Annotated in this window: 44 protein-coding genes and 2 pseudogenes (2 of these 46 cut by a window edge); 19 read left to right on the top strand and 27 right to left on the bottom strand. The window is 72.4% G+C overall.

Annotated features, from left to right (window positions below; genetic code table 11):
- Together AB0L21_RS21860 and AB0L21_RS21855 are read right to left on the bottom strand one after the other, a co-directional pair.
- Window positions 1-6,095, bottom strand: partial view of an amino acid adenylation domain-containing protein gene (locus AB0L21_RS21860; protein ID WP_365785797.1) — the 5' portion only. The gene continues 3,943 nt to the left of window position 1, outside the view; only the first 6,095 of its 10,038 coding nucleotides appear in the window; the start codon lies at window positions 6,093-6,095; its stop codon lies off the left edge, out of view.
- The gene (locus AB0L21_RS21855; RefSeq protein WP_365785795.1) at window positions 6,092-10,501 is read right to left on the bottom strand and encodes an amino acid adenylation domain-containing protein; all 4,410 of its coding nucleotides are present in this window, start codon (window positions 10,499-10,501) and stop codon (window positions 6,092-6,094) included. Before AB0L21_RS21855 ends, AB0L21_RS21860 begins: the two co-directional genes overlap by 4 nt.
- 206 nt (window positions 10,502-10,707) lie before the next feature.
- On the opposite strand from AB0L21_RS21855, the gene AB0L21_RS21850 reads away from it, so the two are divergent.
- Entirely contained in the window at window positions 10,708-11,103 is a 396-nt protein-coding gene (locus tag AB0L21_RS21850; protein ID WP_365708322.1) for a hypothetical protein, read from the top strand.
- A 100-nt stretch (window positions 11,104-11,203) separates the two neighbouring features.
- Here AB0L21_RS21850 and AB0L21_RS21845 read toward each other — a convergent pair whose 3' ends face one another.
- On the bottom strand, window positions 11,204-12,427 hold the full coding sequence (locus AB0L21_RS21845) for a glycoside hydrolase family 3 N-terminal domain-containing protein (RefSeq protein ID WP_365785793.1): 1,224 nt from the start codon (window positions 12,425-12,427) through the stop codon (window positions 11,204-11,206).
- Between the two features lie 944 nt (window positions 12,428-13,371).
- A complete protein-coding gene (locus tag AB0L21_RS21840; protein ID WP_365785791.1) occupies window positions 13,372-13,797 on the bottom strand; it encodes an SDR family NAD(P)-dependent oxidoreductase in 426 nt (141 codons plus the stop codon).
- Between the two features lie 128 nt (window positions 13,798-13,925).
- Between AB0L21_RS21840 and AB0L21_RS21835 the strand changes: the two genes are divergently transcribed.
- From AB0L21_RS21835 to AB0L21_RS21820, 4 genes are all read left to right on the top strand, one after another.
- On the top strand, window positions 13,926-14,279 hold the full coding sequence (locus tag AB0L21_RS21835) for a hypothetical protein (RefSeq protein ID WP_365785789.1): 354 nt from the start codon (window positions 13,926-13,928) through the stop codon (window positions 14,277-14,279).
- A gap of 72 nt (window positions 14,280-14,351) precedes the next feature.
- A complete protein-coding gene (locus AB0L21_RS21830) occupies window positions 14,352-15,617 on the top strand; it encodes a ParA family protein (protein ID WP_365708314.1) in 1,266 nt (421 codons plus the stop codon).
- Entirely contained in the window at window positions 15,614-16,858 is a 1,245-nt protein-coding gene (locus tag AB0L21_RS21825; RefSeq protein WP_365785787.1) for a ParB/RepB/Spo0J family partition protein, read from the top strand. The genes AB0L21_RS21830 and AB0L21_RS21825 overlap by 4 nt, the downstream gene beginning before the upstream one ends.
- Before the next feature lie 166 nt (window positions 16,859-17,024).
- Window positions 17,025-17,795 (top strand): GNAT family N-acetyltransferase, encoded by a 771-nt coding sequence (locus tag AB0L21_RS21820; RefSeq protein WP_365785785.1) that lies wholly within the window; start codon window positions 17,025-17,027, stop codon window positions 17,793-17,795.
- A gap of 164 nt (window positions 17,796-17,959) precedes the next feature.
- On the opposite strand, the gene AB0L21_RS21815 is transcribed toward AB0L21_RS21820, so the two are convergent.
- On the bottom strand, window positions 17,960-19,024 hold the full coding sequence (locus AB0L21_RS21815; RefSeq protein WP_365708308.1) for an NAD(+)/NADH kinase: 1,065 nt from the start codon (window positions 19,022-19,024) through the stop codon (window positions 17,960-17,962).
- A 66-nt stretch (window positions 19,025-19,090) separates the two neighbouring features.
- A complete protein-coding gene (locus tag AB0L21_RS21810) occupies window positions 19,091-19,399 on the bottom strand; it encodes a hypothetical protein (RefSeq protein WP_365785783.1) in 309 nt (102 codons plus the stop codon).
- A gap of 181 nt (window positions 19,400-19,580) precedes the next feature.
- Here AB0L21_RS21810 and AB0L21_RS21805 point away from each other — a divergent pair, with 181 nt between their 5' ends.
- Window positions 19,581-22,349 carry an AAA family ATPase gene (locus tag AB0L21_RS21805; RefSeq protein ID WP_365785781.1) on the top strand — a complete coding sequence of 923 codons (2,769 nt, stop codon included), beginning with the start codon at window positions 19,581-19,583 and terminating at the stop codon, window positions 22,347-22,349.
- 31 nt (window positions 22,350-22,380) lie between these two features.
- On the opposite strand, the gene AB0L21_RS21800 is transcribed toward AB0L21_RS21805, so the two are convergent.
- The 3 genes from AB0L21_RS21800 to AB0L21_RS21790 form a co-directional block, all read right to left on the bottom strand.
- Entirely contained in the window at window positions 22,381-22,887 is a 507-nt protein-coding gene (locus AB0L21_RS21800; RefSeq protein ID WP_365785779.1) for a hypothetical protein, read from the bottom strand.
- A gap of 125 nt (window positions 22,888-23,012) precedes the next feature.
- Complete coding sequence (locus AB0L21_RS21795; protein WP_365785777.1) at window positions 23,013-23,981, bottom strand: amidohydrolase family protein; 969 nt, start codon at window positions 23,979-23,981, stop codon at window positions 23,013-23,015.
- 181 nt (window positions 23,982-24,162) lie between these two features.
- Window positions 24,163-25,242 carry a LacI family DNA-binding transcriptional regulator gene (locus AB0L21_RS21790; protein ID WP_365708298.1) on the bottom strand — a complete coding sequence of 360 codons (1,080 nt, stop codon included), beginning with the start codon at window positions 25,240-25,242 and terminating at the stop codon, window positions 24,163-24,165.
- A 247-nt stretch (window positions 25,243-25,489) separates the two neighbouring features.
- On the opposite strand from AB0L21_RS21790, the gene AB0L21_RS21785 reads away from it, so the two are divergent.
- From AB0L21_RS21785 to ubiA, 8 genes and pseudogenes are all read left to right on the top strand, one after another.
- Window positions 25,490-26,785 (top strand): sugar ABC transporter substrate-binding protein, encoded by a 1,296-nt coding sequence (locus AB0L21_RS21785; RefSeq protein WP_365708296.1) that lies wholly within the window; start codon window positions 25,490-25,492, stop codon window positions 26,783-26,785.
- Between the two features lie 6 nt (window positions 26,786-26,791).
- Window positions 26,792-27,703, top strand: coding sequence for a sugar ABC transporter permease (locus AB0L21_RS21780; protein WP_365785775.1), 912 nt, complete (start codon window positions 26,792-26,794; stop codon window positions 27,701-27,703).
- A complete protein-coding gene (locus AB0L21_RS21775) occupies window positions 27,700-28,638 on the top strand; it encodes a carbohydrate ABC transporter permease (RefSeq protein ID WP_365785773.1) in 939 nt (312 codons plus the stop codon). Before AB0L21_RS21780 ends, AB0L21_RS21775 begins: the two co-directional genes overlap by 4 nt.
- Window positions 28,639-28,670: 32 nt before the next feature.
- Window positions 28,671-29,933: a glycosyl hydrolase gene (locus tag AB0L21_RS21770; RefSeq protein WP_365708291.1), complete on the top strand. Its 1,263-nt coding sequence runs from the start codon at window positions 28,671-28,673 to the stop codon at window positions 29,931-29,933.
- Window positions 29,926-32,946: a glycoside hydrolase family 38 C-terminal domain-containing protein gene (locus AB0L21_RS21765; protein WP_365785771.1), complete on the top strand. Its 3,021-nt coding sequence runs from the start codon at window positions 29,926-29,928 to the stop codon at window positions 32,944-32,946. Before AB0L21_RS21770 ends, AB0L21_RS21765 begins: the two co-directional genes overlap by 8 nt.
- A gap of 270 nt (window positions 32,947-33,216) precedes the next feature.
- Window positions 33,217-33,588, top strand: coding sequence for a helix-turn-helix domain-containing protein (locus tag AB0L21_RS21760; protein WP_365785769.1), 372 nt, complete (start codon window positions 33,217-33,219; stop codon window positions 33,586-33,588).
- 164 nt (window positions 33,589-33,752) lie between these two features.
- Window positions 33,753-33,953 carry a cold-shock protein gene (locus tag AB0L21_RS21755; RefSeq protein WP_356119661.1) on the top strand — a complete coding sequence of 67 codons (201 nt, stop codon included), beginning with the start codon at window positions 33,753-33,755 and terminating at the stop codon, window positions 33,951-33,953.
- A gap of 241 nt (window positions 33,954-34,194) precedes the next feature.
- Window positions 34,195-34,371 (top strand): annotated as a pseudogene (ubiA, locus tag AB0L21_RS21750) (4-hydroxybenzoate octaprenyltransferase); the annotation flags it as partial.
- Window positions 34,372-34,375: 4 nt separating this feature from the next.
- On the opposite strand, the pseudogene AB0L21_RS21745 reads toward ubiA, so the two are convergent.
- The 5 genes and pseudogenes from AB0L21_RS21745 to AB0L21_RS21725 form a co-directional block, all read right to left on the bottom strand.
- Window positions 34,376-34,711 (bottom strand): annotated as a pseudogene (locus AB0L21_RS21745) (dipeptidase); the annotation flags it as partial.
- 64 nt (window positions 34,712-34,775) lie between these two features.
- Complete coding sequence (locus AB0L21_RS21740; protein ID WP_365785767.1) at window positions 34,776-35,663, bottom strand: alpha/beta hydrolase; 888 nt, start codon at window positions 35,661-35,663, stop codon at window positions 34,776-34,778.
- A gap of 90 nt (window positions 35,664-35,753) precedes the next feature.
- Window positions 35,754-36,740 carry an RNA polymerase sigma factor gene (locus AB0L21_RS21735; RefSeq protein WP_365785765.1) on the bottom strand — a complete coding sequence of 329 codons (987 nt, stop codon included), beginning with the start codon at window positions 36,738-36,740 and terminating at the stop codon, window positions 35,754-35,756.
- 176 nt (window positions 36,741-36,916) lie between these two features.
- The gene (locus tag AB0L21_RS21730) at window positions 36,917-37,924 is read right to left on the bottom strand and encodes an aldo/keto reductase (RefSeq protein ID WP_365708276.1); all 1,008 of its coding nucleotides are present in this window, start codon (window positions 37,922-37,924) and stop codon (window positions 36,917-36,919) included.
- A 79-nt stretch (window positions 37,925-38,003) separates the two neighbouring features.
- Window positions 38,004-38,933 carry an SDR family NAD(P)-dependent oxidoreductase gene (locus AB0L21_RS21725; protein WP_365785763.1) on the bottom strand — a complete coding sequence of 310 codons (930 nt, stop codon included), beginning with the start codon at window positions 38,931-38,933 and terminating at the stop codon, window positions 38,004-38,006.
- Window positions 38,934-39,059: 126 nt separating this feature from the next.
- Here AB0L21_RS21725 and AB0L21_RS21720 point away from each other — a divergent pair, with 126 nt between their 5' ends.
- The gene (locus tag AB0L21_RS21720; protein WP_365785761.1) at window positions 39,060-39,818 is read left to right on the top strand and encodes a TetR/AcrR family transcriptional regulator; all 759 of its coding nucleotides are present in this window, start codon (window positions 39,060-39,062) and stop codon (window positions 39,816-39,818) included.
- A gap of 358 nt (window positions 39,819-40,176) precedes the next feature.
- Here AB0L21_RS21720 and ftsH read toward each other — a convergent pair whose 3' ends face one another.
- Window positions 40,177-42,126, bottom strand: a complete 1,950-nt coding sequence (gene ftsH, locus AB0L21_RS21715; protein ID WP_365785759.1) for an ATP-dependent zinc metalloprotease FtsH — start codon at window positions 42,124-42,126, stop codon at window positions 40,177-40,179.
- A gap of 98 nt (window positions 42,127-42,224) precedes the next feature.
- Window positions 42,225-42,665: an SPW repeat protein gene (locus AB0L21_RS21710; protein WP_365785757.1), complete on the bottom strand. Its 441-nt coding sequence runs from the start codon at window positions 42,663-42,665 to the stop codon at window positions 42,225-42,227.
- Window positions 42,666-42,866: 201 nt separating this feature from the next.
- On the opposite strand from AB0L21_RS21710, the gene AB0L21_RS21705 reads away from it, so the two are divergent.
- Window positions 42,867-44,036 carry a TDT family transporter gene (locus tag AB0L21_RS21705; RefSeq protein WP_365785754.1) on the top strand — a complete coding sequence of 390 codons (1,170 nt, stop codon included), beginning with the start codon at window positions 42,867-42,869 and terminating at the stop codon, window positions 44,034-44,036.
- A gap of 63 nt (window positions 44,037-44,099) precedes the next feature.
- Here AB0L21_RS21705 and AB0L21_RS21700 read toward each other — a convergent pair whose 3' ends face one another.
- Genes AB0L21_RS21700 through AB0L21_RS21690 form a run of 3 tightly spaced genes read right to left on the bottom strand, consistent with a single transcriptional unit; the run spans window position 44,100 to window position 46,356 of the window.
- Window positions 44,100-45,008: an SAM-dependent methyltransferase gene (locus AB0L21_RS21700; protein ID WP_365708264.1), complete on the bottom strand. Its 909-nt coding sequence runs from the start codon at window positions 45,006-45,008 to the stop codon at window positions 44,100-44,102.
- Entirely contained in the window at window positions 45,005-45,679 is a 675-nt protein-coding gene (locus AB0L21_RS21695; protein ID WP_365785752.1) for a helix-turn-helix domain-containing protein, read from the bottom strand. Before AB0L21_RS21695 ends, AB0L21_RS21700 begins: the two co-directional genes overlap by 4 nt.
- A gap of 8 nt (window positions 45,680-45,687) precedes the next feature.
- On the bottom strand, window positions 45,688-46,356 hold the full coding sequence (locus AB0L21_RS21690) for a hemerythrin domain-containing protein (protein WP_365785750.1): 669 nt from the start codon (window positions 46,354-46,356) through the stop codon (window positions 45,688-45,690).
- A gap of 160 nt (window positions 46,357-46,516) precedes the next feature.
- On the opposite strand from AB0L21_RS21690, the gene AB0L21_RS21685 reads away from it, so the two are divergent.
- Both AB0L21_RS21685 and AB0L21_RS21680 read left to right on the top strand, forming a co-directional pair.
- Entirely contained in the window at window positions 46,517-47,002 is a 486-nt protein-coding gene (locus AB0L21_RS21685; RefSeq protein WP_365785748.1) for a nitroreductase family deazaflavin-dependent oxidoreductase, read from the top strand.
- A gap of 496 nt (window positions 47,003-47,498) precedes the next feature.
- Complete coding sequence (locus AB0L21_RS21680) at window positions 47,499-48,338, top strand: PrsW family glutamic-type intramembrane protease (RefSeq protein WP_365785746.1); 840 nt, start codon at window positions 47,499-47,501, stop codon at window positions 48,336-48,338.
- 109 nt (window positions 48,339-48,447) lie between these two features.
- Here AB0L21_RS21680 and AB0L21_RS21675 read toward each other — a convergent pair whose 3' ends face one another.
- The 8 genes from AB0L21_RS21675 to AB0L21_RS21640 form a co-directional block, all read right to left on the bottom strand.
- Entirely contained in the window at window positions 48,448-48,933 is a 486-nt protein-coding gene (locus AB0L21_RS21675) for a thioesterase family protein (RefSeq protein WP_365785744.1), read from the bottom strand.
- A 34-nt stretch (window positions 48,934-48,967) separates the two neighbouring features.
- The gene (locus tag AB0L21_RS21670) at window positions 48,968-49,453 is read right to left on the bottom strand and encodes an MEKHLA domain-containing protein (protein ID WP_365708252.1); all 486 of its coding nucleotides are present in this window, start codon (window positions 49,451-49,453) and stop codon (window positions 48,968-48,970) included.
- A complete protein-coding gene (ilvC, locus tag AB0L21_RS21665; RefSeq protein WP_365785742.1) occupies window positions 49,446-50,447 on the bottom strand; it encodes a ketol-acid reductoisomerase in 1,002 nt (333 codons plus the stop codon). Before ilvC ends, AB0L21_RS21670 begins: the two co-directional genes overlap by 8 nt.
- Window positions 50,448-50,535: 88 nt before the next feature.
- A complete protein-coding gene (locus AB0L21_RS21660; RefSeq protein WP_365785740.1) occupies window positions 50,536-52,017 on the bottom strand; it encodes an FAD-binding oxidoreductase in 1,482 nt (493 codons plus the stop codon).
- Window positions 52,018-52,314: 297 nt separating this feature from the next.
- Window positions 52,315-52,608, bottom strand: a complete 294-nt coding sequence (locus tag AB0L21_RS21655; protein WP_365785738.1) for a WhiB family transcriptional regulator — start codon at window positions 52,606-52,608, stop codon at window positions 52,315-52,317.
- Between the two features lie 159 nt (window positions 52,609-52,767).
- Window positions 52,768-53,334, bottom strand: a complete 567-nt coding sequence (locus tag AB0L21_RS21650) for a hypothetical protein (RefSeq protein WP_365705370.1) — start codon at window positions 53,332-53,334, stop codon at window positions 52,768-52,770.
- Window positions 53,335-53,612: 278 nt separating this feature from the next.
- Complete coding sequence (locus AB0L21_RS21645) at window positions 53,613-54,017, bottom strand: SsgA family sporulation/cell division regulator (RefSeq protein ID WP_365785736.1); 405 nt, start codon at window positions 54,015-54,017, stop codon at window positions 53,613-53,615.
- Window positions 54,018-54,165: 148 nt separating this feature from the next.
- Window positions 54,166-54,777, bottom strand: coding sequence for a DUF308 domain-containing protein (locus tag AB0L21_RS21640; protein WP_365705374.1), 612 nt, complete (start codon window positions 54,775-54,777; stop codon window positions 54,166-54,168).
- 585 nt (window positions 54,778-55,362) lie between these two features.
- On the opposite strand from AB0L21_RS21640, the gene AB0L21_RS21635 reads away from it, so the two are divergent.
- Window positions 55,363-57,671, top strand: the 5' portion of a protein-coding gene (locus AB0L21_RS21635; RefSeq protein ID WP_365785734.1) for a LuxR C-terminal-related transcriptional regulator. 568 nt of this gene lie beyond the right edge of the window; the window shows 2,309 of its 2,877 coding nt (coding positions 1-2,309); its start codon is at window positions 55,363-55,365; its stop codon lies beyond the right edge, outside the window.

Here is a 57,671-nt window from a genome sequence, read left to right as displayed (position 1 = left end):
ACCAGTCCGACCACGCCGGCCGCCGCACCGAGGTGCCCGATCTGGCTCTTGACCGAGGACAGCGCGAGCCGGGCCCCGTCCCCGAGGCCGTACGCCTGGCGCAGGGCGGCGGCCTCCACCGGGTCCCCCAGCCGGGTGCCGGTGCCGTGCGCCTCCACGTAGCCGAGGTCGCCGCTGCCTCGTCCCCCGCGCCGTACGGCCGTCTCGATGGCGTCCCGCTGGCCGGGCACCGACGGGGCGCTGTACCCGAGCTTGCGGGAGCCGTCGTTGTTGACGGCCGACCCGGTGACGACGGCGTAGACGGTGTCGCCGTCGCGGCGGGCCAGGGAGAGCGGTTTGAGGACGACGACGCCGACCCCGCTGCCGCCGACGGTTCCGGCGGCGTCCGCGCTGAAGGGCCGGCAGTGTCCGTCCGGGGAGAAGATGTGCTGCGGCCGGTAGGTGTAGCCGTCGCTCAGGTCCGGGTCCACGAGGACACCGCCGGCGAGCATCACGTCGGCGTCGCCCTGCCGGAGCAGCCCGGCGGCGACGTGCACGGCGACGAGCGAGCTGGAGCAGGCCGACTGCACGCTGAACGCGGGGCCGGTCAGGCCCAGATGGTAGGCGGCCTTGGTGGCCAGGAAGTCCTTCTCGTGGTGCAGGGCCAGCCGGAAGGCGTCGGGCAGGGACGCCGGGTCGGCCTCGTGGAGCATGCACCGGCCGTAGGTGTCCTCGCCGCAGGCGGCCACGATGCCCACGCGCCGCGCGGCGGGGTCGGCGAGTCCGGCGTGCGCGAGCGCCTCCACGCAGCTCATCAGGAGGTGCCGCTGCTGGGGGTCCATCAGGCGGGCCTCGGCCGGGCTGATGCCGAACCGGGCCGGGTCGAAGGACAGCGGCCCGTCCAGCTGGCTGCGGGCGCCGACCCGGCCGCCGGCCGCGGGGAAGTGCTCGATGCCGCGTCCGCCCGAGGTGACCAGGTCCCAGAAGGCGGCCAGGTCGGGGGCGCCCGGCAGACGTACGGCCATGCCGATGACGGCGACGGGCTCCGGGCGGCCGGGGGTGTCCGCGCGGGCGTCACCGTCGTACGCGGCGCGAACGGCCGCTGCTCCGGCCGTCTGCCGTGCCGGCGGCGGTGTCGCGGACCCCCGGCGGGACTCGACGGCGCGGGCCAGCTCCCCGATGGTGACGTGTTCGAAGAGGTCGGGCACGTCGAAGGGGAGGTCGCCCTCGCCCGCGCAGCGCAGGTGGAAGCGCATCAGGTCCAGGCTGGTGGCACCGGCGTCGAAGAACCGCTGCCGGGCGTCGACCGTCTTGCCGGTGGCGTCCGTGAACAGGGCGGCGAGCCGTTCCTCCAGCGCGGCCGGAGGGCTCTTCCGGAGGGTGCCGCTCCGGGGGGTCAGGTCGTGGCCGGGAGCGCCGGGTGCCGCCCGGCGGTCCAGTTTTCCGCTCGGGGTGCGCGGCAGCGCGGTCAGCCGCCGGAAGCGGGCCACGCGCGCGTGGGCGGGCAGCCGCCCGGCGAGGTGGCGGGTCAGGTCCGCGGGGTCGGGGTCGTCGCCCCGGCACTGGAGGCAGGCCACCAGGGCGCCGTCCACGACGGTCACGACCGCGTTGGTGATCGCGGGGTGCTCCAGCAGCGCGGCCTCCACCTGGCCCAGTTCCAGCCGGTGGCCGCTCAGTTTGACCTGGGTGTCCTCGCGTCCGGCGTAGTGCAGCAGGCCCTGCGCGTCGAAGCGGGCCAGGTCACCGCTGCGGTAGAAGGTGCCCAGTTCGGGGTCGTCGGTGAAGCGGGTGCGGTTGAGGCCGGTGTCGCCGAGGTAGCAGCGCCCGGTCATGAGCCCGCCGATCAGCAGGTGTCCGGTGGCGCCGGGCGGGACGGGGTGGCCGCCCTCGTCGACCACCCGCAGCACGGCACCCGCGACCGGCCGGCCGATGGCCGGACGCGACGGCCACGCGTCCGGGTCGCCGTCCAGGCACAGACCGCTGACGACATGGGTCTCCGTCGGGCCGTAGTGGTTGAACAGACGGGCTCCGGGCAGGCCGGCGAACCAGCCGCGGATGGCGTCGGTGCACACCAACTGCTCGCCGGCGGTGATCACTTCGCGCAGCCGCGAGGGATGGCGGCCCGTGCGCACGCCGTGCTCGGCGAGCAGCTGGAGCGCCACGTACGGCAGGAAGATCCGCTCCGCTCCGCCGGTCTCCAGCTGCTCCAGCAGGGCGGGCATGTCCTGCCGCCACGCGGGGTCCACGAGGCGGAGCAGGCCGCCCGCGCACAGGGTGGTGAAGATCTCCTGGAAGGAGACGTCGAAGGACAGCATCGAGAACTGCTGGGTGACGGCCGGGCGGGACAGGCCGCCGGCGCCGCGCTGCCAGTGCAGCAGGTTGCACAGGGTCCGGTCGTACACCTGGACGCCCTTGGGGGTGCCGGTGGAGCCGGAGGTGAACAGCGTGTACAGCGGGCGGCGGCCCTCGTGCGCCGGTGTGGCCGCGGTGGGTACCGGCGCCGGAATGCCGGTCAGGGTCAGGGGGTGGCGCGCGAGGTGGGGCGGCGCGATCGGGTCGAGGTCCGCGACGCGCTCGGGTGTGACGAGGACGCACACCGGGTCGGCCTGGTCGAGGACGTGCCGCAGCAGGGAGCGCGGATAGGCCGGGTCGAGCGGTACGACCGTGAGGTTGAGGCGGGCGGCGGCCAGGAGGGCCACGACGTGTTCCGGCGAGGGCGGCAGGTAGAGGGCGACGGCGGCCGGGGCGCCGGGGTCGTCGGGCAGGTCGTGGCGGGCGGCCAGGCCGGCGGCCAGGGCCGCCGCGTGCGCGTCGAGTTCGGCGTACGTCAGCGTGGTGTCACCGGCGGCGACGGCCGGGGCGTCGGGGGTGCGCCGGACCTGCTCGGCGAAGCCCTCGGCGACGGTGGTGAAACCGGCGGCGGGCTCGGGGCCCCGGCCGGTCTCGGGCAGGCCGCGCCGATAGGACGCGACCAGCTCGTGCAGGGTGGTGTCCGCGCCGTCGGCGAGCCGGTCGACCGCCTCGCGGAAGAGCCGGGCCGCCGCCTCGGCCCGTTCGGCGCCGATGTCGTCGCGGTACTCCCACAGGCAGTCGAACCCGGACTCATGCTCCACCACCGACAGGGTCAGCGCGCACTTGGCGCCCAGCGGCCTCGGCCACACCGGCCGCACCTGGCAGCCCGGCACCCGGAACGCGTCGAACTCGGTGTTCTCCAGCACGAACAGGAAGTCGAACAGCGGCCTGCGCTCACGGAAGGCCTGGTCGGCCAGTACGTCGGCGAGGGCGACGTCCTGGCCGTCCAGCACCGCGCGCACCGAGGCGGCGTGCCGGTGCAGCTGGTCGCCGAGCGGGGTGTGCGGCTCCAGGTGCGCCGGCACGAGCACGGTGTTGGCGAACATGCCGACGCACGTCTCGAACTCCGGCCGGTGCCGGCCCGCCACGGGCGCGGCGATCAGCGGGCGGGACTGGCCGGTCACGCCGTACAGCGCCCAGGCGAAGGCGGGCAGCAGCAGCTCGAACCTGGTCATGCCGCGCTCGGCGGCCACCCGGTCCAGCGCAGCCCGGCGTCCGGTGTCCAGGGTGGTGCGCAGCAGCCGGGCGGCGGGGCGTTCGCCCAGGCAGGCGGTGTCCAGGGCCGGTGACGGGTCGTCGTGGCGGTGGTGCTGGTCGCGCAGCCGGGAGCGGCGGCGCGCGTAGGCGGGGGTCGCGTGCCAGGCCCGCTGCCAGTGCGCGAACTCCAGCGGGCTCACGGCGGCCGGGTCCGGCCGCTCCTGACCGCCTGTGCAGGCGGTCGTGAGATCGCGGAAGAGGATGTTCAACGACCAGCCGTCCACGGCGACGTGGTGCAGATGCAGCAGCAGGACGCCGCCGTCGTCCCCGGGCAGCCAGGCGGCCCGCAGCATCCGGCTGTCGCGCAGGTCGAAACGGCGGGCGAAGAAGCGGTCGGCGGTGTCCTGCCAGGGCTCCCCGGGCAGGGCGTCGAACGGCTCCCGGGGGTCGGGCTCCCAGGGATCGTAGGGCGCGTCGACGTGCTGCCGCAGGCCCTGGGCGGTGGGCAGGAGCCGGGTGCGCAGCGCCGGATGCCGCTCGACCAGCGCGCGGACCGCTGCGCGCAGGGTCCGCAGGTCGACCGGGCCGCGCACCTCGAAGGCGAGCGGCACGTCGTACGAGGCGTCCAGGGGATCGCGCTGGTGCAGCAGCCACAGCCGCTCCTGCTCGCCGGTGGCCGGCGCGGTGGGCTCGCCGGTGGGCGCGGGCACGGGCGGATGGTCGCCGGCGGACGCGGCGGGATCCCGTACGGCGTCGGCGACGGCGGCGAAGTCCCCCCGCAGCACCAGTTCCTGCGGGATGTCGACGGCGGAACGCCGCTGGATCTCGAACCGGAACCGCAGCGCCTTCAGCGAGTCGCCGCCACTGGGTATCCACCGGTCGTCCGGGCGCAGTCCGGTGACCCCCAGCACCTCCTCGGCGAGATCCAGGAGGCGCCGCTGAGCGGCCGTGACGGGTACGGCGTCCCGGCCCCGCCCACGCCACGGCTCCCCGGCACCGGACAGCAGGGCGGCCTGGTCCACCTTGCCGTTGGCCGTCCGGGGCAGCGCGTCGACGAGGTGGGTGTGGTGCGGGCGCATGTACGGGGGCAGGGCGGCGGCGAGATGCCGGTCGTACGCGTCGTAGGCGTCCTCGGCGAGCTGTTCCGCCGGCACCAGGAAGGCGAGGAGTTCGTTGCGGCCGTCCTCGTCGCGCCGGGTGCACACGTACGCCTGCCGGACGGCGGGGTGGGCCAGGATGCGGCGCTCCACCTCGCCGGGTTCGATGCGGAAGCCGCGCACCTTGACCTGCCGGTCGGCCCGGCCCACGTAGGTGACACGGCCGTCGGCGTCCTGCCGTACCAGGTCTCCGGTCCGGTACCAGCGCGTCTCGCCGCCGTCCGGGTCGGGCAGCCGTACGAAGCGCCGGGCTGTCTCCTGCGGGAGGTTGCGGTAGCCGAGGGCCAGCGCGGGCCCGGACAGCAGGAGTTCGGCGACCTCACCGGGTTCGGCGGCGCGTCCGTCGGTGGTGCGTACGGTGATGCCGGTGCCGGGCAGGGCGGTGCCGACGGGCACCACGTCGCCGGTGAAGTCCCTCGGGACGGCGTGGCACAGGGCGAAGGTCGTCGCCTCGGTCGGCCCGTACACGTTGTGCAGTACGGCGCCGGATCCGGGGTTGGCCTCGTACCAGCGGCGGATCAGGCGGGCGTTGAGCTGCTCCCCGCCGATGAGCACCTGCTGGGCGGCGGCGAAACAGTCGGGCACCTTCTCGACGACGGCGTTGAACAGGGCGGTCGTCAGGAACAGGGTGCCGACGCGGCGCTCCCGCAACTCGGCGGCCAGCAGCCGGGGATCGTGCACCGCGCGCTCACCGAGCACGACACAGGTCCCGCCGGTGAGCAACGGCACCCACACCTCGAAACTGATCGCATCGAACGCCGGGTTGGCCAGACAGCCGTAACGGACCCCGGCCCCGAGCCTGATGTATCCCGCCTCGGCCAGCCGCCGCACACCCGCGTCGGTCACCTCGACACCTTTGGGGCGACCGGTGGTACCGGAGGTGTAGAAGAGGAAGGCCACGGGGGACGGGGCCGGCGCGCTGACCGGTGGGCGGGGGCTTGTGGCGGGCTCGTCGTCGCCGACCAGTGCGGCCACCTCCAGTGCGCGGACGCCGGTGGGCAGGGCGGGCTGGTGCGTGCCGCCGTCACCGTCGTCGTGTACGACGGCCACCGCCTGCGCGTCGGTGAGGATGTGCCGTTGCCGCTCCGGCGGGCTGAGCCGGTCGAGCGGGACGACGGTCGCGCCGAGACGGCGGATGCCGAGCATGACGCACACCAGCCGCCACGATCTGGGCAGGCACACGGCGACCGCGTCACCGGGCCGTACTCCGGCCCCGCGCAGCCGGCCGGCGACCCGGCCACTGGCCCGCTCCAGCCCCGCGTAGTCGAGGACCACGCCCCCGTCCTCGACAGCGGGCAGGTCCGGCGTTCGGCGGACCTGGGCGAGCACGGCGTCGGCGAGGGAGGAGGGGGTCGGGGTGGCGGGTGCCACGACAGCGGGCGTCCCGGTCCGGGCGGAATCGGTGTTCATCGTGCCTCCCCGCCGAAGCCGGCCACGGCCGCCGGACGAGTTGTGGTCGTCCGGTCGGGCAAGAGGGCGCCGTGCCGGCGGAGTTCCGCGGTGAGCAGGTCCGCGACACGGGAGAGGTGCGGAGCCTCCAGCACCTCCCAGTGGTCGCAGTCCAGCGTCTCCACCCGGAAGTCGCCGGCGGCGCGCCGCTGCCAGAAGTCACGGACCTGCGCGTGCTCGGGGGTGTCCGCGCCGCCCGGAACCGCCTGGGCGAGGACCAGGCGGGCCGGGGACACGGCCGGGTCGTGGTCGCGAGCGGTCAGGCGGTTGTGGTTGTAGATGCGGAAGTACCGCTCGATCTGGGCGTCGTCGATGCCGGGGTACATTCCGTTGAACCTCACCAGCTTGTCGCGGAACTCGCCGAAGTCCACCGGGGTGATGCCGGCGCGGGCGGCGGGGTCGTCGCCGGCCTGCGTGTCGAGCAGGACCACGCTGACGTCACCGCGCCCGGCCCGGGTCAGCAGGCGTCCCATCGCGTGGGCGACGAGTCCGCCGTAGGACAGGCCGGTCAGTACCAAGGGGCCCTCCCCCAGTGGCTCCAGCAGCCGCAGATACGTTTCCGCCATCGCCTCGACCGTCGGCAGCACCTCCTCACCGGGATTGACGCCCGGTGACTGGATGCCGCACAGGCCGACGCTCTCGGGCAGGTGCCGGGCCAGCGGCAGGTAGCAGAAGGCGGTGCCGCCGGCCGGGTGGACGCAGACCACCCGGGGCCCGGTGCCCGCCCGGAACGCGATGACACTGCCCGTCTCCCGGACCGTGCCCTGCCCGCGCAGGCGTCCGCCGAGCGCCTCGATCGTGGGATGCAGCATGACCTCGGCGACCGGCAGCGGCCGGCCGAAGGCCTCGGTGACGGCGTGCGCCATCTTGATGGCCGACAGCGAAGTGCCGCCGATGTCGAAGAAGTTGTCGCCGATACCGATGTCCGGGTGCAGCAGGATGTCCTGCCAGATCCGGTACAGGCGGTGCTCGACGCCGTCGCGGGGGCTGGCCGTGTTCACCCGGCTCGCGCCGTGCTCGCCGGCCAGGCGCAACAAGGCGGGCCGGTCGAGTTTTCCGCTGCGGTTCAGCGGGAGGGCGGGCAGGTCGAGGAAGACGGCCGGGATCATGTAGTCGGGCAGCCGCCGGGACAGGGCCGTGCGCCACTCGTGCGCGGTGCGGGCGGCGGCGGTGCCCCGTCCGATCCCCGCGACCAGCCGGGGCTGTCCGGCCGGGTCGCGGTCGGCGAGGACCACGGCCTCGCGGACGCCGGGCAGGGCGGTGAGTGCCGCCTCCACCTCGCCCGGCTCGATACGGAACCCGCGTAGCTTGACCTGATCGTCCGCGCGCCCCGCGTAGTGGGCGTTGCCGTCCGGGAGACGGCGGGCGAGGTCTCCGGTGCGGTAGATGCGTTCGCCGGGGACGAACGGGTCCGGAAGGAAACGTTCCTTCGTGAGGTCGGGACGGTTGAGGTACCCCCGGGCGAGGCAGGCGCCGCCCAGATAGACCTCGCCGACCACGCCGGGCGGGACGGGCCGCATGCGGGCGTCGAGCACGTACAGGCGGCTGCCGGCCAGCGGCCGCCCGATCGGGCAGGGGCGGTCCAGCGGCCGGGGATCGTAGTAGGCGGTGCTGTACAGCGTCGCCTCGGTCGGCCCGTAGCCGAAGCAGACCCGCAGGCCCGGCAGGTGCCGCGTCATACGGTGCAGGGCCGCCTCCGGGATCGGCTCGACGCCGGTCAGCAGCGTGCGCAGCCGCAGTCCGCGCAGCCGCCCGGCCGGGTCCTCGTCGATCCACTTCACGTACGCCGGCGGCAGGAACGCCTGAGCGACGCGGTGCTCACGCATCCACCCCAGCAACTCCTCCGGGTCACCGCGCAGTTCCTCCGGGACGATGTGGAGCACGCCCCCGGTGGTCAGCGGCAGCAGCAGTTCGTGCACCGAGGCGTCGAAGCCGATGCTGGACCAGGCGGAGCCGGCCTCGCCGGGCACGGTGCCCATGCGGGCGTGCCAGTTGGCGAAGAGGCTGAGCACGCTGCGGTGTTCGACCGCCACGCCCTTGGGCCGCCCGGTGGAGCCGGACGTGAAGATGACGTAGGCCAGGCGGTCGGGCACATGGCCGATGCCGGGCGGCGGGTGCTCCCCGGTCGCGCCCTCCGCCTCGGTCGTGGCCAGGTCCAGCCACTGCTCCGGGCGGTCACCGGCGCGCCGGTCGCTCAGCACGGCCCGGCAGGCGGCGTCCTTGGCCATACCGGCCAGCCGCTCGCCGGGCTGCCCGGGATCGAGCGGCAGCCAGGCGGCGCCCGCCTTCAGGATCCCGAGAATGCCCACGACCAGCTCGGCGGACCGGGTGGCATGCAGTCCCACCACGTCACCGGGGCGAACGGAGCGGGCGACGAGGGCGTGCGCGAGCCGGTTGGCACGACGGTCGAGCACCGCGTACGTCAGCGTCTCCCCGCCCGGCGCGACAACCGCCGGCCACTCCCCACGGACCCGGACCTGAGCTTCGAAGAGGGGGACGAGACCGGGGGCGGTGAGGAAGGGGTTGGGGGTGGAGAGGGGGGAGCTGGGAGCGGCGGGGGTGCCGGGCACGGCGAGGGCGGCGGGGGTGCCGGGCACGGCGGGCACAGCGGACGCAGCGGAACTGCCGAGCGCAGCGGAGACACCGGGCACAGCGGACGCGGCGGAGACACCGGACGCGGCTTGCACGGCGGAGCTGCCGGGCACGGCGGAGTTGCCGGACGCGGCGGAGTTGCCGGACGCGGCGGAGTTGCCGGACGCGGCGGAACTGCCAGCGGAGACACCGGGCACAGCGGACGCAGCGGAACTGCCGGGCACGGCGGAGACGCTGGGCACAGCGGACGCGCCCCGCACAGCAGAGGCGCCGGACCCGGCAGACGCGCCGGGCGCGGCGAAGGCCGCCGGTTCTTCGAGGCCGCGCGGTGCCTGTGCGGCCGGCGCGTGGCCGGGTGGTGTCGGGACCGCCGCTTCTCCGCCCGCCGGGAGGGCCCCCGTCGCGTCCCAGTCGGCGAGCAGTGCCCGCTGCTCGTCCGCGTCCATCAGTTCCAGTGCCGCGATGTCGCGGTCGGGGTGGCGGGCCATGTCGGCGAGCAGGTGCCGCAGGTGGTCCGCCCAGCGCCGGGCCGTGGTGGCGTCGTAGAGGGCCGTCGCGTAGTCCAGGTGTCCTACGACCCGGCCTTCGGACTCCGTCAGGGACAGCGCGAGGTCGAACTTCGCGGGGGCGTGCCGGATGGGCAGGGGCTCCACCGTCACACCGGGCAGCCGCAGCAGGTTCCGCCGGTCGGGCGTCCAGGCGACCATGGTCTGGAACAGCGGCGTGCGGGACGCGCTGCGGGGCGGGTTGACCAGTTCCACGACGCGTTCGAAGGGCAGGTCCTGGTGGGCCAGGGCGGCCCGCAGGACCGCGCGGGTACGGGTGACGGCCTCGGCGGCGCTCGGGGAACCGGACAGATCGATGCGCAGGGCCAGGGAGTTGACGAGGAAGCCGATGAGACCGGCGGCCGCGGGGCCGCGCCGGTTGGCGACGGGGCTCCCGATAACGATGTCAGAGCGCCCGGAGAGCCGCGAGAGGAGGATCGCCCAGCCGGTCAGGGCCGTCACGAAGAGGGTGGCGCCGTGCCGTCGGGCCAGCGTGCGCAGAGCCGCCGTGGTCTCCGCGTCGAGTTCGAACCCGGCCCGTCCGCCGTCGTACCTCTGCTCAGGCGGGTGCGGGCGGTCCGTGGGCAGGTCCAGTGCCGGCGGTGCGTCCCGGAGGGTGTCGTGCCAGTACGTCTCCTGCGCCCGCAGCGTCCCGCCGAGTACGGCGTCACGCTGGGCCCGGACGTGATCGGCGTACTGGGCCGGCAGCGGGGGCAGTGGGTCGGCGCCGCCCTGGGTCAACGCCTCGTAGAGCGCGCCCAGTTCGCGCATCATCACGTCCATCGACCGGCCGTCGTAGACGCTGTGGTGGAAGGTCAGCAGCAGGACATGGCGCTCGGCGCCGAGGACGATCAGCCGGCCGCGCCCGAGGGGGCCGGCCGCCAGGTCGAAGGGGGTGCGGGCCTCCGCCTCCTGAAGAGCGAGGACGCCGCCGGTCGGGTCGGTCGAGCCGCATAAGTCCTGGAAGGTGAGGGCGAATCCGGCGCCGGGCGGGTCGACGTGCTGACGGACCTCGCCGTCCTCCGCCACGAGCCGGGTGCGGAGCGTCTCGTGGCGCCGGGTCAGAGCGTCGAGGGCGCCCGCCAGGGCGTCACGGTCGAGGGGGCCGACGAGTTCGAAGGCCAGGGTCTCGTTGTACGCCACGTCTCCCCCGGGGAGTTGGGCGAGAAACCACAGGCGCTGCTGGGCGTACGAGGCGGGATGGGAACGGAGTGGGGGTGGGTTGTGCACCGCTGAACCTGACCTTCCCGAGAAAGGAAGTGAAACGGCTCTCCCCACAAGCGGGACAGCCGCGCCCTGAGTACTTGCCATACGCACAACTGCCGTGATCATCGATCAATGGCTCACGTCATGTCAACAGCCATGTGTTTCCGGCTGGTACGGTGCTGATCACGCCTGCGAGTCAGTCTGAGCAGTGCGCTGAGAGGAACAAACTCATGCCTCTACCCCAGTCCATGACCGACCATGCCACTGCGGAGTCAACCCCGTCTCCGCACGCCGCGCGGCTGGTCGGACTGACCACCGCTCTGGACCGGTGCGTGACCACGGGTGAGTGGGCGCCGACCGCTCTGGAACGCAGCCTCGCGCGACGGCTCGCCGTCGGCTCGGCGGGCGGCCTCCAGCCGACGCCGGCCCTCATCCGCTCGGTCCTCTGGGAAGGAAACATCCCTCTCTGCCACGAGAACGAGGGCCGGTTGGCCTCCCTGCTCGGCCTCTCGCTGACCGTCGCGGAATCAGCGGAACCGGACCGCGCGCCGGCCCTCACCCGGGTACGCGAACTGCTGGAGCGCCTCACGGAACGAACGCCGGCGCCCGCGACTCGTCCCGTCTGAAAACCGCCGTCCAGGCCGCCACGAGAGCAGCTCGGCCCCCCCTCCGTACGAAAGACCGAGCCGGTTCCCGTTCCTACGCGCCGGCGTCCGGTGAGGCAGTTCAGCCGCAGCTGAGGAGGCCGGCGGCGGCCTTCGCGTCGAGGATGCGGTGCACGCTGTCTCCGACATCGGCGCGGAACGCGGCATCGGTCTTCATGCGGGCGCTGACCCCCTGCACCATCGCCGGTACGGTGGACGCCTTCACGGTGAGGATCATGTTGCCGCCCGCCGACAGGAAGTTGACGGCCCGCTGGGCCGGGGTGAAGGACCGTACGGCGACGGCCTGCCCGAGGTCGTCCGAGATGACGACGCCCTTGAAGCCGAGCTGGGTGCGCAGCAGCTTGCGGATCACCGTCGGTGAGAAGGCCGCGATGTGATGGGCGTCGATCTTCGAGTAGGTGGCCGAGGACATCATCACGAACGGCGCACCGGCCTTGATGCCGGACCGGAAGGGGCTGAGGTAGGAACTGGAGGTCGTCGTCACCGAGTCGACGACGTTCGCGGTGGTGTCGGTGTTGCCGATCACCCGGCCGAGACCGGGGAAGTGCTTGAACGTCGTCATCACATGGGCCTGCTTGAACCCCGCGGCGAAGGCCCCGCTGTGCGAGGTGACGATGTCGGGGGTGTGGCCGAACTCGCGGTGGTAGCGGCCGATGGGCGCGTTGCGCGTGCCGAGGCTGGCCGGGACCACGTCCGCGACGGGAGCGAGGTCGAGGTCCACCCCGGCGGACTTCAACTGCGCCGCCCAGCCCGCGGCCCGGCTGCGCAGCGTCGACGTCGACCAGCTGCCCTGGGTGAGCGCGGCCGGGATGGTGGAGAATCCGGGGCCGCTCAGCACCTGCACCTGGCCGCCCTCCTGGTCCGTGGCGACCATCAGGCCCACCCGCCGGCCGGAGACCGTGTCCGCCTGGCCCCGGAAGCCGTCCACCACCTTGCGTGTCGCCTTGGTGCCGGCGCTGCTGCGCCCGGTCAGCATCACGGAGCCCACGTGGTAGTCACGCAGCGTACGCAGGTCGGTCGCGCTGGGGCGCGCGGCGGACACCCCGCCCATGAACAGCTGTCCTATGCGCTGTGCCTGGGTCATACCGGAGTAGACGCGGTCGGCGCAGGTGGTGGCCGCGGCCCCTGGGCCCGGGTCCACCACGGCGCGGACCGGCTGGACGGTATGCGCCTGGGCAGCCGGATCGCCGCAGGCGACCGCGGTCAGCAGCATGGTGACGAGCGGGATACCGGTGCGCAGAGCCGTCGAACGGCCCCTTCCGGGCCGGCGGACACGTGCTGTCATGGATGGCGCTCCTGTCTCGGACGATGGGCGGGCAAGGGGATCGACGGCCCGCTGTTCTTGCACGGCGGGGGCAGACCGCTTCGCCGCGCGCCCCCCGCCCCCACACGCTACGCCGCACCGCCCGGAGATGCGCGCCTTGCCTGGTAGGAAGCCACGAAACCGGCCCGCGGAGCCACGAATCCGTCCCGGAGGATGCGCGTGAAACCGGCCCGGGCAGGCACGCGGAACCGGCCCGGCAAGGCGCGCGGAACGAGCCCGGGGGGCCCGCGAAACCAACCCCGAGAGGCGCGCGAAATCAACCCCAGGGGGCCCTCCAAGGCAACCCGGAGAAAGCACGCGAAACCAGCCCGGAGAGCGCCGTCAAACCAACCCGGAGAGGTCCCGCACAACCAACCCCCAGGGGCGCGCGAAATCAACCCCCGAAGGGCGCGCGAAACCAACCCCAGGGGGCCCTCCAAGCCAACCCGGAGAAAGCACGCGAAACCAGCCCGGAGAGCGCCGTCAGACCAACCCGGAGAGGTCCCGCGAAACCACCCACGAGAGGCGCGCGAAACCAACCCCGAGGGGTCCCGCCAAACCAACCCGGAGAGGCCGCTGAACCAGCCCGAGGGGCGCCCTTGGCTCGCACCGGGTCACGGAACTCACCCGTGGGGTCACGAGACCCACCCCGCGGAAGCCGGAGAACCTACCCCCGCACGGGCCGCAAACCCCACCGCCGGACCGCGCCCCGCACCCCCGGACACGGCTGCCCGCAGGGCGCCCGCCGCACCGTGCCGCCCGCACGGCCCCGGACCGTCCGCGCCCGGCGCCGCCAACCGACAAGCCCACCCCCCGCGCCCGGCGCCGCCAACCCACAAGCCCACCCCCGCCACCGGCGCCGGCGCCGGCGAGTGACTGGCCCCCAACCCCGTGAAATGTCTCCCCGGAAGCAGGCGCGCCCCGGCTCAGCGCAACAGCCACCCCCCGTCAATGGTCAGGTCGATCCCGTTGACCGAGCGGTTGGGCAGGAGGAAGTCGACCGCGTCGACCACGTCGGCCATGGTGGCCGTCCGGCTGTAGCCCACGAACTTCAGGGTGAGCAGGTGCAGGGCCGCCTCGATGTCGTAGCTGTGGATGCTGTTGTGGTCACGCGCGATGGCGGTCAGGACCAGGCCGTCGACCCGTCCCACGTCGGCCAGTGCCTCCTTGACGCCGTGGGGTCGCGACAGGTCCAGGGCGAGTCCGCGGGCCGCGCCGACCTCCTCGGCGACGGCGGCGGCCCGTTCGGCGTCGCGGCCGGTCAGGACGACCTCGTCGCCGCGTCCGGCGTAGAACCGCGCGACCTCCTTGCCGAGGCCGGACGTTCCGCCGATGACGACCACACTGCTCATTGCGTCTACCTCCTGCGTTCGACTGTCGACGACACGGAACTGCCCCGGAGGCAAAGCGAAAGTGACTCAGTATGAGGAGTCAGGTGTCATCAACAGGTGTCATCAGCCTGGGACCCTACACTCGGTTCATGAACTTCCCCCGGCGGGCAGCACAGGTTTACGGTCTCGTCGCCGCCCTGGCCCGCACCGCCCGCACCGCCGCCCTCACCGTCCTCGGCGCGGCGACCGGAGCCGGCCGGCCTCCCACCCCGGTCCAGCGGTTCGCCGCCCGTCGCCCGGTCCTGCTGGCGGTGTACGCCGGTACGCCCATCGGGCTCGTCATCGTCCTCGCCGCCCGGCCCCGTGTCCGTACCGCCGCGGACGTCGCTTTCGTCCTGGCCAACTGCATGCTGGTGTACTGCGTCTTCGCGCTGGTCGCGTACGGGGAACGCGCGCGGCAGCGGCTGCTCGGCCGGGACCGCCGTACCGCCGAAAGGGGCTGACGGGCCGACACGACATTGAAAACTAACGCGTCACTGCTTCAATCGATCATCCGCGTTAGTAAGGTGTCCTCCATGAGTTCTCCAGCCACCTCCAGCGACCGCGAGAAGGTCGTCTCCAAGCTGCCGGGCTGGCTCCGGCAGAACCTCAAGGTCAGAGCGGCCCAGCTGGGCATCGAGATCCAGACCGCCGTCGAACAGGGCGTCCGGGACTGGTGCGCGCTGGCCTCCGCCACCGCCCCCGTCGACACCGCGGGGGCCGACTCCTTCTCCACCTTCCTGCCGCCCGGCCAGTGGGAGGAGTTCCGCCGGATCGCCGAGGACCGCCGGGTCTCCCTCATCCAGGGTCTCGCGCAGTCCGTCCGGCTGTGGCTGGACACCAACCCGGCGCCCGATGTCGAACGCCCCGCGGTGACCCGCCGTATCGTCATCTGCAACCAGAAGGGCGGCGTGGGCAAGACCGCCATCACCGCCGGTGTCGGCGAGGCGCTCGCCGAGTCGCCGGACGCCCTGCACCCCGTACGCGTGGCGAAGGCGCTCGCCAAGGCCCTGCGCGACAGCGAGACGCACGTCGACGCCGTGGAGCCGGAGGACGACCCGCTGGGGGTCGAGAACCTGCCCGGGCTCGGGATGCGGGTGCTGCTGGTGGACTTCGACCCGCAGTGCCACCTCACCAACCAGCTCGGCGCCACTCCCCTGCCGATGAACGGCGACAGCCTCACCAACCACATGGCGGGGGACCCCAAGGGCGACCTGCGCGACCTGGTCGTCTCCATCGACGAGGAGAAGTTCGACGGCCGGCTGCACCTGCTGCCCGCCTGCAACGACGCCTTCCTCCTCGACGTGCGGCTGTCCGCCGTACGGGCCCGGGAGGCCGCCCTCGAACGGGCCCTCGCGCCCCTGGAGTCCGACTACGACGTCATCCTCATCGACTGCCCGCCGAGTCTCGGCCTCAGCATGGACGCGGCGGCCTACTACGGCAGGCGCCGGGACGGCGAGAAGCCCGGCCAGTCCGGCGCGCTCATCGTCGTGCAGGCCGAGGACAGCTCCGCCGACGCCTACGAGCTGCTGACCACGCAGATCGAGGACCTGCGCGCGGACCTCCAGGTCGACATCGACTACCTCGGCATCGTCGTCAACCTCTACGACTCCCGCCGTGGTTACATCGCCACCTCCTCCCTCCAGGGATGGGTCGACATAAAGGATCCGCGGGTCGTGGGTCTCATCGGAGACCTCAAGGAGCAGAAGGAAGCCGTGCGGATGAAGCAGCCCCTGCTGTCCTACGCACCCAAGTCCCAGCAGGCCATCGGCATGCGCGCGCTGGCCCGGGAGATCTCATGAGCAAGGCCGACCAGCTGGGGGCAGGCCGCTTCGGCGGCGCCCGCACCGTCAGCGCGCGCCGGCAGGCGGTGGCCGCCGCGACGGGTGTGCCGACCGAGGGCATCGCGCCCCCCACCGAGCTGCCCATCCACCGGATCAGCCCCAATCCCGACAACCCGCGCTCCCGGCTCGGTGATCTGACCGACCTCGCGGGCAGCCTGAAGACGCACGGCCAGAAGCAGGCCATCACGGTCATGAACCGGGACGCCTACCTGAAGGCCAACCCCGACCGCGAGGGCGACCTCGAACCGGACACCACGTACGTCGTCATCGACGGCAGCAGCCGGCTCGCCGCGGCCCGGGAGGCCGGCCTGACCACCGTCAAGGTCATGGTCAGCGACGATCAGGGCAACACGTCCGAGGAACTCCTGGAATCGGCCCTCGTGGCCAACATCCACCGCCAGGACCTCGGTGAACTCGACGAGGCCCGTGCCCTGCAGCGGCTGCTCGCCATCCACGGCAGCCAGACCGCGCTGGCCAAGCGGCTGCACCGGTCCCAGGGCTGGGTGTCCCAGCGGCTCGCCCTGCTGACGCTCACCCCCGGACTCCAGGCGCGCATCGGCCAGGAACCGATCGATCTGCTCCGGGCCGTCGGCAAGAAGCCGGCCGAGGAGCAGGAGGCGGCCCTGGAGGCGCTCAAGGCGGAACGGGCGCGCGCCGACGCGGAACGCGTGGCCCGCAGGGAGGCGGAGAAGCTCGCGCGCGAGGTCCCCCGGCAGCCGGAGCCCGAGCCGGAACCGGAACCGGAACCGGAACCGCAGCCGGTGGTGGCGACACCGGCCGCTCCCGAGGAGCCGGCCGTGCCGTCCGGTGACGCGCGGCCGGAGCCCTCCGTTCCGGCGACGCGCCCGACTCCTCCGACGGCCCGTCAGGCCCCGTCGGCCGTGCCGGGCGTCCCGGCCCCGGTCACGGACGCGGCGCCGCCCGCGACCGCGCCGGACACGGCGGTTCCCGAGCCCCGTACGACCCCGGGTGCCGCCGCTCCCGCCGTACGACCGGCCGGTGCGGAACAGCCCGTGCGCAGACTGCCGTACGACGAGCCCGGCTCGCTCGCCATGCTGCTGGACCAGAAGATCGAGGACGACGACGTGTTCTTCGACCTGATCCGGTTCCTCGGCCTGCGCGCGCTCCAGCGCGACCCCGCCCGCCTCGGCAAGCTGGGTCGGTCCCTGGCCGACCAGCCCGCGGCCAGGGCCGACTGACCCGAACTCAGCCGCACGCCGCCGCCCCGCGTCCACCCCGGCCGCGGGGCGCGGGCCGTGGGACCAGCACGCTTCAGCGTGCCACATGTCTCAAACACCTGATGTCACCCAGCAGATAGGCTGACCACATAAACGCACGGCGTTCGAGGATCACAGGGTGACACGCATGACAGCCACGCCGGACACCGGGGACATGGCCCGGGTCACCGCCAACTTCCGGCAGTACCTGATGGGCTGGGGCGCGCAGGAGTGCGCCTGGGGTGACCCGGACCGCTATCGCAGCGGTCTGGCCCAGCCGCAGTTCAACGGCGTCGTACGGCTGAGGTCGCTGGACGTCGTGGAGGAGTCGATGGCCACCGCGCGGGCCCGGCTCGCGGGCGTGCCCTGGTGGTGGTGGGTCGGCCCGGACAGCCCGGCGGGAACCGCAGACGCCCTGTCAGGCCTGGGAGCGGTGTCCCTGGGGGCCGTACCCCTGATGACCCGCTCCCTCGACCGGGTGGAGCAGACCGAGGAGCCGCCGCCCGGCCTGCGGGTCGAGGAGGTCGGGGACGGGGAACGGCTGCGGGAGCTGGTCCGCACCTACAGCGCCTCGATGGGGGTCTCACCGAGCCTGGAGGACGGCGTGGTGCGCGTGGAGGCCGGGCGGCCCGACAACGCCGACGTCGTCCGTCTCGCCGCGGTGCTCGACGGCCGGGTGGTCGGTACGACGGTGGTCATGACGGCGCACGAGGTGGCCGGCGTCTTCCTGGTCCATGTCGCGCAGGCGCACCGCCGGCGGGGCGTCGGCGGCGCCCTGACGACGGCGGCGCTGCGGGCCGGGCGGGAACGCGGGATGCGACTGGCCGCGCTCGGGGCCAGCCCGTCGGGCGAGCCGCTGTACCGGCGCTTCGGCTTCACGGCCGTGGCCGAGTACTACTTGTTCTCCGGACCCGCCTGATCGGCGACGGGACGGCCGCACCGCTTCTGCGTCGTGGGCGCGTACGAACTGTTCGAGGTGCCGGCCCCCGGACCGGCCCGGTGACCGTTTCCGGGCACCGGGCCGGTGGCCTTCGAACCGCGCGACGCACTCATCGCCGGCCTCCGCGTCGGCTGATCCCCTTGTCAGCGTGCGGCCGCCGGTGGAGGCAGGCGCATGCCCGCCAGGTCCGGCGGGATGGGCGTGTCCGGGCGGAAGAACGGTGCCGAGGGGCCGTCCTGGGCCGTGGCGGGGGCGTCGGTGAGATGGAAGCGGCCCCGGAGGCGGCCGTAGAAGTCCGTCGGGTGGAGACGGATCAGCCGCACCCGGTCCGGGGCGCGGAAGACACCGATCCAGTCACCGGGGTCGAGCACCCCGCGCAGCTGGCCGTCGATGCTCACCGCGGCCTGCCCGGAGTGGGGCAGGACGCGCAGGGCGACCGGTTCGTCGGGCGCGGCGACGATGCTGCGGTTGAAGGTCATGTGCGGCGCGATGGGGGTGAAGACCACCGCGTCCATGTGCGGGGACAGCACGGGACCGCCGGCGGCGAAACTGTAGGCGGTGGATCCGGTGGGCGTGGCCACGGCCAGCGCGTCGGCCGAGTACGACGCCAGCAGCCGGCCCGCCATGTAGACGCCGACGCTCACCTGGCGGTCGCGGGCGAGCTTCTCCAGGACGACGTCGTTGAGCGCGTTGACGTCGAGGGCGACGCCCCAGCCCTGGCCCTCGGTGGTCTCCGGCCGGACGTGCGGGGCGGGCAGCGCGGGGCCGCGCCCGTACCGCAGCAGGGCCTCCATCCCCGGCGGTATCTCCAGCGGGCGCGAGGCGCGCATGGTGAGGGTCATGCGTTCCTCGACGACGGCGTGGTCCTCGTGGACGGCGTCCAGGGCGGCGGTGACGTCGCCCGCCGGCACCTCGGTGAGGAAACCGACCTTGCCGAGGTCGACGCCGAGGACGCTCGCCCCGCTCTTGACGGCGATCCGGGCGCCCCGCAGGAAGGTGCCGTCGCCGCCGAGGGTGACGACGAGGTCGGGGTTCCCGGCGGCCTCGGCCTCCTCGCGTCCGCCGCGCCGGCCGTGGTCCTTGGCCCACACGTCGATGTCGGTGCACGGGATAGCACGCGCCTCGCTCCACCGGTGCACGGTCAGCGCCGCCTCCCGGGCGGCGGCCCGTCCCTGGTGGACCACGAGACCTATGCGATGGATGGACATGGTGACATCATGCAGCACCGGACAGCGTGTGTCGCAGCCAGAAACATCATCACGAAACATGTGACTTCACGTGTGGGGGCTGCCCCACGCCCGGGCGGTGCGGACTGTGGTGCCCGCTCGATTCCCCGCGCCCGTGCGGGCCGGGACGCTGCGCAACGAGCGCCCGCTGCCGGCGAGTTCGGCCTCCCGACCGTCCTGCTCTTCCCGGTGGTGTCCGAGGTGGGCTGCGGGGCGCTGCGGCCGGCCCGGCTGGTCGGCGCCGGCGGTGTTCCTGGCGGAGACCGGGTGCGTCCTCGTCCTGGCGCTCGCCGTCGGATGCCTGCCGGCGTACCCGGCGCCGGGCCGGTGGCTGCCGTACCCGGGGGACGGCTGCATCGCACTGATCATCGTGGACGCCGGCCCGCTCAGCGGCGGTCCGGCCAGTCCCCGCGCGGCAGTTCGCGCCCGCTCTGGTGGCGCCGGTCGTCGACGCGGTTCTCGGGGCGTCGGTGCACCACCTGCTCCGCGCCGTGCGTTCTCCTTGATGTACGGGACACGGATGGGTGAGACTTCGCGGGTGATCAAGCCAGGTGCCCCAGCCGACACCCTTGTGGGACGCCCGGAGGAACTCGCTTTCCTCCGGCGTTTCGTCGGCCGGACGGCGGTGAACGGCGGCGCGCTGCTGTTGTCCGGGGAACCGGGCGTCGGGAAGTCGGCGCTGCTGGAGGCGACCGCCGGTTTCGCGCGCGCGGCGGAGACGACGGTCCTCCGCGTCACCGGCACCGAGTTCGAGGCGAAGGTCAGCTTCGCCGCGCTCAACCAGGCGCTGTTCCCACTGGGCGGCGATGTCGCCGCACTCGGCGACGAACATGCCAGGGCGCTGAGCGTCGCCCTGGGTTTCGCATCCGGCCCCGCGCCGGACCGGCTGCTGCTCTCCAGCGCCGTGACGCTGCTGCTGCGCAAGGCGGCCACCCGTACCCCGCTGCTGCTGATCATCGACGACCTCCCCTGGCTCGACCGGGCCAGCGCGGGCGTGCTGAGCTTCGTCGCGCGCCGGCTCATCGGCAGCCGGGCGGGGCTGCTGGCCGCCTCCCGCACCGGTGAGTTCGGCTATTTCGACGTCTCCGGGCTGCCCGAGACGGTGATCGGCGCGCTGGACGAGGAAGCGGCGGCCCGGCTGCTCACGGACCGCTTCCCCGGCCTCGACCCGGAGGTGCGGGCCCGGGTGCTGGACACCGCGCAGGGCAATCCGCTCGCCCTGCTGGAACTGCCGCCCGCGCTGCGCGCGGCACGGCGCGGTCCGGCCCAGCCGCTGCCGCGCGTACTGCCGCTCGGCGAACGCCTGCAACGGCTGTTCGCCTCCCAGGTGGCGGCCCTGCCCGCGCCGACCAGGACCCTGCTGCTGGCCGCCGCCCTGGAGAGCACCTGCGACCTGAGGATCCTCCAGGCGTCGGCGAGCGCCGGCTACCACCTGGACGATCTCACGCCCGCCGAGCAGGACGGGCTGGTACGGGTCGACGCCGACTCGCACCGGGTGACGTTCCGGCATCCGCTGATCCGGTCCGCCGTGGTCGCGCAGTCGACATCCGGGGAACGCCGGCGGGTGCACCGGGCGCTGGCGGCGGCCCTCGTGGACGACCCCGAGCGGCGGGCCTGGCACCTGGGCGAGGCCACGGTGGAACCCGACGAGGAGGTCGCTGCGCTGCTGGAGGCGGCGGCGCACCACGTCGCCGGGCGCGGCGACTACCAGGCGGTGATCTCCCTGCTGTGCCGGGCCGCCGACCTGAGCCCCGCGGCCGAGGCACGCAGCCGCCGCACGGCCGAGGCCGCCTACATCGGCGCGGAGGGCATGGCGGCGACGCACACCACGGCCCAGCTGCTGGAGGGCGCCCGCCAGGAGGGGCGGCAGGCACACGGCTCCCTGCACTACGCCTCGGCCGCGGCGCTGCTGCTGCTCGACTCCGACGGGCAGGTCGACACCGCGCACCAGCTGCTGGCCGGTGCGATCGAGGCGTACGACCGTCCCGTGGACGGGGACGACCAGGAGCTGGTCAACGCGCTGTGGACGCTGGTGATGCTGTGCTTCGTCGGCGGCCGGGCCGAGCTGTGGACGGCCTACTACGCGGCACTGTCCCGGCTCAGCTGTGAACCGCCGGAGCTGCTCGCGCTGTCCGTGGGCCTGTTCGCCGACCCCGCCCGCACCGGTGCGGCCCTGCTGCCACGGCTGGACGCGGCGCTGGCCACGGCGCACCGGGACACCGATCCGGCGACCGCGCAGATCCTGGCGGCGAGCGCGATGTACGCGGACCGCATAGGCGACGTGCGCGAGCCGCTGTGGCGGATCATCCGCGCCGGTCGCGCGGGAGGCCCGGGCCGGCGGCGGATCGTCGCCCTCATGAACGTCTGCGTGGACGACTTCCACCGGGGCGCGTGGGCGGAGGCCGCGGAGCTGGCGGCCGAGGGGCTCGGCGTCTGCGAGGAGTTCGGCGCCACGTCCTTCAGCTGGTACTTCCGTTACCACCAGGCGCTGCTGGCGGCGGCCCAGGGCAGGTTCGAGACCAGCAGGGCGCTGGCCGACCAGATGACCGGCTGGGGCGGCCCGCGCGGAGTGGGTACGGCCCGGACGTACGCCCGGCACGCCCTGGTGCTGGCGGCCGTCGGACAAGGGGACTTCGAGACCGCCTACCGGCATGCGACGGCGATCAGCCCCGCCGGGACCCTCGCCTCGCATGTGCCGCACAGTCTGTGGGTGGCCCTCGACCTCGTGGAGGCGGCGGTGCGCACCGGCCGCACGGCGGAGGCGGAGCGGCATGCGCGCGTCCTGCGGGAGACCGGTGTCGCGGCTCTCTCGACCCGGCTGGCCATCGTGGAGGCGGCGTGCGCGGCCCTGGTCGCCGCCGACGACGCGGAGGCGGTGGACTTCTTCGAGCGGGCGCTCGGTCTGCCGACGGTGGACGAGTGGCCGTTCGACACGGCCCGCGTCCGCCTGCTGTACGGCGAGCGGCTGCGCCGTATCCGGGCCACCACCGAGGCGAGGGCCCGGCTCTCCCCCGCGCTGGCGGCGTTCGAGAAGCTGGGGGCGGCGCCGTGGGCGGCCCGCGCCGAGCGGGAGCTGCGGGCGGCGGGGCAGGCCACGAGGACCCGGTCCGACGCCCGGGGCGTGGCCGCCCTGACACCCCAGGAGCTGGAGATCGCGCGGCTGGCGGCGTCCGGCATGACCAACAAGGAGATCGCCGCGCGGCTGTTCGTCTCGCCGCGGACGGTGAGCAGTCACCTGTACCAGATCTTCCCGAAGCTGGGCATCACCAAGCGGGCGGCGCTGCGGGACGCCATCGGGGAGGCGTAGGGGCGCGCGGCCCGGGCGGGGAGCGCGCCGCCTAGGCGGAGTCCTCGGTCCGCGTCTTCAGGCCGGACAGCCACCGGTCGACGCACCGTCGCGCCCCGGCCGGGTCCGACTCCCGGCGGGCGATGGCGGCGGATCCGCGGGCCGCGAGCCCCAGGAGGACGAGGGTGCGGTCGCCGTGGTCGAGGAGCAGCCACTCCTGGTAGAGGCCGAAGTCGATGCCCTGCCCGAACCAGGCCAGGCGGCTGCCGGGGCTGTACTCCCCGACCCGCGCGTGTACGGCCAGCCCGTCCAGCCGGTACACGAACTCGCTCTCGGCCCGCAGCGCCGTCGGCCCGTCCGCGGGCCCTGTGAAGTCCCGGGCCCAGGCGCGGATGCCGGCCAGGTGTGCGAAGACGGTCGCCGGATCCGCGTCGATCCCGATCTCGCCGGCGGCCCAGAGGTCCGAGAAGTCCGGGGAGAAGCCGATCGGCCAGTGCAGAAGTCTGCTGCCGTCCGGTTCGTCCGTACCGGGCGCGTCGAACACGGTGATTCCTCCCATGCGGCTCCTGGTGCCTGTGTTCGCCACCAGGCTTCCCGTCTCCGCACGGGCGGGCATCAGTCATTCGACGGAGGACGTGCACGGCATCTGATGTGTGCCGCCTCGCCGCACCACGGCCGGACCGGTCAGTCGGCGGTGACGAGTTCCGGGAGCAGCCGGGCCGCGTTGCGGGTGGTCAGCGCGCGCCAGGTGCCGCCGGGCGGCTGTTCGGCGGCGTCGACGGAGGCGATCTGCGCGACGGCTCCGGCGGCGGGGGTCCAGCAGTAGTCGCTGCCGTAGAGCAGGCGGTCGTGGCCGAAGGCCGTCGTGAGCGCGGGGATCTGGTGGGGGAAGGGGCTGCCGGCCATGTCGAACCAGAGGTGGCGCAGTTGCTCCTGCACGGTGGGCCCGTCCTGGGAGCCGATGCCGAACACGGTCCGGAACAGCTCCATGCGGTCGGCGAGCAGCGGCAGCGCGCCACCGCCGTGGGTGAAGACCCACCGGATGCCCGGGCAGCGGCGGAGCACCCCGCTGAACAGCAGGTCGGAGACGGTGCGGGTGGAGTCGAACAGGAACTCCAGCATGGGCCGGGGCCGGTCCAGGGCGACGGCCTCGTAACAGGGCGGCGAGGTGGGGTGGACGAAGACGACGGCGCCGCGCTCGTCCAGGTCCCGCCAGAGGGGTTCGAAGCGGGCGTCACCGAGATAGGCGCCGTCGTGGTTGGTCTCGACGGCGACGCCGTCACTGCCGAGGACGTCGAGGGCGTGGGCGGCCTCGGCGCGCGCGCCGGCCACGTCGGGCAGCGGGAGGGAGGCGAAGTGCCCGAAGCGGCCGGGGTGTGCGCGCAGCACGTCCGCCGCGAACTCGTTGACCCGCCGGCTCAGCAGGCGCGCGGCGCGGTCGTCGCCGAAGTGGGTGCCGGGCGACGAGACGGACAGCACGCTGGTGCGGATGCCGTGGGCGTCCATGAGGTCCAGGTGCTCGGCCGCCGACCAGGCGGGGTAGCCCCGCATGCCGTCGGGGAGCAGATGTCCCGCGGCCTTGGCGGCCTCGACGTAGTCGGGGGTCACGAAGTGGGCGTGGACGTCGACGAGTTGGTCAGGTGTCGCGGTCACGGGGGCGGTCCTCCATTCCTGGCCGGCGTGGGCGAGGGGGTACGGCGGCCCGGGTCGGACGGCGTACGGCCCTCACGCCACCGTGCGGCGGTTCCTCGGCCGGTCCCCCGATTCTGGCCAGGGCGCCTCCGGGCGGGCCATGGAGCCGTCCCCACAACGGGATACGACGGCTACGGAGGGTTCACCCCACAGCCGGCGCCGGCCCGGCGGCTCCCTGCGTGCTCGGCGCCGGCCCCGTGCTCTCCCGGGCTATGAGTTCGGGCAGCGGTACCTGGACCGTGCCCGGGGAGGCGCCGTCCAGCAAGGACACCAGTTCCCGGGCGGCCGTGCGGCCGAAGGCCACCGTGTCCCGGGACAGCGCGGACAGCCAGGGCTTGACCATCCGGCACAGCGCGGAGTCCTCCCAGGAGACCACCGACACGTCGTCCGGCACGGTGAAGCCCAGTTCGGCCGCGGCGGCGACGCCCGCGACCGCCATCACGTCGTTGTCGTAGATCAGCGCCGTGGGCGCGGTCGCGGTGCTCAGCACCCGGCGGGTGACGGCGGCTCCCTGCGCGTCGGAGTAGTCGGTGGTCACGGAGCGGACCTCGGTCAGCCCGCGCCGTTCGGCCTCGGCGCGCAGGCTGCGCACCCGCCGCTGGGTGTGCGCGAGGCCGGAAAGCCCGGCGATGTGCACGATCCGCCGGTGCCCCAGGGCGTGCAGTTCCGCGACGACGGCGGCCATCGCGCCGGCGTCGTCGGCCCACACCGCCGACAGCCGGGGGTTCAGCCCGGCCGGCGCGCCCCCGATCACGACGGCGGGCAGGCCGAGTTCGTCGAGGAGGCCGGGGCGGGGGTCGTCGGTGCGGGGGTCGACCATGAGGACGCCGTCGACCCGGTGCTCGGCCCACCAGGTCCGGTATACCGCGCATTCGTCGGCAATGTCCTCCACCACTTGGAAGAGCAGGCCGAGATGGCGTTCGGCCAGCACCTCCTGGATGCCCGAGACCAGTTGGAGGAAGAACGAGTCCACACCGAGGGTGTGCGCGGGACGGGCCAGCACGAACCCGACCGTGGCCGCGCCCTCACCGGACAGCTGGCGTGCGGCGGTGCTCGGCCGCCAGCCGAGCTGTTCGGCCACCCGGCGCACCCGGGCCCGGGTCACCTCGGAGACGCCGGGCCGGTTGTTGAGGGCGAAGGAGACGGCGCTCTCGGAGACCCCGGCCCGCCGCGCGATGTCCTTCATCGTCGGCCGGCGCGCCGGTGAACGCTTGTCCGCCACTTCCGCTCCCATTCTCTGCCGCTGAGCACTAATGCGCTTGAGCGAGACCAGCCTAAAGCGCATTAGCGATCAGCGGCAAGACCCTTGACGCGCCTTTGCCAAACGCCTCTGACCTGCGACTTTGTCCAGCCTGAGCAACTTTTCGCCTCAATCCATTGACATTTTTCCGCCGAAGGATGCAAGGTCTGCCCCTGAACCCGTGGCCGGCATCGTCGCCGTGGCCCGCCGTCCGAAGGAGCCTCCAGCCGTGCGCATATCCCGCAGAACCCTCGCCACCGCTGTCGCCGTCGCGGCCCTGCTGCCGCTGAGTGCCTGCGGCTCCGGGAACGACGACAGTTCGCCGGGCGACGCCTCGGGCAAGATCCAGGGCGACATCACCTTCCAGACCTGGAACCTGCGCGCCAACTTCAAGCCCTTCTTCGAGGGCCTGATCGCCGACTTCGAGCACCAGTACCCGGGCACCCACGTGAAGTGGGTCGACCAGCCCGCCGAGGGATACGCCGACAAGATCAGCGCCGAGGCCGCCGGCGGCACCCTGCCCGACGTCGTCAACGTCTCCCCCGACCTCGCCGCCCCGCTCGCCAAGGCCGGCCTCGCGCTGGACCTGGACAAGGACAAGGCGGCGGCCAAGTACAAGGGCGAGTACCTGCCCGGCGCGTGGAGCAGCACCGACGTCCCCGGCCTGCCGGGCACCTGGGCGTTCCCGTGGTACCTGAACACCGGCCCGCTGTTCTACAACAAGGCCCTGTTCAGGGAGGCCGGGCTCAACCCCGACCAGCCGCCGAAGACGTACGCCGACCTGTTCAAGGACGGCCTGCAGATCGCCGAGAAGACCAAGGGCAAGGTCGCCACCCTCTCCAACGTGCCGGCCATCGAGGACTTCGGCCGCTACGGCGTCCCGCTGATGAACAAGGAAGGCACCGCCTTCGCCTTCAACGACGCCAAGGGTGTCGAACTCCTCACCAAGTACAAGGAGTTGTACGACGCCAAGGCTCTCGACCCGCAGGCGCTGACCGCCACGCCCGAGTCGGCCGGCCACAAGTTCCTCACCGGTGCCGTCGCCATGAACCCGGGCAGCGCGCTGGACCTGAAGAACTTCAAGACCCAGGCGCCGAGCCTGTACAAGAACATCGGCATCACCGACCAGATCACCAACACCGGCCACGTCAACATGTACGTGATGGGCCTGCTGGTGAACTCCCAGTCCAAGCAGAAGCCCGCGGCCGTGGCCTTCGCGCACTTCGTCACCGACGCGAAGAACCAGATGTCCTTCGCCAAGAAGGTCGCCATCTTCCCGAGCACCGCCGGCTCCCTGGACGACCCGTACTTCACCAAGGAGGACGGCACCGACGAGACCCGGGTCCGGGTGGCCGCCGCCAAGTCGCTGAAGACGGCCGTGAACTACACGCCGGTGCTGTTCAGCGACCAGATGAAGACCGCGCTCCAGCAGGAGGTCGCCAAGGCGCTCCAGGGCAAGGAGAGCCCCAAGCAGGCGCTCGACAACGCTGTCAAGGCCTGCGACCAGCTGCTCAAGCAGGGCTGATCCACCGTGGCCCTCTCCTCCCCTGCCCGCCGGGGCTCCCGGGTGCGGCGCCAGCTGCCCATCAGTCCGTGGCTGTTCGCCGCACCCGGGTTGCTGGTCACCGCCGTGTTCGTGCTGTACCCGTTCGTGTCGACCGTGGTGAACTCCTTCACCGACCGTCGCACCCTGATCCCGGGCCGGTTCGTCGGTCTCGCCAACTACCGCGAGATGCTGCACGACGACATGTTCTGGATCGCCCTGCGCAACAGCACGCTGTACGTCATCGGAGTCGTCCCGGCGCTGGTGATCCTGCCGCTGCTGCTCGCGCTGCTGGTGCAGAAGCACATCCCCGGCATCGCCTTCTTCCGGTCCGCCTTCTACACCCCGGTCGTCGCCTCGATCGTGGTCGTCGGCCTGATCTGGGTGTGGCTGCTGGACGAACGCGGTCTGGTCAACTCGATGCTGGAGACACTGGGCGCCGGCCCGGTCGGGTTCCTCAGCGACCAGTGGCTGATCCTGGTCAGCGCCATGGCGGTCACGGTGTGGAAGGGCCTCGGCTACTACATGATCATCTACCTGGCGGCGCTCGCGAACGTACCGCGCGAACTGCACGAGGCCGCCGCCGTGGACGGCGCGGGCGCGGTCCGCCGCTTCCTCACCGTCACCGTGCCCGCTCTGCGGTCCACGATGGTCCTGGTGGCCGCGCTCTCCTCGGTCTCCGCCTTCAAGGTGTTCTCCGAGGTGTACCTGATCGCGAACCCGACCGGAGGGCCGGCCGGCGAGGACACCACCCTGGTCATGCTCGTACAGCGCACCGGCACCGGCCTCAGCGGCCGGGTCGGCTACGCCTCGGCCATCTCCGTGGTGGTCTTCGTGATCACCGTGGTGCTGATGCTGCTGGTGCTGCGCGCGGACCGGAAGGACGAGGCCCAGGCATGACCGACACCCTCCGCACCCCGGGCGAGCGGACCGCCCGCCCGGGCCGCCCGACAACCGGCCCCGACCGGCGGACCGGCCGCCGCCAACGTTTCACCGACGACACCGGCCGCCGCGTACGGCCCTGGGAACTCGTCCTCCGCTACCTGCTGCTGCTCGCCGTGCTGGCCCTGACGATCGGCCCGTTCCTGTGGCAGCTGTCGACCTCGCTGAAGGGCCCCACGGAGGACATCTACAGCTCCCCACCGTCGTTCCTGCCCGAGCATCCCACCCTGCACAACTACAGCCGGGTCGCCGACGTCATCCCCGTCTGGGACTACGCCCTGAACTCCCTCAAGGTCGCCGTCGCCAGCGTGATCACCAACTGCGTCGGCTCCGCCCTCGCCGGCTACGCCCTGGCCCGGCTGCGCTACCGGGGCCGCGGGGCGCTGACCCTGGTCTTCATCCTGGCGCTGCTGGTGCCCGCCGAGAGCATCATCATCGCCCAGTTCACCACCATGCGGTCGCTGGACCTGAACAACACCCTCATCGGTGTGGTGCTGCCCGGCTGCGTCGGCGCGATGAACGTGCTGCTGATGCGCAACGCCTTCCTCAACCTGCCGTACGAGATCGAGGAGGCGGCCTTCGTCGACGGCGCCGACGTCTGGCAGCGGTTCCTGCGCATCGCGCTGCCGTCGGTCAAGGGCACCCTCGCCGTCGTCGCGATCTTCGCCTTCATGGGCGCCTGGGACGACTTCCTGTGGCCGCTGATCGTGCTCGGCGACCCGTCCAAGTTCACTCTCACCGTCGGTCTGAACTATCTGCACGGCACCTTCGCCAACGACCAGCGGCTGGTCGCCGCCGGCACGGTCATCGCCGTGGCCCCGCTCATCGTCCTCTTCGCCTGCCTCCAGCGGTACTTCTTCCGCGGGGTCGGCGAGGGCGCCGTCAAGGGCTGACCGCCGCATTCGAACCCCCCGCAAGGACACCCATGCCTCCTGCCGTGCGCTTCGGCGTCAACTACACCCCCAGCGAAGGGTGGTTCCACCACTGGCTCGACTTCGACCTCGACTCCGTACGCGCCGACCTGGACTCGATCGCCGCGCTCGGCCTGGACCACGTCCGGGTCTTCCCGCTGTGGCCGTACTTCCAGCCGAACCGGGCTCTCATCCGGCCGCGCGCGGTGGAACAGCTCGTGGCCCTCGCCGACGCCGCCGCCGAACGCGGCCTGGACGTGAACGTGGACGGCCTGCAGGGCCACCTGTCCAGCTTCGACTTCCTGCCCGCCTGGACGCGCACCTGGCACCGGCGCAACCTCTTCACCGACCCCGAGGTCATCGACGGCCAGGCCGCCTACCTGCGCACTCTCGCCGCCGCCCTCGCCGACCGGCCCAACTTCATCGGCATGACCGTCGGCAACGAGGTCAACCAGTTCAGCGCCGACCCCCACCCCGATCCCGACCGCGCCACCCCCGAGCAGATCGACACCTGGCTGGAGCGGATGCTCGCCGCCTGCGAGGAGGGCGCCCCCGGCCGGCTGCACCTGCACGCCGAGTACGACGCCACCTGGTACCAGCACGACATGCCGTTCACCCCGGCCCAGGCCGCCCGGTACGGCGGCGTCACCGCCGTGCACTCCTGGGTGTTCAACGGCACCGCCCAGCGCCACGGCCGTACCTCCGTACCCAGCGAGCACCACGCCGCCTACCTGGTGGAACTCTCCAAGGCCTGGGCCGACGACCCGCACCGTCCGGTGTGGCTCCAGGAGGTCGGCGCCCCCGCGCCGCTGATCCCCGCCGAGCACGCCGCCGCCTTCACCGAGGCGACCGTCACGAACGCCCTGGACTGCCCCGGCCTGTGGGGCATCACCTGGTGGTGCTCCCACGACGTCTCGCGCGGCCTCGCCGACTTCCCCGCCCTCGAATACTCCCTCGGCCTGCTGACCAACGACCGGCGGCCGAAGGACATCGCGCGGGTCCTGGCCGACGCGGCCCGCCGGACCCACCCCACCCCGGCACCGCGCACCACCGCCCTCGTCGTACCGGCCGACCCGGAACAGCGCACCGCGCTGGCTCCGGGCGGGACGGTGTACGACGCCTTCTTCCAGCTGACCGCCGACGGCGCCCGGCCCACCACCGTCCTGGACACCCGCACGGACGACCAGGAGCACCTGCTGGCCCGTGGTATCACCGAAACCGTCACGGCCGAGCAAGTTCTCACCCCGCAGCACCGATGGAGCACCCCGCATGCATGACGACCGTACGCTGATCGAAGCCCGTCTCAAGCGTGTCCTGGACGAACGGATCCGCCCCGCCGTGTACCCGGAGTCGGTACCGCTGGAGGTGGCGGTGTGGCATGCGCCGGGTGAACCGGTGCCCGTCGAGGAGGGCCTGGCGGCCGAGGTCGAGCCGATCTCGGTGGGGGCCCGGTGGGGTGCTCCGTGGGGGACGAGCTGGTTCCGGGTGACGGGGACCGTGCCCGAGGCGTGGGCGGGCAGGACGGTGGAGGCCCTGCTGGACCTGGGCTTCGATGAGAACATGCCCGGTTTCCAGTGCGAGGGCCTGGTGTACCGGCCCGACGGTTCCCCGGTGAAGGGGCTGAACCCGCGCAACCAGTGGGTGCGCATCGGGGCGCCGGTGGCGGGCGGGGAGGAGGTCCGCCTGCACATCGAGGCCGCCTCCAACCCGGTGATCCTGGACTACCACCCCTTCCTGCCCACCCGACTCGGGGACAAGGAGACCGCCGGGAGTGAGCCGCAGTACACCCTCACGCGCATGGATCTCGCGGTGTTCGACGAGACGGTGTGGCAGCTGGTGATGGACCTGGAGGTCCTGGGCGAGCTGATGGCGGAGCTGCCCGTGGACTCCGCCCGCCGGTACGAGATCCTGCGCGCCGTGGACCGCGCGCTGGACGCGGTCGACCTCCAGGACGTCAACGGCACCGCTGAACGGGCCCGCCGGCAGCTGACCGAGGTCCTCGCAGCGCCCGCCGTCCCGTCCGCGCACCGGGTCAGTGCGGTCGGGCATGCGCACATCGACTCCGCCTGGCTGTGGCCGTTGCGGGAGACGGTGCGGAAGGTGGCGCGGACGACGTCGAACATGACCGCGTTGCTGGAGGACGAGCCGGAGTTCGTCTTCGCGATGTCGCAGGCGCAGCAGTGGGCGTGGGTGCGCGATCATCGGCCTGAGGTGTGGGCGCGGGTGAAGAAGGCGGTCGCCGACGGCAGGTTCGTGCCGGCCGGGGGGATGTGGGTGGAGTCGGATACGAACATGCCGGGGTCGGAGGCGATGGCGCGGCAGTTCGTGCACGGCAAGCGGTTCTTCCTCGATGAGTTCGGGGTGGAGAACGAGGAGGCGTGGCTGCCGGACACGTTCGGGTTCGCGGCGGGGTTGCCGCAGATCATCAAGGCGGCCGGGTCGAAGTGGCTGCTGACGCAGAAGATCTCCTGGTCACAGACGAACAAGTTCCCCCACCACACCTTCCAGTGGGAGGGCATCGACGGCACCCGCATCTTCACGCACTTCCCGCCGGTGGACACCTACAACTGCTCGATGAAGGGCAGCGAGATCGCCCACGCGGCCCGCAACTTCAAGGACAAGGGCCGCGCCCGGCACTCCCTGGCGCCGACCGGCTGGGGCGACGGGGGCGGCGGCACGACCCGGGAGATGGTCGCCAAGGCCGCCCGGCTGCGGGACCTGGAAGGCTCCGCGCAGGTGGTGTGGGAGAGCCCGCAGACGTTCTTCGAGAAGGCCCAGGCGGAGTACCCCGAGCCGCCGGTGTGGGTGGGTGAGCTGTATCTGGAACTGCACCGGGCGACCCTGACCAGCCAGGCCAAGACCAAGCAGGGCAACCGGCGCAGCGAACACCTGCTGCGCGAGGCGGAGTTGTGGGCGGCCACGGCCGCGGTGCGGGCCGGATACGCCTATCCGTACGAGGAACTGGACCGGATCTGGAAGACGGTGCTGCTGCACCAGTTCCACGACATCCTGCCCGGCTCGTCCATCGCCTGGGTCCACCGGGAAGCGCGGGCCACCTATGAACGCATCGCGGGTGAACTGACCGAGATCATCGAAGACGCCCAGCGGGCGCTCGCCGGTGAGGGCAGCACCGAGCTGGTGTTCAACTCCGCGCCGCACGAGCGGGCAGGCGTGGTCGCGGGCGGCGCCGGTGTCCCGGCCACGACGGGTCACACGCAGCTCGCCTCCCGCGACGGCGGCGGGTTCGTGCTGGACAACGGCCTGCTGCGGATCGAGATCGACGCCCAGGGACTCGTCGTCTCCGCCTACGACATCACCGCCGGCCGCGAGACCATCGCCCCGGGCCGCGCCGCGAACCTCCTCCAGCTCCACCCCGACTTCCCCAACATGTGGGACGCCTGGGACGTGGACGAGTTCTACCGCAACACCGTCACCGACCTCACCGACACCGCATCACTCACCGCCGGCCCGGACGGCACCTCCGTACACGTCGTACGCGCCTTCGGCGACTCCCACGTCACCCAGGTACTCACCCTGCCGCCGGGCGAGCGGCGGCTGGTCGTGGACACCGAGGTCGACTGGAACGAGACGGAGAAGTTCCTCAAGCTCGCCTTCCCCCTCGACCTGCACGCCGAACGGTACGCCTCCGAGACCCAGTACGGGCACGCCTACCGGCCCACCCACACCAACACCTCCTGGGAAGCGGCCAAGTTCGAGGCCTGCAACCACCGCTTCCTGCACCTGGAGGAACCCGGCTGGGGCGTCGCCGTCGTCAACGACTCCACCTACGGCCACGACGTCACCCGCACCGTCCGCACCGACGGCGACCAGGGCACCACCACCACGGTCCGCGTCTCCCTGCTGCGTGCCCCGCGCTTCCCCGACCCCGAGACCGACCAGGGCATCCACCACTTCCGCCACGCCCTCATCCCCGGCGCCTCCATCGGCGACGCCGTCCGCGAAGGCTGGCGGATCAACCTCCCCGAACGCCACCACACCGGCGCCGGAGAAGTCGCCCCACTGGTCACCGTCGACAACGACGCCGTCGTCATCACGGCGGTCAAGCTCGCCGACGACGCCAGCGGCGACGTCATCATCCGCTTCCACGAAGCCCACGGCAGCCGGGTCCGAGCAACCCTGACGGTCGGCTTCGACATCGCCGATCTCACCGTCACCGACCTGCTCGAACGCCCCCTGACCGACACGCCCGTCCCCGAGCGCGACGGCGACCGCATCACCGTACGCCTGCGCCCCTTCCAGCTGGTGACACTGCGGCTCAGGAGGGCCTGAATGAAGTGGGGGTGCGGGTCCGGTGCCGGGCCCGCACCCCCGGGAGGCCGGCGGAGGGATCTCGGGGGAACGGTCCCTCGCGCCGGCCTGGTTCCACTGTCTCTCCCGCCGTCGGCCAGGGCCCCCGGCCCCACGGTCGGCGACGGAACGGCATGGGGGCCGCCCTACCGGCCGGGCGGATCGCTCGGGCAACATGTGTCGGGTTTACAGTCACATGGTCTCGGCATTCACTGACTTTCTGAGTCCGAGTCGGGCGGATAATGTCTCACCATGAACACCGCTAAGGGCGAGTCCGCAGTCAGTGTCTTCTCGAAGGACTGTCCATCCCGTCAGGTGCTGCTGGATGTGACGGGCCGCTGGGGGATCCTCGTCCTGTCGGCCCTGCACCAGGGGGAGTGCCGGTTCAACGTGCTACGGCGCCGCATCGAGGGCATCAGCGAGAAGATGCTGTCCCAGACCCTGTACACGCTGCGCCGGGACGGACTGGTGAACCGGCGGGTGGAAGCCACCATCCCGCCCAAGGTCACCTACAGTCTGTCCCCGCTCGGTACCGTCGTCGCGCGCCAGGCCGTCGAACTCGTCGCGCTCCTCGAAGCGAAGGTGGACCGGTTCGAGGAGGCCTGGGAGGCCTTCGAGGAGTGAGCCCTCCGGTCCGTGCTCCCTGACACAGGATCACCCCTCCATCGGTTGCCGGAAATTTCCGTACACGGCAGGGTGGTGCACCGGGGCGCCATCTCGTCACACATGACGCTCCGGCATCTCAGAACACCTGGGACACCCCCAGCACGACCGAAGGACGACACAGCATGGCCAGCGGCACGGTGAAGTGGTTCAACGCGGACAAGGGCTACGGGTTCATCGAGCAGGACGGCGGACCCGACGTCTTCGCGCACTACTCGGCGATCTCGGGGACGGGGTACCGGGAGCTCGTCGAGGGCGAGCGGGTGACGTTCGACGTCACCCAGGGCCAGAAGGGCCCGCAGGCGGAGAACATCATCCGCCCCTGATCGCGGTCCGCACCGCCTGACCCGGTGCCCGCACACCGGTCCGCGCCCCGGCAGAGCAGAGGGGAGCGGACCGGCACCTGAAGCCCCGACGCTGACGTCAACCGAGTGCCCAGCTCCCCCATGCGATTGAACACATGGGAAACACCTGACAGGCATCAACTCACTCACCCGCCGGGTACGATCTTCACGCTCTCGGCTACGCGCCCGTGCACGAACGGCGCACCCTTGAAGGAGTCGTCCTGTGAGTTCAGTATCCGCGGCGGTCCCGCAGCCGGGGCGCACCCGGGCCTTTCTGCGGCTGGTGATGATCGAGCACTCGGTGTTCGCGCTGCCCTTCGCCTACATCGCCGCCCTGACGGCGATGTACGAGCGGGACGGTGCCGTCGACTGGGTGACGCTGCTGCTGGTCACGGTCTGCATCCCCGTTCGGTCAGTTCGAAGGGCGGGCTGGTCCAGGCTGTCTCGTCCAGCGCGGGCTGGACGTCGAAGTGCGCGTAGAGCAGGACGGTCGGCGCGTCGGGCGGGCCGGGCAGGAAGCCGTACACGGACTGCCAGCCGTCGGGCAGGTCGAGGACGGTGACGTCCTCGAACTCCTCGGCGCGCAGGGCGGCGGCGATCCACTCGGCGGCCTTCTCCGACTCACCGCGCGGACTGACGTCCAGGTCCGCCACGGACCGGAACGCCACCAGCTGGGCCAGCTCCGTCCGGGCCGCGGGGATCATTCCGGCGATCGTCGCGGCGACGGGGTCCTGCTCCACGAGTCGACTCCTCTCCGAGCTGACTGACTGCTTCGTTTTCCGTCGGACGGCTGGATCGGCAGGATCACCCGGTCACGAACCGTGTGACGGCCTCCGTGAAGCGCTGGGGCTCCTCCAGGTGGGCGAAGTGGCCGCTGTGTTCGAAGACGACCAGTTCGGACCCGGCGATCAGCTTGTGCAGTTCCTCGGCCCAGCGCACGGAGCAGATGACGTCGTGGCGGCCGACCAGGACCTGCGCGTGCAGGGTGAGCCGCGGCAGGGTCTCGCGGTCGTCGATGACGTCCGGCTCGCCGTTGTCGTCCAGGCCGGAGATGTAGACCCCGCCGGTGCTCCGCCGGAACGCGTCGAACTCGGCCTCACGGTTCCAGTAGTCGGCGAAGTAGGCGGGGAGCAGCCCGCGGAGCGCCGCCGTGATGCCGGCGTCGTCACGGGCCGCCGGCACCGACTGGAGGGCGGCGAGCACCGCGGGCAGTTCCGGCCGGTCCGCGTGCCGGGCCGCGAACGCCTGCACCTGGCGCATGGCCTCGGCGCCGTGCTCCCGCCCGGTCACCGGCGCGCTGTCGTACAGGATCACCCCGGCGACCTGCCCGGGGTGGTGCAGGGCGTGGTACTGGACGACGAAGCCGCCGTGCGAGTGGCCCAGCAGGTGGACCGGGCCCACGCCGAGGTGGTCGATCAGCGCCTCCAGGAAGCGGCTGTAGCGGGCCCGGACATAGCCGTCGGGGTGCCGGGGCAGCCTGCCGGAGGCCCCGGTGCCTATGGGCTCGGCGTACACCATCGTCAGGTGCCGCTCGGCTGCCGGCATGCGCAGGTACTCCCAGGGAATGCCGGGGCCTCCCGGGTGCGCGACGCACACCGGGCCGGTGCCGTGCACGTGGTACGCCTGGACGGTGCCGTCCACCTCGATGGTGTGCGCGCCCGGGGCGAGGGGTGCGGTCGGCTGGGTGGTCATGGGAACTCCGTTCCGTGGTCGCTCGTCGGGGTCGACGCCGACAGGACGCGGTCGCACGGGGGAAGTTCGACGCGTACGGCGTGATCGTCGTCACACCAGGAGGTCGGCGGCCTCGGGCAGCCTCGTCTGGTCCGGCCGCAGCGGCCTGGAGTGGTGCAGGCGCACACGGCGCACCCGCCCGCCCTCGTCCAGCGTCAGCAGCCAGGCGACGGCCGGTGGGCAGTGCTCCGGGTCGTCCGGCGGGCTGATCAGCTCCATCTCCCACACGGCCAGGGAGCGCCCGGCGACGATGTGGTCGGGCCGCTGTCGGACCCCGTCGGCCAGGTCGCACTCCATGCCCCGGACCAGCGCCTCCCGGTCGCCGACGCGCCGGCCGCCCAGATACAGGTCGACGTCCGGGGACCAGCGCCGCGCCGTGAACGAGCCGAACCGGCCCAGTGCGGCGGCCTCCAGGGTGTCCCGGGCCTCCTGGCGGCTCGCGGCCGTACGGGCGGCGGCGTCGCTGTGCGCGGCGGCGGTGAGGTCCGTGAGCAGGGCGCCGAGCTTGGCCCGTGCCTGGCTGAGCCGGCTGCGGACCGTGCCCACCGGTGTCCCGCAGGCGCGGGCGATGTCCTCGTACGACGTCACTCCCTGGCTGAAGTGCCGGAGCACCAGGGGCATGCGCAGCGTCGGCGAGAGCTGGTCGATGGCCTCCCACACCCAGTCGCGCAGCGCGCTGCGCTCCAGCCACCGCTCGGGATCGGCGTCGGCCGCCGCCGGCGGCGCCGGGTCGCCGACGGGCTCCGTGCGCGCCTGACCGCGCAGCAGCGAGCGGCAGGCGTTGCGCACGATCATGCGCAGCCAGGGCCCCACGGCCTCGGGGTCGCGGACGTCCCCGATCCGGCGCAGCGCGGTCAGCGCGGCTTCCTGCGTCACGTCGTCCGCGTCGGGGCCCGGCCCGAGCAGGGCGAGGGCCACCGCGCGCATCTGCGGGGCGTGCCGCTCCAGGAGCAGGGCCAGGGCGGTGGCGTCCCCCCGCTGGGCGGGCCGGACGAGGTCGGCGTCCGCGCGCCGGTCCGCCGCTTCCTGATCACGCATGACGCTCCCCTGGGACGCCGGGACATGAATGCGCTCAGCCTAGCCATATGCGTGTCATGACTGTGCCGGGAGTGGGTACCGACTGACATGAGGTGTCTCGCGGGTGCCTGCCACGGGCCCGGGGTGAACCGGGCCCGTGGCGCGCGGGCGGCGGAGCAACCGCCGCCCGCGCGGGTTCAGCGCTCACTGTCGAGCGTGGCCAGCAGGGGGGCGGCGTACCGTTCGCCCGCCGCCGCACCGGCCGGCACGGCCTCCTCGATCTCCTTCAGCGTCGCCGCGTCGAGCGTCAGGGAGGCGGCACCCAGTGACTCCGTCAGCCGCTCCCGGCGCCGGGCGCCCACCAGCGGCACGATGTCCTCGCCCTGGGCCGCCACCCAGGCGATGGCCACCTGACCGGTGGTGGCGCCGAGCCGCTCGGCCACCCGGCCCAGGGCCTCGACCAGACGCAGGTTGGCCTCCAGGTTCTCGCCCTGGAAGCGCGGCGAGTGGGCGCGGAAGTCGCTGCCGCTCAGCTCGCGCGCGGGCGACCAGTGGCCACTGAGCAGACCGCGCGAGAGGACGCCGTACGCCGTCAGGCCGATGCCCAGTTCCCGCAGCGTCGGGATGATCGACTGCTCGGGGCCGCGGGAGAGCAGCGAGTACTCGATCTGGAGGTCGCTGATGGGGGCGACCGCGGCGGCGCGGCGGATCGTGTCGGCGCCCAGCTCCGACAGGCCGATGTGCCGGATGTAGCCCGCCTGGCGCATCTCCTCCAGCGCGCCGACGGTCTCCTCCACCGGGATGTGGGGGTTGAGCCGGGCCGGGCGGTAGATGTCGATGTAGTCGGTCTCCAGGCGGCGCAGCGAGTACGCCAGCCGGTCCTTCACGGCTTCCGGCGACACGTCGTAGGGCACCGGCTGGAAGGCACCGTCGGGGGTGCGGCGGGAGCCGAACTTGACGCTCAGCACGACGTCCTCGCGGCGCCGCTCGCGCAGGGCGCGGGCGATGAGCATCTCGTTGGCGCCCGAGCCGTAGAAGTCGCCGGTGTCGATCAGGTTGACGCCCGCGTCGATCGCCGCGTGCAGCGTGGCGATGCTCTCCGCGTCGTCGGCCGGGCCGTACAGGTCGGACATTCCCATGGCACCCAGGCCGATGGCGGAGACCTCGGGGCCCGAGCGGCCGAGCTTGCGCCGGTTCACAGACATGTGTTTCTCCTCGTACGAAAGGGGTCACGAAGGGGGCTACAAAGGGGTTACGAAGGTGGGTGCGGCGGGCTGCTCGGGATCACAGGCGGCCGAGCAGGCCGGTGACGCCCATCCGGCGGGCCAGGCGCAGCCGCAGTTCCTCGGCGGCACCGTTGATGATCTCGGCGCCGTAGTCGGAGCCGTCGGCGACGGTCCGGCGCGGGCGCTGTCCCACGGGCAGGCCGACGATCCGGACGACCTCGTCGGCGACGATCTGCGGGTCGGCGCTCACACCGTTCACCATCATCCGCTCGGTGTCCTCGCCCATCGAGGCGAGGAAGGGGGCGATCCTGTCGTACGCGGCCGTGCGCTCGGTGTCGGCGGGGAAGGCCGCGTTGGCGAAGTGCGCGGTGCCGTGGGTGAAGACGCCGGGCATGAGGATCGTGGTCTCGACGCCGTAGGCGGTGACCTCCCAGGCGGTCGACTCCGCGAAGGCGTCGAAGGCGGCCTTGGCCGCGGTGTACGGCGCGAGGAAGGGCGGGATGGCGCGGGTGGTGCCGGAGCCGATCCACAGCAGCAGGCCCGACTCCTGGCGGCGCATCACCGGCAGGACGGCGCGGTTGACGCGCAGGGCGCCCACGGCGTTGACGTCGAAGGCGCGCAGCACTTCCTCCGGGCTGAACGCCTCCGTCACGCCGACCAGCAGGTGGGCCGCGTTGTGCACGACGACGTCGATGCCGCCGGCCTGCTGCACGACCTCTTCGACGGCCGCGGCGGCCGACTCCTCAAAGAGCACGTCGAGTTCGACGACCGACAGCTCGCCCGGGGCGTCCTCGGCCTGGGCCAGCAGGGCCTGGGCCTTCTCGGCGTTGCGGCCCAGCGGGTCGCGCATCGAGGCGAAGACGCGGTGGCCGGCCTGGGCCAGCGAGACGGACGAGAGCGCTCCCATTCCGGTGCCCGCGCCGGTGACCAGGACCGTGTGCGAGGACGAGGACGAAGAGGGGGACGAGGACGAGGACGTGGTGGACATGTTCTTCCTCCTTGGACGGTGACGCGGAGTGGACCGGCCCACGACCAGTCCGGATCGCCGCTCACCGATTCGATACATCGACGCTAACAACAGCATCGATCACAGTCAACCGTTAACATTGATTCCATGACAGCAACCGACACCGAGACGACCCCGCAGCCGCGCGAGCGGATCCTGCGGGCAGCAGCGGACCTGCTGGCCGAGGGCGGACGGGAGGCGGTCTCCACCCGTTCCGTCAGCGCCGCCGCAGGAGTACAGGCACAGACCATCTACCGGCAGTTCGGCGACATGCAGGGCCTGCTCGACGAGGTCGCCCGGCGGGGCCTCGCCGCCTATCTCGCCGACAAGAAGGCCAACCTCGCCTCCGGCGACCCCGTGGAGCAGCTGCGGCGCGGCTGGGACCTGCACGTGGCCTTCGGACTCGCCAACCCGGCCCTGTACCGGCTCCTCTACACCGACCCCCGGCCCGGGGAGGGCGCCGCGGCGATGGACGAGGCGTACGGCATGCTCCTCCAGCTGGTCACCCGGGTCGCCGAGACGGGCCGGCTGCGCATGGGCGTCGAGGCCGCGGCGGCGATGATCCAGGCCACCGGCATCGGCGTGACGGTCACGCTGATCGGCGCCGCGGCGGCCGGGCGGCTCGCCGAGCACGAGCGGCTGTCGGAGAGCACGCGGGACGCCGTACTGGCGGCCCTGGTCACGGACGCTGAGCAGGCGGCGCCCGTCGAGGAACCGCGCGCCGCCCGTGCCCGGCACGCGGTGGCGCTCAAGGCCCTGCTGGACGAGGCCGAGGGGGACCGCCCCTTCACCCCGGGCGAGCAGCAGCTGCTCGCGGAGTGGCTGACCCGCCTCGTCTCCCCCACGACACCGACCGACGCCGGCTAGCCCCCCGACGGCCGGCACCCGCGCCGAGGCCCCTCCCCGGCGCGGGCCCTCCACCCGGCCGCACGTCCCCGGCGCCGGCCCGGCCCCGGCACCTGCCGCCGCCCCGCAGCCCACCCCGGGAAACCGCCACTCAGCCCGCCGCGCGGTCATAGCCCGCCCCCCCGGAGCCGGCCCCACCCACCCCACCGGCCCCGGCCACCGCCATGGACCACTCCCCCAGCGCGAGCCACCGGCCGGACGCCGGCACACCCCGGTGACGAACAGCGCCCTCGTCCGAAGCCCACTCCCAGCGGCCCCCGGTGAGGCCCGACGCCGGCCGACCCCCGGTGAGCAACCGGCCCAGCGGCGGCCCCCGCGCTCATCGGCCGCCCCCCGCGTCCCTGGGCGGAAGGCCCGCGATGCGGTACGCGTCCGGTTCCTCCAGGGTCTCGTGTTCCAGGAGGGCCACGGCCAGGGCGTCCAGGCGGTCCCGGTGCTCGCGCAGGGTGCGGCAGGCCTCCTCGTAGCACTCCTCGACGATCCGCCGCATCTCGGCGTCGATCACGTCCAGGGTCCGCGGGGCGGCGGCGAGGCCGTACGGCTGCTGGGTGTCGCCCGGCAGGGCCGAGAGCCGGCCGACCTTCTCGCTCATGCCCCAGCGCGACACCATCCCGCGCGCGATGCCGGTGACCTGCTCCAGGTCGTTCTCCGCACCGGTCGTGACGACCCCGAACACCACCTGCTCGGCCGCCATCCCGCCCAGCGCGCCGATGATCCGGCCGCGCAGGTACTCCTCGGTGTACGCGTACTTGTCCGCGTCCGGCGTCGACAGCGTCACCCCGAGCGCCCGGCCACGCGGCACGATCGTGACCTTGCGGACCGGGTCGGCGCCCGGCTGGAGCATGCCCAGCAGCGCGTGCCCGCTCTCGTGGTACGCCGTCCGCCGCCGTTCCTCCCGCGGCATCACCAGCGGCCGTTCGGCGCCCAGTTGGACCTTCTCCAACGCCTCGGAGAGGTTCTTCCGCGTCACCCGGTCCTGGCCGTACTTCACCGCGAGCAGCGCCGCCTCGTTGGCGAGGTTCGCCAGCTCCGCACCCGTCATGCCCGGGGTCGTACGGGCCACCTGCGCGAGGTCGACGTCGGCGGCGAGCGGGATCGCGCGGGTGTGGATGCGCAGGATCGCCTCCCGGCCGGCCCGGTCCGGCGGGGACACCTGGACCACCCGGTCGAACCGTCCCGGCCGGGTCAGCGCCGCGTCCAGGACGTCCACCCGGTTGGTGGCCGCGATCACGATGACGCCCTCCGAGCCGGAGAAGCCGTCCATCTCGGTCAGGATCTGGTTGAGCGTCTGCTCCCGCTCGTCGTGCCCGCCCACGCTCGACCCGCCCCGTGACCGGCCGATGGTGTCGATCTCGTCGATGAAGACGATCGACGGCGCGACCTTGCGGGCCTCCGCGAACAGCTCCCGCACCCGGGAGGCCCCGACGCCGACGATCATCTCGATGAACTCCGAGGCCGAGGCCGAGAAGAACGGCACACCCGCCTCCCCCGCGACGGCCCGCGCCAGCAGCGTCTTCCCGGTGCCGGGCGGGCCCGCCAGCAGCACGCCGCGCGGCATCTTCGCGCCCAGCCGCCGGTAGACACCGGGGTTCTTCAGGAAGGCGACGACGTCGTTGAGTTCGCCCTCGACCTCGTCGATGCCGGCCACGTCGGCGAAGGTCGTGCGCCGCTCGCCCGGCTCCAGACCGACCGGCTTGGGCGGCTTGCGGCCGAGCACCCCGCCGGCCCCGCCGAGGCCGCCCAGTCCCCCGCCGGTCCGCCGGGCGACGAACACCCATACGGCGATCAGCAGCACCGTCGGCAGCAACGACACCAGCAGGGTCTCGCCGAGGCCCGGCCCCTGCGCCAGCGGCTCGGCGGCGACCGCGACCTTCTGCCGGGTGATCTCGGCCCACAGCTGCCCGTCGTCGGCGAACGCGGGCTTGTACGTCTTGAAGTGCGTGTACGTGTCGCCCTTGCCGCCGCCGGGCACCTCACCGGGCTTCTTCAGCGTGCCCTGGATCTCGGAGCCCCGGGAGTAGACGCTCTTGACGTTGCCCGCGTCCAGCTGCGCGGTGAAGGCGGTGTAGTCGACCGAGGTCGTACCGTCCCCGCGCACATCGCTGTAAAGGAAGCCGAACGCGGCGTAGACGACGAGCAGGACCAGCAGCTGCACCAGGCAACCGCCCCGGGAACGCCACCCGTTCGGCGACGGCGACGATCCGCCCGGCATTCCTTCGGTCCGCCAGGACTGACGGGGGTCATGACGCGGCGGAACGGGATCGGTCATCGGTCTGTTCTCCTTGAGGAGCGGCAGGAAGGGGTCGGGCGTGGGCGGGGCGCGGGCACGGGAGGGCCGGGCGGGTGAGGGACCGGGTCGGCGGCGGGTCACAGAACGCGGTTGGCGCGGCGCACCATGACCCCGGACACGAGGCCGAGCGCCAGGGCGAGCCCGCCGAGGATCACCCCGTCGAGCGCGGCCCCGCGGCCCGGATGCCGGCCCACCACCGACGGCGACAGGACCATCCAGACGCCGGTCACGCTCAGCGCGCCACTCATCCCGGTCATGCGCTCGGGGGCCACCGTGAACCCCAGGGCCTGGAAGCAGACGGCGGCGCCCAGGATCAGGTCGTGCACCGCGAGATCACCGTTCGCCGCGGCGAAGTGCAGGATCCAGGGGGACGCGGCGAAGAACAGGCCGACCAGGAAGACCGGCCCGTTCACCAGGGCCACGTCGTGCACCCCGAGGACACGGGCGTAGCGTTCGCGCATCTCGAAGGCGTCCGGGTGGCCCGCCATGTCGTCCCTGCGGTGGGGGAAGCCAGACATCCGAGGACTCCTCACTGCTGTCCGAGCCCTCATGCTGTCGCGCCCCCGGCGACCGAACATCACACATGTAAGCGATAAGCGCCCGGGAATGTGTCTCGCTCGCTGTCACATGCCCAGAACACCTCGGTCATAGGCGGGCCTTATGACCTGATACAGGGAAGCCGTCTACCGGTCACCCCCGTCCGGAATGACCTTGGACGCATGACTACCTCTCTCGCACCGGTCACCCACACCGCGCACCGGCGCCGCGCCACCCGGCGGTTCCTGCGGGACCTCGACCGGCCCGCCGACGTGTTCCGCAACCTGGGCCCGAACTGGTACGCCTCGGTGATGGGCACCGGCATCGTCGCCAACGCCGCCGCCGTCCTGCCGTTCCACGTGAGCGGACTGCGCGTGTTCGCCACGGCCGTCTGGGCCCTCGCCTCCGCGCTGCTCGTGGCTCTGACCGGCGCCTGGGCCGTGCACTGGATCCGGCACCGGGACGTCGCCCGGGGCCACGCCCACCACCCGGTCATGGCCCACTTCTGGGGCGCCCCGGCGATGGCCCTGATGACGGTCGGCGCGGGCACCCTCACTCTGGGCCGGGACTGGATCGGCGCCCAGGCGGCCGTACGCGTCGACTCCGTGCTGTGGGCCGCCGGCACCCTGCTCGGCCTGGTCACCTGCGTGTGGATCCCCTACCTGGCCATGACCGAGCACGAGGTCGGGGAGGACTCCGCCTTCGGGGGCCGGCTGATGCCGGTGGTGCCGCCGATGGTGTCCGCCGCCACCGGCGCGGCCCTGGTCCCGCACCTCGCACCGGGTCAGGAGCGGCTGACCCTGCTGCTGGCCTGCTACGCCATGTTCGGCATCAGCCTGTTCACGAGCCTCGTCATCATCACCCAGCTGTGGGGCCGGCTGGTGCGCCACAAGCTCGGGCCGGCGGCCATGGTGCCCACGCTGTGGATCGTCCTCGGCCCGCTGGGCCAGTCGGTGACGGCGGCGAACGCGCTCGGCGCGGTGGCGCACCTCGCCCTGCCGCGGCCGTACGCGACCGGTGCCGCCGTCTTCGGAATGGTCTACGGCGTGCCCACCTGGGGCTTCGCCATGATGTGGCTGGTGCTCGCCGCCCGGCTCACCGTGCGCACCGCACGGAACCGTCTGCCCTTCGCCCTGACCTGGTGGAGCTTCACCTTCCCGGTGGGCACCTGCGTCACCGGCACGTGCGCCCTGGCGGACCGGCTGCACTCGGACGCCTTCGACGTGGCGGCCGGAGCCCTGTACGTCCTGCTCCTGGCCGCGTGGGCGGTCGTCGCCGTCCGCACCCTGCGCGGCAGCTTCCGCGGCACCCTGTTCCTGGCGCAGGCTCCCGCGTCCGCCCCCGGGCGATGACGGGGAGGTACGGCGGCCGGGCGTGTGACCACAAGGGCCCGGCCGCCGTACGATTGTGCGGGATCAGCCTTCGTCCGGACCGTGCACCCGGCGTCCCCGCACCCAGCGAGCGTGCGAGATCGGGTCGTCGACACCGGGCTGCGGACCACGGCCGTACCGTTCGGTGAACCGGTGGACGGACTCCCCGGACACCTCCCAGCCCTCCCCGCAGAGGGCGCGCGCGGAGTCGGGGCGAGCGTCCTCGCTGAAGAGCCCGCTGAGGTGGACGCCCATCTTCTGCTCCGTGTCCGCGTACAGGGAGCTGTCGCGGATCTCCTCGGTCTCCTGGCCCTCCAGGATCTCGTAGGCGATCGCGCTGCCCGGCGCCGACAAGGCCGAGACCGTGGCGATCAGGCTCCGCTCCACGGGAGCGGACAGGTAGGGGATGACCCCTTCGATGACCCACGCGGCGGGCCGCAGCGGATCGAACCCGGCGGCCCGCAGCCGCTGGGCCCAGGTGCTCTCCAGGTCGGCGACCACCCGGTGGTGTTCCACGGCCGGCCGGGCACCGATGGCGTCGAGGACGTCCTGTTTGAAGGCGAACAGCTCGGCCCGGTCGACCTCGTACAGCACGGTGCCGGCCGGCCAGTCGAGCCGCAGGGCCCGGGTGTCCAGACCGGCGCCGAGCAGCACCACCTGCCGGATGCCCCGCCGGTGCGCGGCGTCCAGCAGGAAGTCGTCGAACACCCGGGTGCGCAGGGCGAAGTACTGACCGCCGCGCCCCCACACCGGGTCGGCGTCGCCCCCCTCGACCTCCTCGATGGAGACGGGCAGCGGGACCGGTGTCTCGGCGGCCTTGACGAAGGCCTCGGCGTACGGATCGGCGACGATCCCGTCCGGGTGCCGGGTCTCGATCGCCCGTGCCGCCGCCACCAGCAGCGCCGTCAGCGCGACGCCGGCGGAGAAACGGGAGGCGGGCCCGCCGTCCTTCATGTGTGCTCCGTTCCTTCGTCCCGTTCTTCCGTCAGCGGGAGTCCGGCGCCACGGCCCGGCTCCCCGCGGTGTCGCAGTCCCTCCAGGAGGAGGGACAAGGCGTGCGCGCGCTGTCCGCCGGTGAGGAACGGTGACACCGCGAGGGACACCACGGCGCGGAGGAACCCCTCGGCCTGCGCACCGCAGCGGGCGGGCAGCGCCGTCCCGGCCTGAGCCAGCAGCTCGGCGACCGCCTCGGACAGCACCTTGCGGCAGGGCGACAGACACAGCGCCTCGGGGCTGAACACCTCGCGCAGCGCGGCGTCCTCGGCGACGGTCCGGGTGAACCCGTCCAGCCAGCCCACCAGCGTCCGCCAGGCCTGCTCGGGATCGGTGCCCGCCGGCTGTGCCGTGCTCGCCGTACGGCACAGCGCGTCGACCGTGTCGGCGACGTCGTCGGCGAAGACCGCCTCCACCAGGCTCGTGCGGGTCGGGAAGTTCCGGTAGAGGGTGGCGATGCCCACCCCGGCGCGGCGCGCGACCGCCTTCAACGGGGCGTCGGTGCCGTTCTCCTGGAACTCCTCGCGGGCCGCGGCGACGAGCGCGTCGTAGTTGCGGGCGGCGTCCGGCCGGCGGGGACGGCGCGACGCGACCTCGGCGAGGTCCGGCGGAACGCGGGCGTCCACGGTCACGGTGTCGCTCAGGCGGCCGACTCGAAGACCTTGCGGGCGTGCCGGGCGTAGGCCTTGGGGCCGAGGACGGGCATCAGCAGCCGGGGCACCAGCGGCGCCGTCGACAGCATCAGCTTGACCACCTCGGCGTCGGCGAGGGAGGCGAGCATGCCGAAGACGACGGGCAGCTTGCTCTTGGGCAGCGCGTTGATCGCGTGGTCCCCCAGCTCGTGCCACTCCTTGGCCGTCACATACTCCGGGACGAGCGGCAGGACGTCCTTCTCCTCGATGCCGAGGTGCTCGGTGAGCAGGGCGCCCAGGCGTTCCAGGGAGCGGGCCAGCTGCTCGCCGTGCTCCTCGGTGGGCCGGCCGCGCCAGATCGCCAGCCGCTGGGCCGACTCGGTGAGCAGGGCCGCGATCTCCTCGTGCTGGCTCTCCAGCAGGTTCACCGTCTCACCGAGCCGGTCGCCCGCGCGCTCCAGCAGCTTGGGCCACAGCAGTTCGTCCTCGCCCTTGTGGTGCAGGTGGAGGAAGTCCTCGATGAGCTGCACGTGGTCGGCGATGACGGCGACCCGCTCTGTGTCGTCCGTGGTCACCGCCCTGACCAGGCCGGGCAGCCGCGCGTAGTTCTGCCGGAACGCCTCATGCACGACCAGCATGTCGCGGACGTCGGCACGGTCGGTCGATGTGTGGGGCATGGCACTACCTTCTCGGGCAGGGGGTGACACATATGAATCTCGTGGAGTACGTCAGCCCGGATGATCGACCTGACGTCAAGGAGTGGTACAGATTGAACCACATGCAAGACAGTCACTTTGCTTCAGTCACTGAGTCAGTCACTTTGAGAGGCCGTGAACTATGACAGAGCGCGATCCCGACCAGCCCACCGCGGACATGGACCTCAGCGTGATGCCGGACGAGGTCTGGGTCCACGACCAGGCGCGGCTGGTCGAGGCGGCGACCGAGTCCGGTACGACGGAGAGCATCGCCGTGGAGTACGACGGCACCAAGGCCCAGCTGATCATCCTCACCACGCGGGGCGCGCGGACGGGCCGGTACCGCAAGACGCCGGTGATCCGCGTGGAACACGAGGGCCGGTACGCGGCGGTCGCCTCCAAGGGCGGGGCGCCCACGAACCCCGCCTGGTACCACAACCTCCTCGCCCACCCCGAGGTGGAGGTCTGGGACGGGACCGAGCACCGGCCCTACCGGGCGCGCCGGACGACGGAGGCCGAGCGGCAGGAGTGGTGGGACCGGGCGGTCCGCGCCTGGCCCTCCTACGACGACTACCGCTCCAAGACCGACCGCGTGATCCCGGTGCTGCTGCTGGAGCCGGTGGACTGACGGACGCCTACCGGCGCCCGGCGCCCGCCGCAAGCGGCTGACTGTACGTATCGCGTCCCTCCACAACCCGGCCGGCCGCGCCTACGCTCGGTGCCGGTGGCGCGCTGCGGTCTCGCACCGGAGCGCGTGTCACCTGTTCCACTTGGGTCAGGCACTGTCGTAGGGGGCGTCTATGCACAGGCCAGTACGCTCAAGCGGCAAAACGACCGGCGGGTGCGGACAGCGGTGCGGCTCTCCGTGCACCGCATCCGCCGGTCCCCTTCACCCCGTGGCTCATGACGCCGGCGGTCACAGCGACCGAAGCGACCGAACTTCGAACAAACGCGCCCGTCGCACGGACGTATGGCCCTCACCGGCACTCACGGCACTCACGGCACTCACGGCACTCACGGCACTCACGGCACTCACGGCACTCAGCTTGACATGAACGTGTGATGTCCGCCGCCCTCCGCGCAGGCACCCTCGGATGCATCGCCATCCGTCAGGGGAGGAATCCGTGTCCGTGTCCCTCGCACAACAACCGGCTCGCACCGAGCGGAGCCGGCTGCTCAGCTTCGGCCGTCGCTGGGGCTGGCTCGCCGTCCTGCTGGTCGGCCTGCTGCTGTTCTGGCTCATCCACTCGGCGCTGGTCTCCACCCAGAACCCCAACCTGGTCCCCGCCCTGATCTTCTTCGGGGCGGCCCTGGTCCCCGCGGCCTTCGTCACCTTCGTGGCGGGCCGGCGGCTCGACTTCGGGGTCGGCACCGGCGTCGTAGGGGCCACCGCGCTGGCCGGCGGCGCGATCGGGGTGACCACGGCCGGTTTCCTGGAGTACCGGACCCTGCTGCTGATGGACTTCCTGCCGATGGCGGCCGTGGGCCTGATCGAGGAGGCCGCGAAGCTCATCGTCCCGCTCCTCCTGCTGCTGGTCATCCGCGACCGGCACCCCGGTGACGGACTGCTCGTCGGAGTCGCCTCCGGCGCCGGCTTCGCCGTGTTCGAGACCATGGGCTACGCCTTCGTCGAACTCATCGACTCCGGTGGCGACCTGCACGCCGTGGACGATCTGCTGGTGCTGCGGGGCCTGCTGAGCCCCGCCGCCCACATGGCGTGGACCGGGCTCACGGCCGCCGCGCTGTGGTCGGTGGCGGCGGCACGACGCAACCGCAAGGCGGCGGTCGCCAGGTTCGTCCTGGTGTACGCCGTCGCGGTGGGCCTGCACACGGCGTGGGACAGCTTCAACAGCGACACCGCCTACGTGATCCTGGCGGCCCTCAGCCTGTCCTTCCTCATCTACGCCACACACCGCCTGGCCCCGCCGCGCCCGGCCCGCGCCCGCGTCGCCGTACGGGCATGACCCCGTCCGGCACACGCCCCGTCCTCCTGCGGGCACAGGCCGGCCCCGCCCGAAGGCGCGGGCGGGGCCGGGGTCGGCGGATGTCCGGGCCGGTCGGCGCACATCCGGGTCAGCGCGGGCTCGACAGCTCGCGCTCCAGGACCTCCCGCGTCTTCTGCGTCCACGGCTCCGGTGCCGCCGTCCTCGGGTCGATCTTGACGATCACCCGCCGTCCGTGCGCGTGCGTGTGCCCACCGGAGTGGATGCGGAAGGCGAACTGCGCGCTGGTACGGCCCAGTCGGGCCAGCCGGAACGTCACGTCCACCGGTCCGATCCGGGTGACCGGCCGCTCGAAGACCACCAGCAGCTCCCGGACCACCACATTCAGGTCCGGGTGGCCCAGCGACATGCCCAGCCCGGCGAAGTACCGGGTGATGGCCCGCTCCAGCAGGGCGGCGAACCGCCCGTGGTAGAGCATCCCGAAGGCGTCCAGGTCGTCGAAGAACACCTCGACGGCCTCGGTGTGCCCGCCGGCCTCACCGACGTCGCCGACGGCCTCACCGACCTCGCCGACGGCCTCCCCGGACGGCACCCCGGTGCCGGATCCGTCAGTCATCTCGTCCTCCGTCGCATCCCTGGCCTCGGGGTGGTCAGCTCTGGCCGCCGGCGTCGGACCAGGACCGGAAGACCGCCGCCTGGCCGTGCTTGCGCCCGCCCGTGTCCACCAGGTCCCACATGCGGACGTCCTCGATCCAGAAGAGGCTGCCGTCCTTGCGGACCCTGCGGCCCCGGTAGCCGTCCGCGAAGCCCTGCCGGTTCACCGTGGCGACGAACGCGTCCCGGTCCTCCTGGGCGTCGGGCGCCGCGGACAGCCGGGACGGCAGACCGGTGAACTCCGCCTCGGTGTAGCCGAAGCAGCGCTGTGCGGTGCGGTTGGCGTAGACGAAGCGGGGATCCGCCGAGGTGTCGTGCGCGAGCAGCCCGAAGGGCGCCTGGCCGTACAGCCAGTCGGCTGCCTCCGCCGCGTCCCGCCACCGCTGTGGGCACAGCGGCGTGCCCACGAGCCGCAGATGACTGCCGAGAAGGAGAGCGGCGAAGTCCGCGCCGCGCGCCGTGACAGCGGTAGGGTCAGACATCGCCGTCCCGCACCCAGCTCATCAGCTTGCGCAGCTGCTTGCCGGTGGTCTCCAGCAGGTGCTCGGAGTCCTGCTTCTTGTACTCGTTGTACTTCTTCAGGCCGCCGTGGTACTCGTCCATCCAGTTCCGGGCGAAGGAGCCGTCCTGGATCTCCGCGAGGACCTTCTTCATCTCGGCCTTGGTGGCGTCGGTGATGATGCGCGGACCGGTGACGTAGTCGCCCCACTCGGCGGTCTCGGAGATGGACCAGCGCATCTTCTCCAGGCCGCCCTCGTACATGAGGTCCACGATCAGCTTCAGCTCGTGCAGGCACTCGAAGTACGCGATCTCCGGCTGGTAACCGGCCTCGGTCAGCGTCTCGAAGCCCGCCTTCACCAGCGCGGCGGTACCACCGCACAGCACGGCCTGCTCGCCGAAGAGGTCGGTCTCGGTCTCCTCGGTGAAGGTGGTCTTGATGACGCCGGCACGGGTGCCGCCGATGCCCTTGGCGTACGACAGGGCCAGCGCGAAGGCGCCTGCGGAGGCGTCCTGCTCCACGGCCACGATGCACGGCACGCCGCGGCCCTCCTCGTACTGACGGCGCACCAAGTGGCCCGGGCCCTTCGGGGCGACCATGCAGACGTCCACGCCCGCCGGGGGCTTGATGAAGCCGAAGCGGATGTTGAAGCCGTGACCGAAGAACAGCGCGTCGCCGTCCTTCAGGTTCGGCGCGATGGACTCCTCGTACACCTGGGCCTGGATCGGGTCCGGGACCAGGATCATGATGACGTCGGCCTCGGCGGCGGCCTCGGCCGGAGTCACCACACGCAGGCCCTGCTCCTCGGCCCTGGCCTTGGACTTCGACCCCTCGTGCAGACCGACACGCACGTCCACACCGGAGTCACGCAGCGACAGGGCGTGGGCGTGGCCCTGGCTGCCGTAGCCGATGACCGCGACCTTGCGGCCCTGGATGATGGACAGGTCGGCGTCGGCGTCGTAGAACAGCTCGGCCACTGGATTCCTTTCGCGGCCCCGCGCTGCGAGGCCGATGTGTTGCATCTGGGTGTACCCCGGCCCGGCACCGGACCGGGGCGGGGGTCGGCTACGCCGCCGGCCTGATGTTGTGGTTGAAGCGGAACATGTTGGCCGGGTCGTAGACACGTTTGAGGGTGGCGAGCCGGGCATAGCGCTCGGCGCCGTAGAAGTCGCGGACCTCGGCCTCGCTCAGGGCCTCGTCCGGCGACAGGAAGTTGAGCACGTGGTGCGGGGCCCGCCACGGGGCGAGGCCACGGGCGTACGCGCGGGTGAACTCCGTCATGGCCCGCAGCTGTGCGGGAGAGCCGCTGCCCACCGCGAACGTCGTGTAGGGGATCCCCCGGGAGGCCACGGCGTTGGGCCGGGCCGGTTCCCGGTCCAGCGCACCGCCCAGCGCGCGCACCTCGACGTTCTTCATCGGGCAGCCCGAGCCCGGTCCGGTGAGTTCCATGAGCCGGTCCAGGGTGGCGGCGGAGAACTCCCGTAGCGCGAAGCCCGTTTCCACGAGCGGCATGGCGTGCACGGGGTCCAGGTGGATCTCGCCTATCTCGCCGAAGGGGCGCTCGGCGAGGGTGTCGAGGAGGGGGGTGGCGGCGGCGCGCAGCGGCTCGGCGATCCGGGCGCCCTGCGCGCCGTCCCCCAGGTGTCCCAGCCGGACGTGCAGGACGAAGGCTCCGCGCAGCGGGCGCGGCAGCGCGGCGACGTCCGGGAGCCGCTGGACGGAGAAGGAGGTGGTGGTGTCCTCGCCGAGGGCCGGTACCAGCGCCCGCCATGCCTCCAGCACCGGGCGCATCTCCTCGCCGCGGAACCACAGGCCGCCGCCGTAGAAGCGGGGGATGTCGAAGACGTCGAACTCCATACGGGTGACGACGCCGAAGTTGCCCTTGCCGCCCAGCAGCGCCCAGAAGAGGTCCGGGGCGCGCTCGGGGGTCACTTCGCGGACGGTTCCGTCGGCGGTGACGACCTCCATCCAGCGCACATGGTCGGCGGCGTAGCCCAGTCTGCGGCCGAGCAGGGGGCTCAGTCCGCCGCCCAGGGTGTAGCCGACGACGCCGACGTTCGGAGCGGAGCCCACGACCGGCGCCAGCCGGACCTTGTCCGTCTCGGCGAGCACCTGGGCCCAGGTGACCCCGGCGCCCACGCGGACGGTGCGCCGCCCGGGGTCGACGGATATCTCCTGGAGGCGGTTGGTGGTGATGAGCAGGGCGTCCTCCGCGGTGGGCAGTACGACCTGGTGGCCCTGGTTGCGCACCGCGACCGGCATGCCGAGACGGCCCGCGTGGCGTACGGCGGCGGCCACGTCGTCGGTGGAGGCGGCACCGACGACGACGGCGGGCGTCAGCACGCGGGAGAGGTTGAAGGTACGGCACTCGGCGCCGTAGCCGATGTCGTCGGGCAGCAGGACCGGGCCCTCGACCGCGGCACGCAGCGCGGCGTGACCGGTCGGGGCCGGTGCCGTGCCCGGTGCCAGGTACGGGGGCGTGCCCGGTGCCGTGCCCGGGAGCGTCTCCGCACGTCCGGGCACGGCCTTCCATCCGTTGTTGAGCATTGATCCACCACGAGTCGCCGGAGGGGGGTCCGGAAGCCGGGAGCGCACGGCGCTGGAGGGACACTCGAAGGCGCACGGCCGCGCAGGGGCGACGGGCCTGCTTCCGCGAACGACCCTAGGCGATGTCGTTGCGCCCTCGAACGAATTCCGGGTGGGTGTACGCAACGGGTACACCTTCAGGAGCCCTTCCAGGGCGTTCGGCGGCGCGGGGTGAGTTTCGCTTGAGGAAGTCCCGGGCAGTTCTTACCAGTTGCTCACATGGACGGGTCTCAGCCGGCTTGCTCACAGGGGCTTGTCTCAGCGGGCGCCCTGGTCGGCGTCCTGGCGGTCCGAGCCGAGGATGTCCTGGCGTTCACCCGCGGACATCCCGCCCCACACGCCGTACCGCTCCTCGTAGTCGAGGGCCATGGCGGCGCACGCCTCGATGACCTCGCACCGGCCGCAGATCCGGCGGGCCCGTTCCTCCCGCTGGCGGCGCAGGCGGCCCTTCTCCCCCGGAGGGGAGAAGAAGACGGCGCTGTTCATCCCGCGGCAGGCGGCTCGCTCCTGCCATTCCCAGTCGCTCAGCAGCGGCAGCAGTCTGGTTCGCATCCTCTTCCTCCTCCTTCCGCCCCCGCGCGGCCCGAACTCCGGGGCGCCACGGCGACATATGACGGTTACATGACAATCCGTGTCCCCGCCCCGGCGGCGGGGACCACGTCCGGCCCGGGGTCGGGAGGCGTGGTCCCCACGGCCCGTGGAGCGGACGGCTCAGTCGGCGGCGGACCGGGCCGCGACGCCTCCGTCCGCCCCGCTTCCCTGCGGGTTCTTCTCCCCGTCCCGTTCGAGGCTCGTGTAGAACACGGAATGCCCCTGCTTGAGGCGCTGCGCACTGCTCCGGGCGACCAGCCCTTCGAGGGTCGTACGCACCACGGTCGTCTTGATGACACGGTCCGGGTGGGCCTCGCTCAGCGCGGTGGCGATCTCCGCCGCCGAGCACGGCTCCGACTGCTCGGCCAGGTAGGCCCGGATCAGGGCGACCAGGGTCGGCGTCTTCTGCTTCCGCCGGGTGCCGCCCGCCGCCGAGGCGGTGGGCAGGTCGTACCCCTGGACGGAGGCGGACACCGGGACCTGCTGGAGCGGAATGCCGCTCTCCAGGGCTTGCTGCATGGTCGCGAGCACGGTGTGGTCGTGCTGCAGGGTCAGCAGGCGAGCCTGAAGTGACTCGATCTCGCTGCGGACCTGGTCCTGTTCCTGCACATTCCGTTCGAGGTCCTGTGTCAGCTGGGAACTGTAATGCGTCAGCAGCTCAGTGGTGGTCAACTTGGCTTCAGGCATGCCGCGGACCCTCCCTTGGTTCGGCTCTTGGACAAGGCTCTTTGTCGATGTGTGTCATGCGGTTACTGAGGGGGCGTGTCTCAGGCGCTGCCACAGATACTACGCCTCGTCCCATTGTCCTGGCTGGCCCGGTCTCACCACCTGGGTTCGTCCGGTGTCACCTCCACTCGGAAAACTGAACCGAGTGCCTGGCAGAAGAAGTCAACTCACTAATCGATCGGCACACCCGATCGAGTAATGACTTACTTCTGCCATCAACTGATGAAGCTTGGACCACGTCATTGGATCAGCTGAGTCAGCTGGTCCCAGTCCACATGCGCCAGCTCCTCACCCCGGGGAACCATCGCATAGCAGTGCGCCAGCCACTGGGCGACCGGCTGGGCCGGCATCTCGAAAAGCGCCGTGTGACGGGCGTTTCCCACCTGGATCCACAGGGAACGGTCGCCGTCCTCGTCGTACTCCGGCCATACCGCGACATCTCCCTGGCCGGATCGGGCGGCGAGTCCCTCGCTCAGCAACTCGCGGGCGAACACCCACCGCACCGGATACTCACCTTCGCTGTCGAAGAGAAGGGCGACGGCCAGCGGATCGGCGGAGTCGAACGAGAACTCGCACGCGATCGGCACCGGCAGACGCCGGGCGATCCAATGGGTGACCGGGATCGTGTGGTGGCACTTCCTCATGTGAAACCTCCTGTGGACGAACCGGATCGCCCACCGCGCCGCGCGGGGAATTGCTCCGCGGAGCGGCGAAACGGTCCCGGGAAAACCGCGTGGGACAGCGAAAGCCGCGTGGACCGGGGAAAGCCCCGTCGTACGGCGAGCCGTTTGTTCAGTACAGCGGGCGCAGCGTCCGGCTCCGTCGGCGGGACGCGCCGACGGCCTCCACCAGCCCGGTGAGTACCAGGGCGACACCGGCGAGGGAGGCCAGTTGCCCCAGGGACGAAAAGGGGAAAGCGGTCATGAAGAGGCCGACCGAGACGATCACCGCGTTCAGCAGGTCGTCATAGGCGACGACGTGAACGACCGAAGACGGCATCATCGAGACCGCCATCGTGAAGCCGCGCAACAGCAGACCGAAGCCCGTCCACAGTCCCAGCAGGAACACCGAGTCGGCATGGCCCCGGAAGAAGGAGACCGCGAGGAAGAGGACGACGAGTCCACCGCCGGCCAGCAGCCAGCGGACGGGCCGTGGCACTCTCGCCTCGCGCACGGCGAACAGCTGGAGCACGCCCTGGACGGCGAACTGCACTCCGAAGACGACTCCCGTCGCCGTCCGGGTCAGCCCCGGCGTCAGCAGCAGCGTGCTGCCGACGCTCACGGAGACCAAGGCCCCGGCCAGCCTGGTGACACGGCTGCGTACGCGGATCCCACGGGCCGCGCCCACCATCGCCCGGTGCGGAACAGACCGGCCCTCGAACCGTACGGCTTCCAGCTGTGCCATCTGTTTCACTTCCCCGTTTCCCGGTGCCGGGCGCGCCCAGCGCACCCGTTCGTCATGGTGGTGAGTCCGGCCGGTGGTCGGCGGGCCTCCAGTCTCACGACCGGTCCGCCAGCCCGGCTGTAGTGCGGCCTCGACACCACCCACGGGACATCCCGGGGGTCCGGCATGGGGAGGGCCCCACAGTCAGGCGGCGGGACCAGCGGGAACGCATGCGTGCCGCGCCTGCCCCGTGAGGGCGCGAAAAGCCGAGAAATGCCAAAGCGGAGCCGGTGCGGAGCAGAGGGGGCGACCGGTGGGGAGCGGTCCCGTGGGATTCCGTGGGGTTCTCCCGACATCTCCCCTGGGGAGCACCCGGAGCACTTCTGAGGCGGTCTCGACAGCCAGGCGGGCACAACCCTGACCAGTATGTCGGAAGACACGGGGAAGGCCGCGCCCCCGGGCACGGGGGTCACGGCCGTACGCCCGATCGGCCGGCGACGCGGTGTCCGCACCCGTCCCGCCCTCGGTCGCCGACTCCCCCGGCACTGGCGCCTCGCGGTGTCGCGCCCCGTCCGTCGCAGTGAACACGGACCCCTGGAGGTTGCCTTGACCCAGGCGATTGACAACCCATGGACGGCGGCCGGTGCCGCCGCCGGGGTGTCCGCGCTCCCCGTGCGCGGACGCCGAGCGGAACAGGAACGGCTCACCCAGTGGGTACGCCGGCACGTCCACCGCAACGGCGGCGGGGTCCTGTGGATCGAGGGGCCGGCCGGTGCGGGCAAGTCCCGCATGCTGACCAGTGCCGGAACCGAGGCGGCCCTGGCCGGGGCCCAGGTGCTCACGGGCGCCGGACTGGCCCGCGGGCAGCTGACTCCCCTGGCACCGCTGCTGGACGCCCTCGCCGCCGAGGCCGACGACTTCGCCCACGGGCCGCGCGCCGGCTCACCCGAGGAGGGGGCGTCCTACTGGCTGCTGCGGGAGGTCGGGAACCGGCTGCGCGCCCTCTCCCAGGAGCGGCCGGTCGTCCTCCTCCTCGACGACGTCCACGACTGCGACGACCTGACCCTGCTGGCGGTGCGCACGCTCACGGCGCGGCTCGCCGGCCTCCCCCTGCTGTGGGTGCTCGCCTCCCGCGCCCACCCGGACGCGCCGGCCGTACGGACGCTGCGCCGGGATCTGCTCACCGGACAGGCCGCCCATCTCGAACTGCCGCCGCTCGCCCCGGACGCCGTACGGCAGATGACCCAGGACCTCCTGGGCCCGCGCGCCACGGCAGCGGTACCTTACCTGCGCTACCTCGACGGACTCCCGGGCCTGGTACGGCAGTTGTGCGCGCACCTCCAGGACGGCTCCCCCGCCGGCGCGCACGGCCGGGCCGACGCGCCGACGGTCCTCGCTGCGCTGGTCACCCGCCGTCTCGACCAACTCTCCGAGGACGGGCGGGAACTGGTGCTGATCGCCTCGGTGCTGGGCGGTACCCTCACCGTCCAGCACCTGTCCCAGGTACTCGGCCGCCCCGAGCCGACGCTGCTCCGGCCCCTGCGGGAAGTCCTGGCCGCCCAGCTGCTGCACGCCGGTCACGACCGGCTGTCCTTCCCGCACGAGGCGGTGCGCGAGGCGGTCGCGGCCACCCTCCCCCGGCCCCTGCGCCGGTCCGTCCGCAGGCGCTCGGTGGAGGTGCGCATGAATGCGGGTGTGCCGGCGGTGTCGCTGGCCGCCGAACTCATCGACCTCGCCGAGCCCGGCGACGCCCGAGCGGGGCGCGTCCTGCGGATCGCCGCACAGGAGCTGGCCCCCGTGGCGCCGGGCACCGCCGCCCGGTATCTCCAGCGCGCCATGGAACTCACCGAAGAGGTGTGCCCCGAGCGACAGCGGCTGTCGGCGGAACTCATCCCCCTGCTGTGGCAGGCCGGTGACGTCGCCGAGGCCCGCGACCTGGCCCGCCGAGTCGTCCAGGGCCCGCCCGATCCCCTCACCCACGCCCAGGCCTGCCTCGAACTGGCCCGCATGGGCAGCCAGTTCCGCATCCAGCAGCCGGACGCTCATATCCGCCACGTCCATCGCCGGCGCGATGTCCCGGTCGCCGTGAAGGACCAGCTGCTGTCGACGACCCTGCTGAACCGCCTGCTGGCGGGTGAGGTCGAGGTGGCCGGCGGTGCCATGGCCGAGTCGCTGATGCGGACGCGCGGTGTGCACCCGGTCAGTGAACTGACGCACCGGACCCTGCAGTCGATGAGCGCCTGCCATCGGCAGAACTGGGCCGACGCGCTGAAGCACAGCGAGGCCGCCGCGGCGGGCATCGCGCACCTCGACCCGGCCCGCGCCGCCGCTCTGCCCGAAGTGGCCCTCGCCACGAGCTGGCGTGCCGCGCTGCTGAGCCTGTCCGGGGACGACCGGAACGCGCGGGACCTCGTGGAAGAAGCGGCGCACGAGGCGGAACAGCGTGGCCGCCAGGCACTTCTGCCCCTGTGGCGGACCGCGCGGGCCCGACTCCTGCTGGAGGCCGGTCAGTTGACGGCCGCGACACGGGAACTGGCGTCGGCCGAGGCCGCGACCACGGCCACCGGGATGTCCTTCACAGGGGAGTTGACAGCCCTGTGCACCAAGGCGCGCGTGGCCTTCCACACCGGGAACGACGCGACGATGGAGGCCTGCGCGGCCCAGGCCGACGCCTGCCTCACGAGCGACGACCCGCAGCGCCGCAGGATCGGCGCGTGGATCACCGTGATCGCCATGACATACCGCGACGGATGTGCGGACCTGACGCCACGTCAACTCTCAGTGGCACTCCCATACTTGAGCCGAGGCTACGTCCACGCGACCCCCGTCGATCCCGGGGAGACGATCCTGCTGGTCCGTGCCGCGCTCGGCGCGGGTCTGCGTGAAGTCGCCGTCACCGCCGTCGAGTTCGCCGA

This window comes from Streptomyces sp. NPDC052721 (assembly GCF_040678315.1).
Lineage (GTDB): Bacteria > Actinomycetota > Actinomycetes > Streptomycetales > Streptomycetaceae > Streptomyces.
Note: the sequence above shows the minus strand (reverse complement) of the source record. Positions and strands in the feature narration are given on the sequence as shown.

Coding starts and splice junctions, on each gene's coding strand:
- AB0L21_RS21775 (WP_365785773.1), top strand. CDS start 27,700: ATGACCGACACCCTCCGCACCCCGGGCGAGCGGACCGCCCGCCCGGGC.
- AB0L21_RS21675 (WP_365785744.1), bottom strand. CDS start 48,933: ATGACTGACGGATCCGGCACCGGGGTGCCGTCCGGGGAGGCCGTCGGC.
- AB0L21_RS21735 (WP_365785765.1), bottom strand. CDS start 36,740: ATGCGTGATCAGGAAGCGGCGGACCGGCGCGCGGACGCCGACCTCGTC.
- AB0L21_RS21800 (WP_365785779.1), bottom strand. CDS start 22,887: ATGGGAGGAATCACCGTGTTCGACGCGCCCGGTACGGACGAACCGGAC.
- AB0L21_RS21720 (WP_365785761.1), top strand. CDS start 39,060: ATGACAGCAACCGACACCGAGACGACCCCGCAGCCGCGCGAGCGGATC.
- AB0L21_RS21820 (WP_365785785.1), top strand. CDS start 17,025: ATGACAGCCACGCCGGACACCGGGGACATGGCCCGGGTCACCGCCAAC.
- AB0L21_RS21815 (WP_365708308.1), bottom strand. CDS start 19,024: ATGTCCATCCATCGCATAGGTCTCGTGGTCCACCAGGGACGGGCCGCC.
- AB0L21_RS21710 (WP_365785757.1), bottom strand. CDS start 42,665: ATGTCTGGCTTCCCCCACCGCAGGGACGACATGGCGGGCCACCCGGAC.
- AB0L21_RS21690 (WP_365785750.1), bottom strand. CDS start 46,356: ATGCCCCACACATCGACCGACCGTGCCGACGTCCGCGACATGCTGGTC.
- AB0L21_RS21685 (WP_365785748.1), top strand. CDS start 46,517: ATGACAGAGCGCGATCCCGACCAGCCCACCGCGGACATGGACCTCAGC.
- AB0L21_RS21705 (WP_365785754.1), top strand. CDS start 42,867: ATGACTACCTCTCTCGCACCGGTCACCCACACCGCGCACCGGCGCCGC.
- AB0L21_RS21765 (WP_365785771.1), top strand. CDS start 29,926: ATGCATGACGACCGTACGCTGATCGAAGCCCGTCTCAAGCGTGTCCTG.
- AB0L21_RS21760 (WP_365785769.1), top strand. CDS start 33,217: ATGAACACCGCTAAGGGCGAGTCCGCAGTCAGTGTCTTCTCGAAGGAC.
- AB0L21_RS21700 (WP_365708264.1), bottom strand. CDS start 45,008: ATGAAGGACGGCGGGCCCGCCTCCCGTTTCTCCGCCGGCGTCGCGCTG.
- AB0L21_RS21850 (WP_365708322.1), top strand. CDS start 10,708: ATGCCTCTACCCCAGTCCATGACCGACCATGCCACTGCGGAGTCAACC.
- AB0L21_RS21655 (WP_365785738.1), bottom strand. CDS start 52,608: ATGCGAACCAGACTGCTGCCGCTGCTGAGCGACTGGGAATGGCAGGAG.
- AB0L21_RS21670 (WP_365708252.1), bottom strand. CDS start 49,453: ATGTCTGACCCTACCGCTGTCACGGCGCGCGGCGCGGACTTCGCCGCT.
- AB0L21_RS21660 (WP_365785740.1), bottom strand. CDS start 52,017: ATGCTCAACAACGGATGGAAGGCCGTGCCCGGACGTGCGGAGACGCTC.
- AB0L21_RS21825 (WP_365785787.1), top strand. CDS start 15,614: ATGAGCAAGGCCGACCAGCTGGGGGCAGGCCGCTTCGGCGGCGCCCGC.
- AB0L21_RS21770 (WP_365708291.1), top strand. CDS start 28,671: ATGCCTCCTGCCGTGCGCTTCGGCGTCAACTACACCCCCAGCGAAGGG.
- ftsH (WP_365785759.1), bottom strand. CDS start 42,126: ATGACCGATCCCGTTCCGCCGCGTCATGACCCCCGTCAGTCCTGGCGG.
- AB0L21_RS21640 (WP_365705374.1), bottom strand. CDS start 54,777: ATGGCACAGCTGGAAGCCGTACGGTTCGAGGGCCGGTCTGTTCCGCAC.
- AB0L21_RS21730 (WP_365708276.1), bottom strand. CDS start 37,924: ATGTCTGTGAACCGGCGCAAGCTCGGCCGCTCGGGCCCCGAGGTCTCC.
- AB0L21_RS21650 (WP_365705370.1), bottom strand. CDS start 53,334: ATGCCTGAAGCCAAGTTGACCACCACTGAGCTGCTGACGCATTACAGT.
- AB0L21_RS21740 (WP_365785767.1), bottom strand. CDS start 35,663: ATGACCACCCAGCCGACCGCACCCCTCGCCCCGGGCGCGCACACCATC.
- AB0L21_RS21755 (WP_356119661.1), top strand. CDS start 33,753: ATGGCCAGCGGCACGGTGAAGTGGTTCAACGCGGACAAGGGCTACGGG.
- AB0L21_RS21810 (WP_365785783.1), bottom strand. CDS start 19,399: ATGCAGCCGTCCCCCGGGTACGGCAGCCACCGGCCCGGCGCCGGGTAC.
- AB0L21_RS21845 (WP_365785793.1), bottom strand. CDS start 12,427: ATGACAGCACGTGTCCGCCGGCCCGGAAGGGGCCGTTCGACGGCTCTG.
- AB0L21_RS21840 (WP_365785791.1), bottom strand. CDS start 13,797: ATGAGCAGTGTGGTCGTCATCGGCGGAACGTCCGGCCTCGGCAAGGAG.
- AB0L21_RS21725 (WP_365785763.1), bottom strand. CDS start 38,933: ATGTCCACCACGTCCTCGTCCTCGTCCCCCTCTTCGTCCTCGTCCTCG.
- AB0L21_RS21645 (WP_365785736.1), bottom strand. CDS start 54,017: ATGAGGAAGTGCCACCACACGATCCCGGTCACCCATTGGATCGCCCGG.
- AB0L21_RS21830 (WP_365708314.1), top strand. CDS start 14,352: ATGAGTTCTCCAGCCACCTCCAGCGACCGCGAGAAGGTCGTCTCCAAG.
- AB0L21_RS21835 (WP_365785789.1), top strand. CDS start 13,926: ATGAACTTCCCCCGGCGGGCAGCACAGGTTTACGGTCTCGTCGCCGCC.